The organism is Lysinibacillus sp. JNUCC 51, assembly GCF_015999525.1.
GTDB classification, from domain to species: Bacteria; Bacillota; Bacilli; order Bacillales_A; family Planococcaceae; genus Lysinibacillus; species Lysinibacillus xylanilyticus.
Genome location: NZ_CP065545.1, coordinates 57672 through 111843, shown reverse-complemented (window position 1 = coordinate 111843; position 54172 = coordinate 57672). Strand labels below are relative to the sequence as shown.

74 protein-coding genes and 3 pseudogenes (2 of these 77 only partly in view) are annotated in these 54172 nt (G+C 36.6%); 64 read left to right on the top strand and 13 right to left on the bottom strand.

Going from position 1 to position 54172, the window contains the following annotated elements:
• The 4 genes from JNUCC51_RS00720 to JNUCC51_RS00705 form a co-directional block, all read left to right on the top strand.
• Positions 1-717: the 3' portion of a hypothetical protein gene (locus JNUCC51_RS00720; protein WP_337990371.1), read on the top strand. The gene continues 48 nt to the left of window position 1, outside the view; only the last 717 of its 765 coding nucleotides appear in the window; its start codon lies off the left edge, out of view; the stop codon is at positions 715-717.
• 36 nt (positions 718-753) lie between these two features.
• The gene (locus JNUCC51_RS00715) at positions 754-993 is read left to right on the top strand and encodes a hypothetical protein (RefSeq protein ID WP_337990370.1); all 240 of its coding nucleotides are present in this window, start codon (positions 754-756) and stop codon (positions 991-993) included.
• Between the two features lie 146 nt (positions 994-1139).
• On the top strand, positions 1140-1289 hold the full coding sequence (locus JNUCC51_RS00710; protein WP_337990369.1) for a hypothetical protein: 150 nt from the start codon (positions 1140-1142) through the stop codon (positions 1287-1289).
• A 106-nt stretch (positions 1290-1395) separates the two neighbouring features.
• On the top strand, positions 1396-1719 hold the full coding sequence (locus JNUCC51_RS00705) for a hypothetical protein (protein ID WP_337990368.1): 324 nt from the start codon (positions 1396-1398) through the stop codon (positions 1717-1719).
• A gap of 551 nt (positions 1720-2270) precedes the next feature.
• Here JNUCC51_RS00705 and JNUCC51_RS00700 read toward each other — a convergent pair.
• Entirely contained in the window at positions 2271-4211 is a 1941-nt protein-coding gene (locus JNUCC51_RS00700) for an elongation factor G (RefSeq protein WP_337990367.1), read from the bottom strand.
• Positions 4212-4618: 407 nt separating this feature from the next.
• On the opposite strand from JNUCC51_RS00700, the gene JNUCC51_RS00695 reads away from it, so the two are divergent.
• The 7 genes from JNUCC51_RS00695 (at position 4619) to JNUCC51_RS00665 (ending at position 10369) form a co-directional block, all read left to right on the top strand.
• Positions 4619-4840: a hypothetical protein gene (locus tag JNUCC51_RS00695; protein ID WP_337990366.1), complete on the top strand. Its 222-nt coding sequence runs from the start codon at positions 4619-4621 to the stop codon at positions 4838-4840.
• A gap of 2 nt (positions 4841-4842) precedes the next feature.
• Entirely contained in the window at positions 4843-5040 is a 198-nt protein-coding gene (locus tag JNUCC51_RS00690; protein ID WP_337990365.1) for a hypothetical protein, read from the top strand.
• Positions 5041-5344: 304 nt separating this feature from the next.
• Positions 5345-5551 carry a DUF6366 family protein gene (locus tag JNUCC51_RS00685; RefSeq protein WP_337990364.1) on the top strand — a complete coding sequence of 69 codons (207 nt, stop codon included), beginning with the start codon at positions 5345-5347 and terminating at the stop codon, positions 5549-5551.
• A gap of 78 nt (positions 5552-5629) precedes the next feature.
• Positions 5630-6283, top strand: coding sequence for a hypothetical protein (locus JNUCC51_RS00680; protein ID WP_337990363.1), 654 nt, complete (start codon positions 5630-5632; stop codon positions 6281-6283).
• 447 nt (positions 6284-6730) lie between these two features.
• A complete protein-coding gene (locus JNUCC51_RS00675) occupies positions 6731-8719 on the top strand; it encodes a S9 family peptidase (protein ID WP_337990362.1) in 1989 nt (662 codons plus the stop codon).
• Positions 8720-9003: 284 nt separating this feature from the next.
• Positions 9004-9792 carry a hypothetical protein gene (locus JNUCC51_RS00670; protein ID WP_337990361.1) on the top strand — a complete coding sequence of 263 codons (789 nt, stop codon included), beginning with the start codon at positions 9004-9006 and terminating at the stop codon, positions 9790-9792.
• 148 nt (positions 9793-9940) lie between these two features.
• On the top strand, positions 9941-10369 hold the full coding sequence (locus JNUCC51_RS00665) for a DUF3888 domain-containing protein (protein WP_337990360.1): 429 nt from the start codon (positions 9941-9943) through the stop codon (positions 10367-10369).
• A 156-nt stretch (positions 10370-10525) separates the two neighbouring features.
• Here JNUCC51_RS00665 and JNUCC51_RS00660 read toward each other — a convergent pair.
• The 3 genes and pseudogenes from JNUCC51_RS00660 to JNUCC51_RS00650 form a co-directional block, all read right to left on the bottom strand.
• Positions 10526-11068, bottom strand: a pseudogene (locus JNUCC51_RS00660) (GNAT family N-acetyltransferase).
• Between the two features lie 286 nt (positions 11069-11354).
• Positions 11355-12551 carry a class I SAM-dependent rRNA methyltransferase gene (locus tag JNUCC51_RS00655; RefSeq protein ID WP_337990359.1) on the bottom strand — a complete coding sequence of 399 codons (1197 nt, stop codon included), beginning with the start codon at positions 12549-12551 and terminating at the stop codon, positions 11355-11357.
• Positions 12552-12613: 62 nt separating this feature from the next.
• Complete coding sequence (locus JNUCC51_RS00650; RefSeq protein ID WP_337990358.1) at positions 12614-13531, bottom strand: alpha/beta hydrolase; 918 nt, start codon at positions 13529-13531, stop codon at positions 12614-12616.
• Between the two features lie 173 nt (positions 13532-13704).
• On the opposite strand from JNUCC51_RS00650, the gene JNUCC51_RS00645 reads away from it, so the two are divergent.
• A complete protein-coding gene (locus JNUCC51_RS00645; RefSeq protein WP_337990357.1) occupies positions 13705-14187 on the top strand; it encodes a dihydrofolate reductase in 483 nt (160 codons plus the stop codon).
• Positions 14188-14352: 165 nt separating this feature from the next.
• Here JNUCC51_RS00645 and JNUCC51_RS00640 read toward each other — a convergent pair whose 3' ends face one another.
• Positions 14353-14511 carry a hypothetical protein gene (locus JNUCC51_RS00640; RefSeq protein WP_337990356.1) on the bottom strand — a complete coding sequence of 53 codons (159 nt, stop codon included), beginning with the start codon at positions 14509-14511 and terminating at the stop codon, positions 14353-14355.
• Between the two features lie 103 nt (positions 14512-14614).
• Here JNUCC51_RS00640 and JNUCC51_RS00635 point away from each other — a divergent pair.
• The 3 genes and pseudogenes from JNUCC51_RS00635 to JNUCC51_RS00625 all read left to right on the top strand — a co-directional run bounded on the left by JNUCC51_RS00635 (position 14615) and on the right by JNUCC51_RS00625 (position 16262).
• A pseudogene (locus JNUCC51_RS00635) lies at positions 14615-15448 on the top strand (alpha/beta fold hydrolase).
• Positions 15449-15493: 45 nt separating this feature from the next.
• The gene (locus JNUCC51_RS00630) at positions 15494-15646 is read left to right on the top strand and encodes a hypothetical protein (protein WP_337990355.1); all 153 of its coding nucleotides are present in this window, start codon (positions 15494-15496) and stop codon (positions 15644-15646) included.
• Between the two features lie 124 nt (positions 15647-15770).
• Positions 15771-16262 carry a DinB family protein gene (locus tag JNUCC51_RS00625; RefSeq protein ID WP_337990354.1) on the top strand — a complete coding sequence of 164 codons (492 nt, stop codon included), beginning with the start codon at positions 15771-15773 and terminating at the stop codon, positions 16260-16262.
• Between the two features lie 102 nt (positions 16263-16364).
• Here the strand turns inward: JNUCC51_RS00625 and trhA are convergent, their stop codons facing one another.
• Entirely contained in the window at positions 16365-17000 is a 636-nt protein-coding gene (trhA, locus tag JNUCC51_RS00620; protein ID WP_337990353.1) for a PAQR family membrane homeostasis protein TrhA, read from the bottom strand.
• Between the two features lie 274 nt (positions 17001-17274).
• On the opposite strand from trhA, the gene JNUCC51_RS00615 reads away from it, so the two are divergent.
• The 8 genes from JNUCC51_RS00615 (at position 17275) to JNUCC51_RS00580 (ending at position 21977) form a co-directional block, all read left to right on the top strand.
• Positions 17275-18117: a DegV family protein gene (locus JNUCC51_RS00615; protein WP_337990352.1), complete on the top strand. Its 843-nt coding sequence runs from the start codon at positions 17275-17277 to the stop codon at positions 18115-18117.
• Positions 18118-18297: 180 nt separating this feature from the next.
• A complete protein-coding gene (locus tag JNUCC51_RS00610; RefSeq protein ID WP_337990351.1) occupies positions 18298-19230 on the top strand; it encodes a GDSL-type esterase/lipase family protein in 933 nt (310 codons plus the stop codon).
• Positions 19231-19234: 4 nt separating this feature from the next.
• The gene (locus JNUCC51_RS00605; RefSeq protein WP_337990350.1) at positions 19235-19810 is read left to right on the top strand and encodes a YpmS family protein; all 576 of its coding nucleotides are present in this window, start codon (positions 19235-19237) and stop codon (positions 19808-19810) included.
• Between the two features lie 12 nt (positions 19811-19822).
• Positions 19823-20356, top strand: a complete 534-nt coding sequence (gene msrA / locus JNUCC51_RS00600) for a peptide-methionine (S)-S-oxide reductase MsrA (RefSeq protein WP_337990349.1) — start codon at positions 19823-19825, stop codon at positions 20354-20356.
• On the top strand, positions 20349-20777 hold the full coding sequence (gene msrB, locus JNUCC51_RS00595) for a peptide-methionine (R)-S-oxide reductase MsrB (protein WP_337990348.1): 429 nt from the start codon (positions 20349-20351) through the stop codon (positions 20775-20777). Before msrA ends, msrB begins: the two co-directional genes overlap by 8 nt.
• Positions 20778-20820: 43 nt before the next feature.
• Complete coding sequence (locus JNUCC51_RS00590; protein ID WP_337990347.1) at positions 20821-21012, top strand: hypothetical protein; 192 nt, start codon at positions 20821-20823, stop codon at positions 21010-21012.
• A 78-nt stretch (positions 21013-21090) separates the two neighbouring features.
• Complete coding sequence (locus tag JNUCC51_RS00585; protein WP_337990346.1) at positions 21091-21546, top strand: hypothetical protein; 456 nt, start codon at positions 21091-21093, stop codon at positions 21544-21546.
• Positions 21543-21977, top strand: coding sequence for a hypothetical protein (locus JNUCC51_RS00580; RefSeq protein WP_337990345.1), 435 nt, complete (start codon positions 21543-21545; stop codon positions 21975-21977). Before JNUCC51_RS00585 ends, JNUCC51_RS00580 begins: the two co-directional genes overlap by 4 nt.
• A 32-nt stretch (positions 21978-22009) precedes the next feature.
• Here the strand turns inward: JNUCC51_RS00580 and JNUCC51_RS00575 are convergent, their stop codons facing one another.
• The 3 genes from JNUCC51_RS00575 to JNUCC51_RS00565 form a co-directional block, all read right to left on the bottom strand.
• Positions 22010-22135, bottom strand: a complete 126-nt coding sequence (locus JNUCC51_RS00575) for a hypothetical protein (protein WP_337990344.1) — start codon at positions 22133-22135, stop codon at positions 22010-22012.
• A 118-nt stretch (positions 22136-22253) separates the two neighbouring features.
• Positions 22254-22997, bottom strand: coding sequence for a formylglycine-generating enzyme family protein (locus JNUCC51_RS00570; protein WP_337990343.1), 744 nt, complete (start codon positions 22995-22997; stop codon positions 22254-22256).
• 104 nt (positions 22998-23101) lie between these two features.
• Positions 23102-24940: a methyl-accepting chemotaxis protein gene (locus tag JNUCC51_RS00565; protein ID WP_337990342.1), complete on the bottom strand. Its 1839-nt coding sequence runs from the start codon at positions 24938-24940 to the stop codon at positions 23102-23104.
• Between the two features lie 258 nt (positions 24941-25198).
• On the opposite strand from JNUCC51_RS00565, the gene JNUCC51_RS00560 reads away from it, so the two are divergent.
• Positions 25199-25417 (top strand): YozE family protein, encoded by a 219-nt coding sequence (locus JNUCC51_RS00560; protein WP_337990341.1) that lies wholly within the window; start codon positions 25199-25201, stop codon positions 25415-25417.
• Between the two features lie 114 nt (positions 25418-25531).
• The gene (gene deoD / locus JNUCC51_RS00555) at positions 25532-26239 is read left to right on the top strand and encodes a purine-nucleoside phosphorylase (RefSeq protein WP_337990340.1); all 708 of its coding nucleotides are present in this window, start codon (positions 25532-25534) and stop codon (positions 26237-26239) included.
• 79 nt (positions 26240-26318) lie between these two features.
• Here the strand turns inward: deoD and JNUCC51_RS00550 are convergent, their stop codons facing one another.
• The 3 genes from JNUCC51_RS00550 to JNUCC51_RS00540 all read right to left on the bottom strand — a co-directional run bounded on the left by JNUCC51_RS00550 (position 26319) and on the right by JNUCC51_RS00540 (position 28436).
• Complete coding sequence (locus tag JNUCC51_RS00550) at positions 26319-27491, bottom strand: tyrosine-type recombinase/integrase (protein WP_337990339.1); 1173 nt, start codon at positions 27489-27491, stop codon at positions 26319-26321.
• A 108-nt stretch (positions 27492-27599) separates the two neighbouring features.
• Positions 27600-28094: an ImmA/IrrE family metallo-endopeptidase gene (locus tag JNUCC51_RS00545; RefSeq protein WP_337990338.1), complete on the bottom strand. Its 495-nt coding sequence runs from the start codon at positions 28092-28094 to the stop codon at positions 27600-27602.
• A 3-nt stretch (positions 28095-28097) separates the two neighbouring features.
• Positions 28098-28436 carry a helix-turn-helix domain-containing protein gene (locus JNUCC51_RS00540; RefSeq protein ID WP_337990337.1) on the bottom strand — a complete coding sequence of 113 codons (339 nt, stop codon included), beginning with the start codon at positions 28434-28436 and terminating at the stop codon, positions 28098-28100.
• A 387-nt stretch (positions 28437-28823) separates the two neighbouring features.
• Between JNUCC51_RS00540 and JNUCC51_RS00535 the strand changes: the two genes are divergently transcribed.
• The 16 genes and pseudogenes from JNUCC51_RS00535 to JNUCC51_RS00460 all read left to right on the top strand — a co-directional run bounded on the left by JNUCC51_RS00535 (position 28824) and on the right by JNUCC51_RS00460 (position 37537).
• Positions 28824-29006 (top strand): helix-turn-helix domain-containing protein, encoded by a 183-nt coding sequence (locus JNUCC51_RS00535; RefSeq protein WP_337990336.1) that lies wholly within the window; start codon positions 28824-28826, stop codon positions 29004-29006.
• Between the two features lie 25 nt (positions 29007-29031).
• A complete protein-coding gene (locus JNUCC51_RS00530) occupies positions 29032-29217 on the top strand; it encodes a MerR family transcriptional regulator (protein ID WP_337990335.1) in 186 nt (61 codons plus the stop codon).
• Between the two features lie 130 nt (positions 29218-29347).
• A complete protein-coding gene (locus JNUCC51_RS00525; protein WP_337990334.1) occupies positions 29348-29509 on the top strand; it encodes a hypothetical protein in 162 nt (53 codons plus the stop codon).
• Positions 29510-29694: 185 nt separating this feature from the next.
• Positions 29695-29853: pseudogene (gene abrB / locus JNUCC51_RS00520) on the top strand (transition state genes transcriptional regulator AbrB); the annotation flags it as partial.
• A 117-nt stretch (positions 29854-29970) separates the two neighbouring features.
• Positions 29971-30219, top strand: coding sequence for a DNA-entry nuclease (locus tag JNUCC51_RS00515; RefSeq protein ID WP_337990333.1), 249 nt, complete (start codon positions 29971-29973; stop codon positions 30217-30219).
• Between the two features lie 9 nt (positions 30220-30228).
• Positions 30229-30357, top strand: a complete 129-nt coding sequence (locus tag JNUCC51_RS00510) for a hypothetical protein (protein ID WP_337990332.1) — start codon at positions 30229-30231, stop codon at positions 30355-30357.
• Between the two features lie 98 nt (positions 30358-30455).
• Positions 30456-31964, top strand: a complete 1509-nt coding sequence (locus JNUCC51_RS00505; RefSeq protein ID WP_337990331.1) for an AAA family ATPase — start codon at positions 30456-30458, stop codon at positions 31962-31964.
• Positions 31961-32155, top strand: a complete 195-nt coding sequence (locus JNUCC51_RS00500; protein WP_337990330.1) for a hypothetical protein — start codon at positions 31961-31963, stop codon at positions 32153-32155. The genes JNUCC51_RS00505 and JNUCC51_RS00500 overlap by 4 nt, the downstream gene beginning before the upstream one ends.
• 2 nt (positions 32156-32157) lie before the next feature.
• The gene (locus JNUCC51_RS00495; RefSeq protein WP_337990329.1) at positions 32158-33039 is read left to right on the top strand and encodes a RecT family recombinase; all 882 of its coding nucleotides are present in this window, start codon (positions 32158-32160) and stop codon (positions 33037-33039) included.
• A gap of 145 nt (positions 33040-33184) precedes the next feature.
• Positions 33185-33928: an MBL fold metallo-hydrolase gene (locus tag JNUCC51_RS00490; RefSeq protein ID WP_337990328.1), complete on the top strand. Its 744-nt coding sequence runs from the start codon at positions 33185-33187 to the stop codon at positions 33926-33928.
• Positions 33928-34152: a hypothetical protein gene (locus JNUCC51_RS00485; protein WP_337990327.1), complete on the top strand. Its 225-nt coding sequence runs from the start codon at positions 33928-33930 to the stop codon at positions 34150-34152. Before JNUCC51_RS00490 ends, JNUCC51_RS00485 begins: the two co-directional genes overlap by 1 nt.
• Positions 34153-34185: 33 nt before the next feature.
• Positions 34186-35034, top strand: a complete 849-nt coding sequence (locus tag JNUCC51_RS00480) for a phage replication protein O (RefSeq protein ID WP_337990326.1) — start codon at positions 34186-34188, stop codon at positions 35032-35034.
• Positions 35012-36295: a replicative DNA helicase gene (locus JNUCC51_RS00475; protein WP_337990325.1), complete on the top strand. Its 1284-nt coding sequence runs from the start codon at positions 35012-35014 to the stop codon at positions 36293-36295. Before JNUCC51_RS00480 ends, JNUCC51_RS00475 begins: the two co-directional genes overlap by 23 nt.
• Positions 36296-36327: 32 nt before the next feature.
• Positions 36328-36486, top strand: a complete 159-nt coding sequence (locus tag JNUCC51_RS00470; protein ID WP_337990324.1) for a hypothetical protein — start codon at positions 36328-36330, stop codon at positions 36484-36486.
• Between the two features lie 33 nt (positions 36487-36519).
• Positions 36520-37098, top strand: coding sequence for a hypothetical protein (locus JNUCC51_RS00465; protein WP_337990323.1), 579 nt, complete (start codon positions 36520-36522; stop codon positions 37096-37098).
• Positions 37091-37537, top strand: a complete 447-nt coding sequence (locus tag JNUCC51_RS00460; protein WP_337990322.1) for a hypothetical protein — start codon at positions 37091-37093, stop codon at positions 37535-37537. The genes JNUCC51_RS00465 and JNUCC51_RS00460 overlap by 8 nt, the downstream gene beginning before the upstream one ends.
• 150 nt (positions 37538-37687) lie before the next feature.
• Here JNUCC51_RS00460 and JNUCC51_RS00455 read toward each other — a convergent pair whose 3' ends face one another.
• Complete coding sequence (locus tag JNUCC51_RS00455; protein WP_337990321.1) at positions 37688-38416, bottom strand: hypothetical protein; 729 nt, start codon at positions 38414-38416, stop codon at positions 37688-37690.
• 97 nt (positions 38417-38513) lie between these two features.
• Here JNUCC51_RS00455 and JNUCC51_RS00450 point away from each other — a divergent pair, with 97 nt between their 5' ends.
• From JNUCC51_RS00450 to JNUCC51_RS00340, 23 genes are all read left to right on the top strand, one after another.
• The gene (locus JNUCC51_RS00450; protein ID WP_337990320.1) at positions 38514-38930 is read left to right on the top strand and encodes a DUF722 domain-containing protein; all 417 of its coding nucleotides are present in this window, start codon (positions 38514-38516) and stop codon (positions 38928-38930) included.
• A 305-nt stretch (positions 38931-39235) separates the two neighbouring features.
• Positions 39236-39832, top strand: coding sequence for a hypothetical protein (locus JNUCC51_RS00445; RefSeq protein ID WP_337990319.1), 597 nt, complete (start codon positions 39236-39238; stop codon positions 39830-39832).
• Positions 39833-39882: 50 nt separating this feature from the next.
• Entirely contained in the window at positions 39883-40425 is a 543-nt protein-coding gene (locus tag JNUCC51_RS00440) for a hypothetical protein (RefSeq protein WP_337990318.1), read from the top strand.
• 467 nt (positions 40426-40892) lie between these two features.
• On the top strand, positions 40893-41078 hold the full coding sequence (locus JNUCC51_RS00435) for a hypothetical protein (RefSeq protein ID WP_337990317.1): 186 nt from the start codon (positions 40893-40895) through the stop codon (positions 41076-41078).
• Between the two features lie 119 nt (positions 41079-41197).
• Positions 41198-41560 (top strand): hypothetical protein, encoded by a 363-nt coding sequence (locus JNUCC51_RS00430; protein ID WP_337990316.1) that lies wholly within the window; start codon positions 41198-41200, stop codon positions 41558-41560.
• Positions 41561-41625: 65 nt separating this feature from the next.
• Positions 41626-41817, top strand: coding sequence for a hypothetical protein (locus tag JNUCC51_RS00425; protein ID WP_337990315.1), 192 nt, complete (start codon positions 41626-41628; stop codon positions 41815-41817).
• Entirely contained in the window at positions 41814-42173 is a 360-nt protein-coding gene (locus JNUCC51_RS00420; protein WP_337990314.1) for a hypothetical protein, read from the top strand. Before JNUCC51_RS00425 ends, JNUCC51_RS00420 begins: the two co-directional genes overlap by 4 nt.
• The gene (locus tag JNUCC51_RS00415) at positions 42170-42538 is read left to right on the top strand and encodes an HNH endonuclease (protein WP_337990313.1); all 369 of its coding nucleotides are present in this window, start codon (positions 42170-42172) and stop codon (positions 42536-42538) included. The genes JNUCC51_RS00420 and JNUCC51_RS00415 overlap by 4 nt, the downstream gene beginning before the upstream one ends.
• Positions 42539-42640: 102 nt before the next feature.
• Complete coding sequence (locus JNUCC51_RS00410; RefSeq protein ID WP_337990312.1) at positions 42641-43078, top strand: P27 family phage terminase small subunit; 438 nt, start codon at positions 42641-42643, stop codon at positions 43076-43078.
• A 14-nt stretch (positions 43079-43092) separates the two neighbouring features.
• Positions 43093-44817 carry a terminase large subunit gene (locus tag JNUCC51_RS00405; RefSeq protein WP_337990311.1) on the top strand — a complete coding sequence of 575 codons (1725 nt, stop codon included), beginning with the start codon at positions 43093-43095 and terminating at the stop codon, positions 44815-44817.
• A gap of 13 nt (positions 44818-44830) precedes the next feature.
• A complete protein-coding gene (locus tag JNUCC51_RS00400) occupies positions 44831-45040 on the top strand; it encodes a hypothetical protein (RefSeq protein ID WP_337990310.1) in 210 nt (69 codons plus the stop codon).
• Positions 45041-45079: 39 nt separating this feature from the next.
• Positions 45080-46285, top strand: coding sequence for a phage portal protein (locus JNUCC51_RS00395; protein WP_337990309.1), 1206 nt, complete (start codon positions 45080-45082; stop codon positions 46283-46285).
• On the top strand, positions 46254-46835 hold the full coding sequence (locus JNUCC51_RS00390) for an HK97 family phage prohead protease (RefSeq protein WP_337990308.1): 582 nt from the start codon (positions 46254-46256) through the stop codon (positions 46833-46835). The genes JNUCC51_RS00395 and JNUCC51_RS00390 overlap by 32 nt, the downstream gene beginning before the upstream one ends.
• Before the next feature lie 482 nt (positions 46836-47317).
• Positions 47318-48511, top strand: a complete 1194-nt coding sequence (locus tag JNUCC51_RS00385) for a phage major capsid protein (protein WP_337992293.1) — start codon at positions 47318-47320, stop codon at positions 48509-48511.
• A gap of 5 nt (positions 48512-48516) precedes the next feature.
• Entirely contained in the window at positions 48517-48783 is a 267-nt protein-coding gene (locus JNUCC51_RS00380; RefSeq protein ID WP_337990307.1) for a head-tail connector protein, read from the top strand.
• Positions 48755-49093 carry a phage head closure protein gene (locus JNUCC51_RS00375; protein WP_337990306.1) on the top strand — a complete coding sequence of 113 codons (339 nt, stop codon included), beginning with the start codon at positions 48755-48757 and terminating at the stop codon, positions 49091-49093. Before JNUCC51_RS00380 ends, JNUCC51_RS00375 begins: the two co-directional genes overlap by 29 nt.
• The gene (locus JNUCC51_RS00370; protein WP_337990305.1) at positions 49093-49518 is read left to right on the top strand and encodes an HK97 gp10 family phage protein; all 426 of its coding nucleotides are present in this window, start codon (positions 49093-49095) and stop codon (positions 49516-49518) included. The genes JNUCC51_RS00375 and JNUCC51_RS00370 overlap by 1 nt, the downstream gene beginning before the upstream one ends.
• Positions 49515-49985 (top strand): phage tail terminator family protein, encoded by a 471-nt coding sequence (locus JNUCC51_RS00365; RefSeq protein WP_337990304.1) that lies wholly within the window; start codon positions 49515-49517, stop codon positions 49983-49985. Before JNUCC51_RS00370 ends, JNUCC51_RS00365 begins: the two co-directional genes overlap by 4 nt.
• Before the next feature lie 4 nt (positions 49986-49989).
• Positions 49990-51045: a phage tail sheath subtilisin-like domain-containing protein gene (locus tag JNUCC51_RS00360; RefSeq protein ID WP_337990303.1), complete on the top strand. Its 1056-nt coding sequence runs from the start codon at positions 49990-49992 to the stop codon at positions 51043-51045.
• Between the two features lie 16 nt (positions 51046-51061).
• The gene (locus tag JNUCC51_RS00355) at positions 51062-51496 is read left to right on the top strand and encodes a phage tail tube protein (protein ID WP_337990302.1); all 435 of its coding nucleotides are present in this window, start codon (positions 51062-51064) and stop codon (positions 51494-51496) included.
• 16 nt (positions 51497-51512) lie between these two features.
• Positions 51513-51899, top strand: coding sequence for a phage tail assembly chaperone (locus JNUCC51_RS00350; RefSeq protein WP_337990301.1), 387 nt, complete (start codon positions 51513-51515; stop codon positions 51897-51899).
• A gap of 193 nt (positions 51900-52092) precedes the next feature.
• A complete protein-coding gene (locus tag JNUCC51_RS00345; RefSeq protein WP_337990300.1) occupies positions 52093-54066 on the top strand; it encodes a phage tail tape measure protein in 1974 nt (657 codons plus the stop codon).
• 12 nt (positions 54067-54078) lie between these two features.
• A protein-coding gene (locus JNUCC51_RS00340) for a hypothetical protein (RefSeq protein WP_337990299.1) crosses the window boundary here: on the top strand, positions 54079-54172 show its 5' end (the start). Its footprint extends 329 nt past the window's final position; 94 of the gene's 423 nt are visible here — the first part of the coding sequence; it begins with the start codon at positions 54079-54081; its stop codon lies off the right edge, out of view.

The following is a 54172-nucleotide window of genomic DNA, read 5'->3' as shown; positions in this document are numbered from 1 at the left end:
ATGAAAATTTGTAAGCAGCCACGCACTGAAGTTACTAAGAAAGCTACAACAAGAATGGTTATAGAATCACTTGTTGATCAATTAATAGCTAGCAATCTTATTAGTAATGAACGATTATTTGAGCAAATTTTATATAACAAAGATATTATTTGGATTCAAAATAAAAATATTAATGGGCATCTTTTTGCAAAGGCAAATATAACAGATCAACTTAAAACAAAAACAAATAGTTTTATGATCTATATGCCAACAAATCCAATTGTGTATGAGGTGAATGGTGAGCATTATCATTTAATTACACGCATTGATTCGACTCGTGCAAAACCGAATTTAGAGCGACTCTCTCAAGCTCCTAAGCCAATATTAAGTGCTGCTCGGGTCAATGATTTACTGTGCTCGATAGTAATGCGCTTTTATGAAACATATATAGAGGATCTATCACAGGTAGCTCATAAAAACAAAGAGCTGATTAATTTTGTAGAGCGAGAGTATCAATTATTTTTAGAAGCTGTGAAGGAACTAAATGATTATCATTTAAACTGGCACCCACGAGGTAACGGTCATGAGCTACTGCTAAGATCGATTGATAATTTACAACTTTTGAAAAGTAGACCTGGCAAGGTTTTAATTGATTTTTCTAATTCTCATAGTTACGTTGTTGTGGAGTCTCCATATCGTATGTTCAAACAGGCACAGAAAGCTGTACAAGCATTGTGAAATAAATTCGCGCTAGGTGAAGATCGAAACCCGCGTATGGAAGGATACTCGCGGAAGAGGGTGGAATACTCGCGCGGAAGCAGAGCGAATACTCGCGGAAGTAGACTGGAATACTCGCGGAAGAGGGTGGAATACTCGCGGAAGAGAGTGGAATACTCGCGGAAGAGGGTGGAATACTCGCGGAAGAGAGTGGAATACTCGCGGAAGAGGGTGGAATACTCGCGGAAGAGGGTAGAATACTCGCGGAAGCAGAGCGGAATACTCGCGGAAGCATAGCGAATACTCGCGGAAGAGAGTGGAATACTCGCGGAAGAGAGTGGAATACTCGCGGAAGAGAGTGGAATACTCGCGGAAGAGAGTGGAATACTCGCGGAAGAGGGTGGAATACTCGCGGAAGTAGACTGGAATACTCGCGGAAGGGAGTGGAATACTCGCGGAAGAGGGTTGAATACTCGCGGAAGAGAGTGGAATACTCGCGGAAGCAGAGCGAATACTCGCGGAAGAGGGTGAAATACTCGCGGAAGAGAGTAGAATACTTGCGGAAGCATAGCGGAATACTCGCGGAAGCATAGCGGAATACTCGCGGAAGCATAGCGAATACTCGCGGAAGGGAGTGGAATACTCGCGGAAGAGAGTGGAATACTCGCGGAAGAGAGTGGAATACTTACGCGGAAGAGAGTGGAATACTTACGCGGAAGAGAGTGGAATACTTACGCGGAAGAGAGTGTAATACTCGCGGAAGTAGACTGGAATACTCGCGGAAGTAGACTGGAATACTCGCGGAAGCAGAGCGAATACTCGCGGAAGGGAGTGGAATACTCGCGGAAGAGAGTGGAATACTCGCGGAAGCATAGCGAATACTCGCGGAAGAGGGTGGAATACTCGCGGAAAAGAGTAGAATACTCGCGGAAAAGAGTAGAATACTCGCGGAAGAGAGTGGAATACTCGCGGAAGAGAGTGGAATACTCGCGGAAGCAGAGCGGAATACTCGCGGAAGCATAGCGAATACTCGCGGAAGGGAGTGGAATACTCGCGGAAGGGAGTGGAATACTCGCGGAAGGGAGTGGAATACTCGCGGAAGCAGAGCGAATACTCGCGGAAGTAGACTGGAATACTCGCGGAAGCAGAGCGAATACTCGCGGAAGGGAGTGGAATACTCGCGGAAGGGAGTGGAATACTCGCGCGGAAGCAGAGCGAATACTCGCGGAAGGGGGTGGAATACTCGCGGAAGAGAGTGTAATACTCGCGGAAGAGAGTAGAATACTTACGCGGAAGAGAGTGTAATACTCGCGGAAGTAGACTGGAATACTCGCGGAAGCATAGCGAATACTCGCGGAAGGGAGTGGAATACTCGCGGAAGGGAGTGGAATACTCGCGGAAGGGAGTGTAATACTCGCGGAAGGGAGTGGAATACTCGCGGAAGCAGAGCGAATACTCGCGGAAGTAGACTGGAATACTCGCGCAAAGCTAGTAGTTACCCATAAAAGTATAGTAAATCCGCACGAAACATAAAAACAGGACAATGAGAAAAATCATGTCCTGTTTTTATGAATTTAGTCAATACAATGCATCGCAGCTTGCGCTTCCTGCCATGGAACGGAGTAGCCCTTACCTTTTGCACAAAAAATACTAGTGGATGTATATTCAGGATCGGCATTCTTGTCGTAGCCAATTTGTGCAATAATGTCTTCTGAATTGTGACATACATCATAGCCATCAAATTGTAGAGAAAGTACGCCCTTTCCATTGGTGTAGGCGGCAAAGGTTGTACTGTAGCTCATAAATGTTGCGACGGGTGCTCGACCAGTTAAAATCGCATCATTTTCAGTTAAGGTTGGTGCGTCAAATGTGCCAGCGGCTTGTTGAATATCAGTCATCATGCGGCCGATAAAATCACTAGGAGCTTTAAGTTTAAAGCGGTAATACGGCTCTAATAATACATTTTCTGCTTGCTCCAGTCCTTGCCGCAATGCACGGAATGCTGCCTCGCGGAAATCGCCACCATCGGTATGTTTGATATGTGCGCGTCCTGTTAAGAGAGTGAAGCGAATATCTGTCACAGGGAATCCAGTTAGCAACCCATGATGATCACGCTCAAATAGATGTTTTTCAATGAGTCGTTGATGCCCAACCGATAAATCATCCGCATGACAAGCATTGATGAATGTATTGCCAGTACCGCGTGTATTTGGCACCATCAATAAATGTACTTCTGCATAATGCTTTAAAGGTTCAAAATGACCATAGCCTGTCACAGTGGTTGCTATAGTTTCCATATACAAAATTTGTGGTTCGCTAAATGAAATGTCTAGCGAGAAGCGTTTATGCAGTACTTCGATAAGAACTTCAAGTTGGATGACACCCATAATATGTACATGAATTTCTTGGAATTTTTCATGCCATAGTACACGTAATGACGGCTCTTCTGTTTCAAGTGTACGGAAAATTTTTAGAACTTCCTTTATATGCTGATCGCCTTCATATTGTACTTTTGCCTGTAAAGTCGGTACTAACTCATAGGGCTGCGGGTTACCTGAATAACCAATGATATCGCCGATGTTTGCTTGGCTAATCCCTTTTACTGCGAAAATTTCCCCAGCTTCGACTTCTTGAGTTGTTACATAACGGCTACCATTGTATAGCCGAATTTCAGTCACTTTTTCTGTCTCTTCACCAAATGAAAACTCAGCACGCAAGTGTAACGTTCCTTGCAATGCTTTGATAAAAGTTAAGCGTTGATGCCCATCGTGACGAATTTTAAACACCTCACCTTGAAATGGAGCTTTGTTATTATATTGTGTCTTTGTAAGTAGAGGCAGCTGTGCCAGGAATTCCTTTATTCCAATATCTTTTAAGGCAGAGCCAGTAAAACATAAAAAGGCTTTTTCCTGTTTAATCATCGTATGTAAATGAGTAAGGCAGCTAGAGTTATCCAACTTCTCATTAAGAAAAGCATCGAGAAGTTGTTCATCACGTTCAGCAAGCCACTCCATCATGTGATTTGAAACATAGTCCGAACGGAGCGGTTCATCTACGAATAGTACATCCTCAGAGCAATTCTTTTGAAGCTGTGTCATAACGGCTTCAACATCTGCCCCTTCACGGTCAATTTTGTTAATAAAGAAGAAGGTAGGGACGTGATATTGGCGTAAAAGTTGCCACACTGTTTCAGTATGACCTTGTAGTCCTTCAACCGCACTAACAATAATTATGGCATAATCCATAACTCGAATAGCACGTTCCATCTCTGGTGAAAAATCGACGTGTCCGGGTGTATCGATTAACGTATACGTATCATTTCCAATCGACATGCGACCTTGCTCCGCAAAAATCGTAATGCCTCGCTGACGCTCCAGTTCATGGTTATCTAAAAATGTATCCTGGTGATCCACTCGTCCTCTGGCTTGAATACTGTTTGTATGAAATAGTAACTGCTCAGAAAATGTTGTTTTTCCTGCATCCACATGAGCAAGTACTCCAATTGTTACATGCATAAAAAGATCCTCGTTTCTATTCATTCATTTACTAACATTGTAACAGAATTGGAATTAAAAATATTTCGTATAGTGTGTATGTCCTAATACTTAAATCTACAAATATTGCATTGGTTATTTTCTGATTTTTCTGAAAAAAGTAATGACGATTTGACTATGTCATGATATGGTTGTTGAGAAAACGTTTTCTCAAAATGAGATCTTATATTCACAAAAATCCTTATAAACTTCCCTATTCCGTCCGTAAATTTATTACCATTGCTTCCATTTTGGCAATGGATTCCGATGTGATAATTTTAGATGAGCCGACAGTTGGGTAAGATCGGTTTAGATTTATTATGTAAGCTTTTTAGACGAATTAGAGGGAAAGGGAAAAACAGTTATTACGATTACGCACGATATGGAATATGTCAGGGATTATTTCTCTCGATTTGTTGTTATGGCAAATCGAAAAATTATGGGCAGATGATGATCCAGAGCATATTTTTTATAATGATGTGATATCAGAAGTAAGTATGCTGAAGCCGCCTGCAGTTGCTAAAATGGCCAACATATTAGGCTTGGAGAAAGATATTTTGATAAAAGGCCAATTATTATCTGTATTAAGGAAAAGAGTTTGGAGAGGATGATAATGGGTATAGATATTTGGAGCATTAATACTAGGGAGGGTGATGCTTTTAATGGCGATTTGGCAGCAGAGGTCATTCGCTTCGAAGCTCAATCAATGATGCCACAAAAGTTGCCGCTTAGGTCGTTACTTAAATGGGTGTACAACTATTTATCTCGGATTCAAATCTTCAACAGAGCTAAAGAGAAGTGGGAGCTATAAGTCGAAATTCTTTTTTTAAAAGTCAAGAATTAATTTAATACAGGTTACATTCTTCTTTATTTGGTCCCAATTACTATGTCCAATTATATTATTTAGAAAATTATTTAATTTTTTTGGATTAATTTTAATTATGGTTATTTGGAGTAATAAAGATATGATTTGCAATATTAAAATTTAGTGAACTGTAAAGGGGAAGATAGTTATGAATGGAGATAAAACTTTGGATTCGTGTACATTCAAAATAACTGTAATTATGTATATTTCTTTCTGCTAGCAAAATAATTTTTAGGGAGGTGTTTGCCACATGGATTCAAAGGAAAAGGAAACACCGGAAGAAAAAAGAGAGCGTTTAAGACAAAGTGAATTAAAAAATAATCCTACTGGATCTCTAAACGATGGAGTAAATAGAGGAGTTGGTGGAAATTTAACTGGTATGGGTTGGAAAGATACAGTAGTATTGATTTTAGTGTTATTTATTGGATATATTGTATACAAATTAATTTTTAGTTAAAGCATTTTTCGGAAAATTCTCCCTTTTTAGACAATTCTATGTTGAGATATAGAAAACCAAAGAAGGGATGATAATAATATGTTCAAAAAAATCTTTAATACTATTTTTGCACTGTCTCTTTTCGGATTTTTGTCAATGGGTACAAGTTATGCAAGAGATGATTTAGCAAACTCTAAGCTACTAGATGATGCTCAAGTTAAAGTTAGTATTACTAATGATGAAACGGGAGAAACTAAATTTTTAGATCCAATCATTTTGGAGAATAATCTGAAAGTTAGATCTTTCGAGTCTGACAATGAATCAGAAGTTTTTGGTTATGATGTTTTTATTCCTATAGAAAATCAGAACTCTCTAAATATTACTCCTTATGATATTGGTGGGGGTTCAACTACTGAATCTGGAATCACTGCTAGGTTATACGCTGAGTATAATTTAAGATCAAATAACACAGAGATTAAATTAAATAAAGTATATGGTGGTTGGACTACAAGCCACCAAATGTATGGATTATCAAATAGAACAGTTAACGCACATTCTGGTTCTGCACTTGGTACTAGCCTTCCTACAAAAAAACCAACGTCAAATAGTTTCAATTATTCTACTGGATTTGGATGGAATATGTTTGGGGGTGGAGATGGTAGCCCAAGAGCTTGGTCTTCAGTAAAAGTATCGGTAACTGGAATGACTTCAACGTCAACTGTTAAATTGGACGTTACATTCCCGAATAAATAAAAAGTAAAATACCTTTTATATTTTCGAGAAGGAGTATAAAAATCCAAAATGCTAGTATAATCAGGAGGTTGAAACAAAACTAGCAAATTATTTTATAATTTTCAACATAAGGTCACTTCTTTCCAATTGGGTATAGTGTGGTAACTTAAAATTATCAGAAGGTGTCCTTTCTTTTATCGAAATTTATATGTTCAAATATAAAGCCCGGAAAACCTTACTGTTCATAAAGTTTTTCGGGCTCTATATTATTGAGGTTTTTTTGTCCCAGCCGATCTGATTTATCCACTTCTCAAAAATAAATATATGTAGCAATTCACCTGTTGGAATTCTCGCCAATGTAAAAATCCTTTTAGAGATAAAAAAATTCTTTTAAAAGCAGGTATAATATTTAGGGTGGCGAAATATTATACTAGGTAATGAAATTTCAACACAAAGGGGCTATTAAATATGACATTGAAACAAGGGATAAAACCAGAAGATTTATATCAATTAAAATCGGTGGCAGATCCGCAAGTATCACCTGATGGAACAGAAGTTGTGTATGTTGAGACTCATATTGATGAGAAGAAAAAGGACTATGTGTCTAATTTATTTTACATAAACTTGCATGAAAAAAAACCTCAACAATGGACATTTGGTGAAGATAAAACGAGTTCACCTGTTTGGTCTCCAGTTGGAAGTAAAATAGCGTTTGTGTCAACGAGAAGTGGCAAGCCACAAATTTTTGTGCTTTCTAAAGCTGGTGGGGAAGCAAAACAAGTTACTAATTGTAAAAACGGTGCGACATCGCCTACTTGGTCTCCTTGTGGAGAGAAAATTGCCTTCTCTGTCAAGCTTAGTAAAGATGAAAACATTGATGATAAAGCTGAAAAGAATCAAAAAGAAGACAAAGAACTAAAACCACTTGAAATAGAAAATATGAAATATAAATCAGATTCTGCTGGGTTTATTAATATGGAGCAATTTTCTCAAATTGCAATTGTTCATCTTGAATCAGGAGAATTAGAGCTAGTTACGGAGGGGAAACATAATTTACAGCTTGGTAAATGGTCTCCAAACGGAAAATTTCTTTCTTACATTGCTGACTTAACAGAGGATCTAGATTTTTCATTTATAAATGATATTTACTTATTGGATTTAGAGACGAAACATGGTCGCAAGCTGACGGAAAGAACCGGGGTGTTTTATCAAACATCATGGTCACCGAATAGCCGCTACATTGCTTATGTTGGAAGTGAAAGAGAATTTGAAAATGCGACACAAGCAAAGCTATGGATTTATGATTTGGAAAATAGCAATACGACATGTATAACAAGTGAATTTGACGCGCCAGTCGGTGATTTTGTCGTTGGTGATTTCCTGCAAGGTGTTGTTGCTCCGCGTGTACAATGGCTAGAGGATAATAAAAGTTTTTATTTCCAAGTGACAGATCACGGAAATACAGCTATTTATTTTGGTAATCTATCTGGAGAATTATATCCGGCAATAAATGATGATCAGTATGTATATGGTTTTTCACTTGATTATAAAAATGATAAAGCGGTTGTCGCAATCAGCACTACTACAAATCCAGGCGATCTATTTTACGTGAATTTAAATACTGGTGAGAAGGAACAGCTTACTAAAGTTAATGAAGAATTTTTAAAGACGAGAGAATTGTCTGTTCCAGAAGCGGTTGAATATGAAGGGGCAGATGGTTGGAAAGTAAGCGGCTGGATGATGAAGCCGATTGGCTATGAAGAAGGGGAGAAATATCCACTTATTCTTGAAATCCACGGCGGTCCACACGCTATGTATGCCAACACATATTTTAACGAATGCCAAATCCTGGCTGCACAAGGTTTTGCGGTTCTCTATACGAATCCTCGTGGAAGCCATGGATATGGTCAAAAATTTGTTGATGCAGTCCGTGGTGATTATGGCGGCAATGATTATAATGATTTAATGGCAGCAGTTGATTATGCATTGGAGCACTATGATTTTATTGATCAAGACCGTCTCGGTGTTACAGGTGGGAGTTATGGGGGCTTCATGACAAACTGGATTGTTGGACATACAAATCGCTTTAAAGCAGCTGTTACTCAGCGTTGCATTTCTAACTGGATTAGCTTTTACGGAGTAAGTGATATCGGCTATTACTTCAATGACTGGCAAATCCAGGCAGGACTAGACGATATAGAAAGGCTATGGAATCATTCACCACTGAAATATGTGGACAATGTGGAGACGCCGCTGTTAATTTTACACAGCGAAAAAGACTATCGCTGTCCGATTGAACAAGCAGAGCAATTATTTATCGCCTTGAAACATCGTAAAAAAGAAACAAAATTTGTTCGTTTCCCTGAAGCTAATCATGAGCTTTCAAGGAGCGGAAAACCAACGTTAAGAATCAATAGACTAGAGTATATTAGGGATTGGTTTGTGGATTATCTATAAGAGCAATTTTGGTGGCTTAAGAAGTGAAAATACTTCTTAAGCCTCTTTTATTTTATAGTTACATTGAGCGGGAGAATGCTTTGTTATAATCAACATTGGTGTAAAGTGATAATAAAGTTATTTAATGTTGCTATAAAAAATAGTAGAGCCTTGCTACATTTTATTGTAGTAAGGCTCATTAAGGTTTTTTAATTCTTGTAAAATTAACACATCTACGTCTTTAATAACTAATCTTATGCATAGCTCACTCGTAAAAGCAGAAAATATGGTGAGGTGATTAGAATATGTTAAAAAGAAAGATTGGTTATATTATTTGTTTTTTGATTACTTTAAGCTTATTTGATTACGGTAAGTCCATAAATGCAAAATCTTCGGAGTTATCCTTCTCGCAATCGAAAAGTGACAAAAGTGAACATAAACAAATTCAAGAATTGGAACAACGTTTAAATAGACTCGAACCTCCTGAACCTACCACTATTCTTGACTCACCATTCCCTTTTGAAAAAGGAACAGAGGTGCATTTCCCTACCGATGTCATCACCATTTCAGAAGTGGAAAAAGAAGGAACGAAAATTCCTTTCAAAGTAATAAAAAGTGAACCGAACTATATTAGACCAATATTTAATGAACAATGGCATAGCACTTATTGGGGTGGGAGATGGAGCTATATTCCTTCTCGAATACACTACGCTCTGCATCGTATATTTCCTTTTTATGCCATCGGGATATCTGCTGAACTTAATTTTCAACAGGAAGTAGGCATTATTTTTCCTACTGATGCAAATGAAACAGACCTTGACCTATATATAGTTGTGTTCCAAACAAATATTACAGATGTTTATACAAAAGGAAATCAAGTTGTTGTTGTTGGAACACCTAAACGAACAGGTGTAGAGGTAATAAGCATTAAAACAGCACAAATACACCCGAGTAATAAGGAGAAATTTTTGTTAATTCAGTTAGCAACGAATGGGGCTGAACTTGATTATTCTTTAATTAGTTATCAACCACCCGATTTTTGGTTAAAACAAAAACAAAAATTAAATGAACGTGAAAAATCTAAAAAAGAGTGAACCTTAGCCTTTTCAAATAAGTTGAAAAAGCTGTTATATTATATAATCATTCTTCTTCAACTAACCTGAACCGTCAGCCCAAAAGTGATTACTTTAGCTTTAAAACTCTTTTACTAACGAAGGCCAAAGATTAAAAGGAGGTGCAAATATGAAAAAAATTATTCTAGTTCCTTATTTTTTACTGTTATTTCTATTTTCAACAACATTAACTTATGCAGAATCAGAATATTATCAGCCAGCTAAAGGGTCAAAAGAAGAAATAGTAATGGACTCGTTTTTTTCACTATTATTACCCAAGATCCAAGAAACAGTTTCTAATTACTATTCGGATTATCTTACAGAGAGTCCTTTGGTGTATCCATATCAAATAAATATTTTAAATTTGGAAAGAATAGGAACAAATTTTATGTTTTCAGTAACCCTTGAAGTCACTCCAGTTTTGGGTGCACATAACCCAGTAGGTAGAGAACAACTAACGTTTTCTATAGCACCAAATGAAGTCAAACTTAAAGATTTTAAACACATGGAAACTTTTGAACTTCCACCGCATTTGCAAAATATCATAAAGAAAAAGTAAATGATTGTATGGCTTAAATTTGTATTTGGTCCCCAAATTCGGGAACTTAAACTTCAAATAATTTAGTCAATATCTACAACTTTTTTGCCCGCTAGTCCAAATTTTCTTGTCACTTAACGGTAGGGTTTCAAGTTCGGAAACACTTGAGAAACAGGGCTATCCATTGATTATTCCATAATACACTAAATCCTCATATTTACCGTCTTTAATGATATGTTCCTTTAAAATTCCTTCTTGTTTCATGCCTATCTTTTCCATTACTTTTCCTGACGCAGGGTTTGATGAAAAATATCGGGCAAACACTTTATGCAGTTTCTTTTCTTCAAAAGCAAATTTTACAATTAACTGCGCCGCCTCCGTGGCATAGCCTTTTCCCTAATACTCCTCGCCAATCCAATAGGCTATTTCACCTTGATTAAAATGTTTATTATCCGATAATGCAATTGCTCCATATAATTCTCCAGTTTCCTTATCTGTAACTGCAAACTCGTATGAAATATCCTCCGTAAAATTATCGTAATGATGTTCCATCCATGATAATGCATCATTTGAACTATATGGAAAAGGAAGGTACATGGTGCTTTTATAAATATTATAGTTATTACAAAGCTTCGCAACTGTTCCTGCATCAGATGTTTGAAATAATCTAAGAACGAGTCTTTCTGTTGTAATCATTAACTTTTCACGAACATATACCATTTAATCATCTCCATTAATTTATTATTTGACTTACATCATCAAAATTAAGAATGCCATATGTTAAACGTATGCCATTAGATAAGTTGATTTCCGTTCCGACTGGACGCTTCCAGGGAAGAGCCCAGTCGGAACGGAAATCAACCCCATGTTATAGTGATAGGACTATAATTGTAAATTACATTATATGGCGTTCAGAAAATTCCAACAATACATGAAAGAGGTTTTCTGTTTATTTTTCTTAAACAAAAAGCCAGAATCACATGGTGGTGATTCTGGCTAGGTTCATTTAGTTGAGTTTTTTAATAAAAACAACCTTTAAGTAATTGAATTCTGGATATTCGCGTGGGGCACGGAAATCCTTTGGTAAGCTGTATTCTTCAACAATTTTATAGGCTGTTTTGCTTTCTTTAAATGCTTGGTCAATAAAGCTCTTGAACTTTTTCATCCCAAAACTTGCATTGTTCGTTGAAGCAACAATAATACCGTTTTTCTCTGTAATGGCGATTGTATCTACGAGTAATTTAGGGTAGTCCTTAGCAGTTGAGAAAGTTCTTTCCTTCGTACGTGCAAAACTAGGTGGATCTAAAACGACAAGGTCAAATTTTAAATTGTGGCGCTGTGCATATTTAAAATAGTTAAAGACATCCATTACTTTAATATCCTGTGATTCGTAGTCGATATTATTGACGCTAAATTGCTCAATTGTTTTGGCTAAACTACGCTTTGCAACATCTACACTTGTTGTTTTTATTGCTCCTCCAAGCGCCGCCGCAACAGAAAATGCACCCGTATATGAGAATGTATTTAGCATATTTTGACCGTCCGAATAACGTTCACGAATGGCAAGTCTCACTTCGCGTTGATCAAGGAAAATACCTGTCATTGCTCCATCGTTTAAATTGACAGCGTATTTCATATTATTTTCCGTTACGATAATCGGAAATTCGCCTGGCGTTCCCATTACGAAATCGTCCTGTTCAATATACTGTCCTTTAGTATCGAAACGTTTTTTCTCATAAATGGCTTGGTAGTTTAATGTCTCTGCAAGGGCTTCATATACTATTTCTTTAAATGAATATATGCCTGCGCTATACCAGCTCACCATATAGTAAGAATCGAAATAGTCAATTGTTAAACCGCCAATGCCATCACCTTCACCATTAAAGATTCGAAATGCTGTTGTGTGTGAATCGTTGAAAAATGCTTCACGATTTTGTATGGCCTTTTTAAATTTTTTCGTAAAAAAAGCTTTGTCTATTTTTTCGTTTGCATCGGTTGTTAGTACCCAACCAATACCTTTATTCTGTAAGCCGTAGTATCCTGTGCCAATAAAACGGTTATGACTATCTGTAAGTCTCAGAAGTGCTCCTTCTTCTTTTGGAAGATGGCGAGCATCAACTGCATCTTTTGAAATAAGAGGATAGCCTTTTTTTAATTGATCAGAATAAGGGTTGTTAATTTGTAAAGCAATTGTTTGTGTCATGTTGTCATCCTTTAAAAAACATTTTGCTCTATTATCGCACTATTTTATGGTGATAGACAAACTTATTTCACAAAATCAGCAATTTTTTCTACCGTTTCAATAGTTGCTTGTTCGAAAAAATTCATTTTACTAAAGTAGCTATGGATTAAACCAGTCATATTTACATGTTCAACAGTCACTCCGGCATCTGTAAGCTTTTGTGCGTATGCAAGACCTTCATCGTAGAGGACATCAGCCTCTGCAGCAATAATTATTGTTTTTGGTAAAACACTTAAGTCCTCAATCTGAAGAGGGGAAACAAGTGGATCCATATAGTTATCTTTTTCAGTGTAATGACCTGCAAACCATTGCATTCCTTGTTTGTCTAAGCCGTAATGTTTGCCGTAAGCATTGTAAGAAGCTGTTGTAAAATCAACATTGACTACAGGATAAATAAGTGCCTGTGCTTTAATTGCTGGTCCATTTAATGTTGCAGCTAAGTAGGCAACAACCGTTGCTAAGTTTCCGCCAGCGCTATCACCAGCTATTATAAGGTTTGCTGCATCTCCGCCGAAATTTCCGATGTTTTCGTAAACCCACACTAAAGCGTCATAGGCATCGTAGAGCGGTGTTGGGAATGCGTATTCTGGTGCTAGGCGATAATCAACCGATACAACGATTGCTTGAGCTTTTTCTGCTAATAGCTGACAGCCAGCATCCGAAGAATCTAAATTGCCAAAAACCCAACCGCCTCCATGGTAATAAACAATGACAGGAAGTTTTTTGTCCAAAACAGGTTTATAAATGCGCACATTAATTTGAGCTCCATCGCGAACAAATATTTTTCTATCCTCAATTGCCGCCAGTTGTGGACTTTGAGGTGACATCCATTTTGGTACTAATCGTATAGCTCTCGCTTCTTGTGGTGTTAAATCATAATACTGTTTCGTAGAATCACTTACTTTTATATAACGGATCGCTTCATCTCTTAATTTTGTCATTATCATCAATCCTTTTTCGTTACTTTTGTTAATCTTATTATAAACTATTCTTATAAAATTACTAGGATTTAATATTGAAAAAGGAAATATTTTAATTTCGTAGCAGAAATAATCTGATTGTAAAGTTAAATTATGTTTATAATATAATGAACGATAGTATTTGGAGGGACAATATGATTTCTTTAATTGTGGCACATGATAATAATTTTGTAATTGGCTATGAAAATGGCATGCCGTGGCATTTGCCTGGGGATTTAAAATATTTTAAGGATAAAACGATGGGGAAGCCAATGATTATGGGGCGTAAAACATTTGAATCCATCGGTAGACCGCTCCCAGGTCGACGTAATATCGTAATTACGCGTGATGAAAATTATCAGGCTGATGGGATTGAAGTTGTGACAAGCTTAGAGGGTGCCCTTGCCCTTGCTGGGGATGTTCCAGAAATTATGATTATTGGTGGCGAGCAAATTTTCCGCCTATCTATGGATATCGCAGATCGCTTGTACATTACAAAAATCAATCATTCGTTTAATGGGGATACATACTTCCCGAAATATGAGCAAGATTTTGTACAAGTATCCTCAGAGGAGCCAGAAACAGCACCAGATGGTTACACATTCCAATATCAGATTTTCGAGCGAAAAACTAAATAAAGCAGGAACGATAAAGCACGGTGATAAGTGACCGTGCTTTTTTTGTTACTAATTAAAGGTTTTTGGAAATATTTGTAGTATTAATAATTGTAAGGCTCATCATTAAAAAATGTGAGGTTGATTTAAGTTCTGACTGTCCACTTAAAATTCGGTAGGACTATAGAGCTACTGAAGGAAATGTCGAAGCGACGGAATGGGCCAACGAAACGACGGATGAATAATTGAGCGACGGATAAAACCGTTGAAGCGACGGAAAGAGCCATAAAAGCGACGGACAGTATGGTCGAAGTGACGGAAAGAGCCATCGAAACGAGGGAGCAACAACCAAATGGCGGATAGATCCTAGATCGTCCGATGAATCGAAGCTTATTTTCAGGTCTCATAGAAAAAGAAAATTAAGATTTCATTTTGAGGGGTGTCATTGTCAATGTGGGAACAAAACTTTATTGAAACAAGTAGAGGACGAATTGAATATTTTGTACGTGGAGAAGGGTAACCATTAGCTATTACACACTTTTATATGAGCTTTGATGAACGAGGAAATTTATTTGCCGAACCATTCACTGAACACTATAAAGTGTACTTGATCAATGTGAGAGGAGCTGGAAATTCAGCAGATATAGCAGATGATGAGCAATTTAGCTTTAAAGAAATCGTGAAAGATTTAGAGGCGATTCGAGAAGCGTTAATGCCTGAAAAATGGGCTTTTGCAGGTCATTCAACAGGTGGAATGCTGGCGCTTCAATATGCAGTGGATACACCACAATCTTTAACAAAAATAGTAGCTGGATGTACAGCAGCAAGCAAAGAATACGCAAGTCACCCAAATAGTATTTATTGCGCTGAAAATAAACATTTCAATCGCATAATTGAAATAATGGATTTACTGAACAATCCGGATACAGTTCGAGAAGAGCGTCAGAAGTTAAGCTATGAATGGGCTCTAATGTCTTATCATTCTGAGGAAAAATTAAAATTAGCAATCACTCGACCAAATAGTGGACGTACAGTAGGGAAAAATCTTAATTATTTTAGAAAAGTTGAAGTAAAAAACTTCGATATTCGAGAACGATTGAAATTAATACATATACCAACCTATGTATTTGCAGGTAGATATGACGCTCAATGCCCAATTGAATTCAGTATCGAAATTGCCGATGTTACCCCTAATGCAAAATTAACGATTTTTGAACAATCTAATCATAACCCGTTTATTGAGGAAGAAGAAGCTTTTATAGAATTTGTACAGTTGACTTTATAATGAACGCTTTTTTGATTTCTATATTCAAACTAAAGGGAGACATCTGTGAGAAAAATAACCTTATCAAATGGTGAAAATGTAAAAGTTGAATGTTTGAGCTGTGCAATTACAAGTGGAATCATTGAACCATACGGCGGTGTAGTCATTGAAACTGACTATTTTCATGCTCATCAAGATGTTGTTTATCGAATAGAATGAATATGAAGAAAATGTACAAGAAGTGTTGTGAGCAGACTAACAAAAAAACTAAAGGGTGAACCCAATTATTAATCGCTCTTTATAAGAGAGCGAATTCTATATAAGTTATTGGAGGGTATAGTAGATGGATGTAAAGACACTTTTGTTACAACAATGGGCAAGCTGCTTAGATGAAGAAGACTGGTTTCCACCACTTGAAAAAGTGCTAGAGGATATTACTTTTGAACAGGCAATTTGGAAACCAGTTGAGAGGGCAATGAATTCCATTTGGGAATTACTTTGTCATTTACTTTTCTTTAAAAAGAGACTGCTGATGCGATTCCTTGGTGATACAGCGAATGAACCACATGCAGAAAATAATGAATCTACATTTCGATTACCAACTGAGACGTTTCAAAATTGGGAGGAAACAAAAGAAGAATACTTTTATGTTCATCGTGAACTTGAAAAAATACTAGCAATATCAGAACAAGAAGATTTGTATAGAAAGATTATTGGAGAAAGATCATTAGTGCTTGAATTGAAGAGTTTAGCAATGCACGACGCATATCATATTGGGCAAATTGTACTCCTAAGTAAAATGCAAGGAGTTTGGGTAGGGGAACGCAGTATTTAAAAAAACTTACTTATCTATTCAGTTATTCTATTATAGGGACTTTATTGAAATATGAATGGGAACGTCCAAATCGGACGTTCCCATATTTTATACCTGAAAAAGCTACAAGTAAAAATAAACACAAGCATACATCGAGCCACAACCTGCTAACACAAATAGATGCCAAATCGTATGATTGTAAGGAAGTGAGCGCCATGCGTAAAAGATAGCTCCAATCGTATAGAAAAGCCCTCCTGCAAACAGTAAAGCAAAACCATGAAAACCTAGGAAAAGATAGACAGGCTTAATGGCAAAAATAATTAACCAGCCCATACCGATGTAAAAAATTAAAGAAAGCTTCTCGAATCGATTAATAAAAAAACATTTAAAAATAACGCCTAGTATGGCAAGTGACCAAATAATACATAATAAAGTAATACCTAGCGTGCCACCAATTGCGATTAAAAGGAAAGGTGTATACGTTCCTGCGATTAAAATATAAATAGAAGAATGATCAAGAATAGCGAAAAAGTGTTTGTATTTTTCTGGCATACTATGTAGTAGCGTTGACATTAAAAATAAAACGATCACAGAGGCCCCAAAAATAGTAAACGTTGTAATTTGGAGTGCACTCCCGGTTTGTACAGCTGCTAAAATAAGAACAACTAGTGCTGGAATACTTGCGATAAATCCAATGCCATGTGTAATGGCATTCCACAATTCTTCCTTCCATGTTTTGTAGTCAAAAGAATCCATCATATCGAACACTCCTTCCGTGTATACATTTACTATACCCCAATAATTTTCATCCTGGTATTTACATTTGTCATGTTTTCGACGTCAAAAGTGTCATATAAATTCTTCTATGCTTGGAGGACTTTGTTAGACAAGGACTCAACAAAGCGCTATAGTAACCAAGGTAGCGGTTTCAAAATGGACTGAAATGAATGAAACCTAATGACAAATGTCATGTTTACATAATGATTCATTAGTCTATATAATAAATTTTAATGAAGTAAAAGGATGTGTCGAAGTGGGACGAATTCATATAGTAACGGACTCAACTTGTGATTTAACAAAAGAAGAAGTAGCAAAGCACGGTATACATATTGTGCCTCTAACAATTCAAATTGATGATAAAACTTATATAGATGGTGTTGATTTAGAGCCACAACCTTTTTTAGGTTTAATGAAAAATGCTAAAAATTTACCGAAAAGCTCGCAGCCTGCACCGGGAAAATTTAAAGAATTATACGATGAGCTAGGTAAAGACGGAGATCAAATTATTTCCATTCATATGACAGGTAGTATGAGCGGAACAGTAGAATCAGCTCGTCAGGCAGCGCAAATGTCAGACTCTGATGTAACTGTGGTCGATTCACGTTTCATTGCCATCGGTTTAGCTATTCAAATTCGTGAAGCTATTAAAATGCGCGATGCAGGCGCTACTGTCGAGGAAATTGTTGCCCGTCTAGAGAAAGTACGCGAAAATACGTATTTATATGTTATTGTCGACACACTTGAAAATTTAATTAAAGGCGGACGAATTGGGAAAGGTACAGGCTTTATCGGTTCATTGCTGAATATAAAAGTTATTGCAAACTTAGAAGGTGGCGCATACAACCCTGTATCGAAAGTACGTAGTCATAAACAGGTTGTGAACTACTTATTTAAGCAATTCCAAGTTGATACTGCTGGAAAAACAGTTAAGTCAGTAGGTATTTCTCACGCCGAGGGTCTAACAACGATGGGTACACCTTTAAAAGAATTAATCGAGGGAACAGGTTTTGAAGAAGTAGAAATTGCTTTTACTTCACCAATCATCTCAACTCATACTGGCCCTGGTGCAATCGGTTTTATTTATTTTGCAGAATAATATAAGAGAGCTACTACATAATATTTGTAGTGGCTTTTTATTGTTGAAAAGTGCCATGCCTATTCATACGAAAAAATCGTTGAATACACACATTTTTACCAATACCTAGGTATAGTCACTTTTCATTACAGCATGAACTATTCTATAATAAAAGAACAGCAAATGATGGAAGGTGGTCAAATGAGTATTTGGCGCATGATAGTTTTGTCATGTTTGACCGTCTTAGTACTAAGTGGTTGTGATATATCAATAGATGAACCGAATCCGCAAGCAGAACCAGAAGGGGAGCACGCAGGGACGGAGCAAGATATGAAACAGGATGAGCAACAAACAGAAAATGAGGAAAAATCCTCAAAGAATGTATTGACGCAAATTTTCGAACATTTTTTTGAGCCTTCACCAGAGGATTTACGGAAAATTGATGATGAAAGCGCAAAGCAACTACAGTACCTAGCACTCGGTGATTCTTTAACTGCCGGTGTCGGTGATGAGTATAATAAGGACGGTTTTGTTGGAAGATTATCAGATTCATTGGTAGCTTGGCCCTCGATTTCTGATGTTGAAGTCGATAATCGAGGCAAAAGAGGAAGACGTAGTGATCAGCTATTAAAATTAGTGGAAAAAGGGCATTATGATGAAGAGTTGCAAAAAGCACAGCTCATTTCAATTACAATGGGTGGAAACGATGTCATGAAGATTGTCAGACAAGATCTGTTTAATTTGAAACGAGATGCTTTTGATAAGGAATTGAAGTCCTATAAGAAACGTTATAGTAAAATTGTTGACGGCATACGAGAAAAAAATCCAAATGTGCCTCTATTACTTATCGGTTTTTATAATCCCTTCTCAATCGTGACAAATGAAGCGAATGAATTTGATACGATTATTACGGAGTGGAATAAAGTCATAGAAGACATAGCAAAGAAAGATACTAATGCTTGTTATGTATCAGTGGAGGACTTGTTTGATTCAAATAAAGAACTCGTTTATCATACGGATTTCTTCCACCCAAATGCAAAAGGCTATGATAAAATGACAGAACGAATTAAAAAAGCAATGGAGAAATGTAACATGGAACAAAGGATTAATAAGGAAATAGGCTTCGAGGAGTGACGAAATGAATAAATGGAAATTTGCATTTTTTGCCTTAGCGGGCACAGTGCTTTTTGCAATCCTCCTCGTCGTTTTTTTAGCAACTAGACCAGTAGATGGAGTAAATTTTGCGGAGAGTTCAAAAGATGAAAGCGAAGTAAAGGGAAATGTCCTCGTTGTTCAAACCACAACGAAGGAATTAGAATCAATATCTAAAAAGTATTTAAAGGATGCGGGGTCACCATTACCGTTGGACTTTTCGATTGGTGATGATATTCAATTAAGCAGTACATTAAAGGTGTTCTATACAGAAATTCCGATTTCTATGAATTTCGATCCTATTGTGGATGAGAAAGGTAATATCATTTTAAAGCAGACTGGAATGAATGTAGGGCTCTTAAATATTCCACCAGAGACGACAATGAAAATTATGCGAGACACGGTGGATTTCCCTTCGTGGATTACAATTAATCCGAATAAGGCAGAAATCTATATTGACTTATCGCGCATTAACATTGCTTCTGGATCTCGTATTAAAGCAAAGGAATTAGACTTACCAAAGGATAAGATTCTACTTGAACTTATTGTTCCTGGTGAATAAGGAGTGAGATAAATGGCAAAGCAAGTTGCAACGTTTGCAGGTGGTTGTTTTTGGTGTATGGTTAAGCCCTTTGACGAAACACCTGGCATTGAATCAGTAATTTCCGGCTATACGGGTGGACATGTTGTCAATCCAACATATGAACAAGTATGCTCTGAAACGACAGGCCATGTTGAAGCGGTTCAAATTACCTTTGATGATGAGTTATATTCTTACGAGCAATTACTCGCGACATTTTGGACATTAATTGATCCAACCGATGCTGGAGGACAATTTTATGATCGTGGAGAGTCCTACACTACCGCGATTTTTTACCACAATGATGAGCAACGTGATTTAGCTGAACGTTCTAAAGAAGATTTACAGGCATCTGGTAAATTCAATAAACCGATCGCAGTGAAAATTTTACCGGCAAGTTCGTTTTACCCGGCCGAAGACTATCATCAATATTATTATAAGAAAAATCCAATGCACTACGAACGCTATGCTATCGGGTCTGGTCGTAAAGCGTTTCAGGAGTCACACTGGGGGCTGAAAAATGAATAAAGAACAACGATTAAAAGAGTTAACGGACATGCAATACTATGTGACACAGGAAAATGGAACAGAGCCACCGTTCCGAAATGAATTTGATAAGCACTTTGAAGAGGGAATTTATGTAGATATCGTGTCAGGAAAGCCATTATTTAGCTCGCTCGATAAATTTGATTCAGGCTGTGGATGGCCAGCGTTTGCAAAGCCGATTGTAAAAGAAGAAGTAACGGAGCATTTTGATGCTTCTCATGGTATGCGTCGCGTAGAAGTTCGAAGCTCAGACGCTGATTCTCATTTAGGACATGTCTTTCCTGATGGACCAAGTGAGCTTGGAGGCTTACGCTATTGTATTAACTCCGCAGCCCTCCGCTTTGTACCAAAAGAAGATTTAGAAAAAGAAGGCTATGCAGAATATCTTTCGTTATTTAAATAACAACAACTCCTAGCAGGATTATATCGTGCTAGGAGTTTTTTTTATGATTTTAAAATTGTTTCAAAAGCGACGGAAAGGGTCATCGAAACGACGGAAGAACAATCAAGTGACGGAAAGGGCCTCCGAAACGACGGATAGAACAACCGAAGCGACGGAAAGGGCCCTCGATGCGACGGAAGAACAATCAAGCGACCGGAAAGGGTCATCGGAGCGACGGAAAGAAAAGTCGAAGTGACGGAAAGAAACGTCGAAGCGACGGAAGAACATTCAAGCGACGGAAAGGATCGTCGAAACGACGGATAGAACAACGGAAGTGACGGAAAGAACACACAAAGCGACGGAAAGAAACGTCGAAGTGACGGATAGAACAACGGAATCGACGGAAAGGGCCCTCGAAGCGACGGAAGAAAATTCAAGCGACGGAAAGGGTCATCGGAGCGACGGAAAGAAACATCCAAACGACGGAAGAACTTTCAAACGACGGAAAGAGCCCTCCAAACGACGGAAAGGGCCTCCGAAGCGACGGAAAGAGCCATCCAAACGACGGAAGAACAATCAAGCGACGGAAAGCGCCCTCGAAACGACGGAAGAAAATTCAAGCGACGGAAAGGGTCATCGGAGCGACGGAAAGAAACATCCAAACGACGGAAAGGGCCTCCGAATCGACGGAAAGGGCCTCCGAATCGACGGAAAGGGCCCTCGAAGCGACGGAAGAACATTCAAGCGACGGAAAGGATCGTCGAAACGACGGATAGAACAACGGAAGTGACGGAAAGAACACACAAAGCGACGGAAAGAAACGTCGAAGTGACGGATAGAACAACGGAATCGACGGAAAGGGCCCTCGAAGCGACGGAAGAAAATTCAAGCGACGGAAAGGGTCATCGGAGCGACGGAAAGAAACATCCAAACGACGGAAGAACTTTCAAACGACGGAAAGAGCCCTCCAAACGACGGAAAGGGCCTCCGAAGCGACGGAAAGAGCCATCCAAACGACGGAAGAACAATCAAGCGACGGAAAGCGCCCTCGAAACGACGGAAGAAAATTCAAGCGACGGAAAGGGTCATCGGAGCGACGGAAAGAAACATCCAAACGACGGAAAGGGCCTCCGAATCGACGGAAAGGGCCCTCGAAACGACGGAAGAAAATTCAAGCGACGAAAAGGGTCATCGGAGCGACGGAAAGAAAAGTCGAAGTGACGGAAAGAACCCTCGAAGCGACGGAAGAACATTCAAGCGACGGAAAGGATCGTCGAAACGACGGATAGAACAACGGAATCGACGGAAAGCGCCCTCGAAGCGACGGAAGAACTTTCAAGCGACGGAAAGAGCCATCCAAACGACGGAAGAACTTTCAAGAGACGGAAAGGGCCTCCGATACGACGGAAAGAACAACGGAATCGACGGAAAGGGCCCTCTAAACGACGGATAAACTCGTCAAACTGATGGATAGAACGTCATAATTGATTAGAAATATTAAATGAATGATCTTGCAATCCTAAATCCGATATCATCAATAAAGAAATCAGGCATACTCTTTCGGCGACAAGTAGCTCCGCATCCACGTTCTTCTTCAGCCCAACTTCCTCCTCGAATTATTCGGTAATTACCAAATATCTCTTCATCGTATAAGTCCCAGCACCATTCCCAAACATTTCCTATCATGTCGTACAAGCCCCATTCATTCGGCACTTTTTCTCCAACATTGTGTACATGTTCGTTAGAATTATCTTTATACCAAGCAATGTCATCAATGTTTCCATATCGATATCCTTTTGACTTTGCTTTACATGCATATTGCCATTCAGCATCTGTCGGTAATCGGAAGCCATTAGAACTATGATTGCATACAACTGATTTACTTTTTTTATCAAAATCATAAAACTTGTCATAACCCAGAGCGTCAGACAATAAATTACAAAAGTTCACTGTATCTATCCATGAAACATTAACAATTGGTTTTCGATCATTTATTGTTGAAAATTTCTTCCCCATTATAACCATATAAAGTTCTTCAGTCACAGTATATTTGCTGAGATAAAATGGCTTTATCTCAACATTCCAAGTAACTTCTTTTAAATTTTTTCTTATACCTGGCATTCCAAATTTATAGTTTGAACTAATCCATTTTTGCTCGTTGTGAAAATCACGTAAGCTGATTTCTCCTTCTGGAATATACACCATTAATTCTTTTAGGTATTGATTTAAGTTAGTTAGCATTTTCCTCTCCAAATCGTAAACTATTGTTCATACTATATTTAAAAAACTCCGGCACTAGTTCATGCATTTGCTTCATGTAAAATGAACATCTTTCCAGGACACTATTAAACTTTAAATTCACTGACAAGATTTCGTAGACTATCTGCCTGTTGAGCAAGCTCTGTGGCAGCGGCATTAATTTCCTGCATGGATGCAGATCCTTGAGTGGCGGCAGCAGCAGAAGTGACCGTGTTGGCAGCTGATTGCTCAGCATAGGCATTCACATGGATAAAATCATTCGCTACAGCATTGCTATAATCAAGTGTTAATGCAATTTTCTCTACCATAGTCGCGATAATTGTTGTCGTTTCTTGAGTATGCGTTAAAATATTGGCTAAAGATTGGTTTGTTTCATTCGTTACTTCAACGCCACGAATAACGGATGATACACCCTCGTGGTTTTGAGAGATTATGGATGATACTTCGTCTTGAATGGACGTTACAATGGATGATACTTCTCTAGCGGCATTTTGAGATTGCACTGCTAGCTTTCGAACTTCATCAGCGACAACCGCAAAGCCTCGTCCATGCTCACCAGCGCGTGCTGCCTCAATTGCTGCATTTAAGGCGAGTAAATTTGTTTGCTCTGAAATAGCAGTAATCGTGCCGATAATAGATGTTATGTCGGCGGATTTTCGACCGAGTGCTTCAACTGTGGAAGTAGTGGAGGCCATCGTTTCTTCTATAGCTTGCATAACTAATGAAGATTGTTGTACAGAGCGACTGCCTTCGTCAGCTGCTTGCTGCATAGCTAAGGAAGCACGCTTAACAGCATTTGCTTGCTCATTTAAATGGTTCACAGAATGCTCAAGATCACTCATTTTTTGTTGTGCGCTAGTCATACTAGAGATCGTATTCTCGCTATCACTCGCGATATCAGCTGTAGCATCTGCGATATTCTGTATGGTACGCGCATTTTCATCGGCTAATGACATTAGTTCCTGGCTACTACTTGAAACGTGGTCCGCTAGATTACTGACACGTTTGATCAAATTAGATATCGATTCAATAAGTGTATTGGTTGAAGCGGCGATAATTGAGAACTCGTCATGATTACGAACTTTCACACGTCGTGTCAAGTCGCCACCAGCCTGTGCAATATCGAGAATGGAATGGTTAATGGCCTGTGTATTGTTTCTTAATGATTTAAATAACATAAAACCAAAAATAATAATTGCAATAAATCCAAGTATTGAAATTAAGATGAAAGAAGTAATGGATAGTGTAACTTGTTTGTTAAGCTTATCTAATTTAGCTTTATTAGCATCATCCATAACCGCATTAATGGACTCGATATTGTTATCAATATAATTCTTCATCGTTTCGCCAGTACCGCCCATCATGAGCTTGCGAGCTTGTTCGAGACCGAGCTCATCACGCATTGTCATGACCTTTTTAGAATATTCAAGGTAATTTTTATAATATTGATTGATCGCCTGTATATGACTTAATTCTAACTCTCTTTCTGTAAACTGCTCTTCTAAGGTTTTCAATTTTTTATCGATGGTATCGATTTTCATTTTATAAGAAGTAGCAAAGTTCCCGTTCCCGGTAATTAAGTAGGCTTGTTCTAAATTGGTGAGCCTCGCAATTTCACACGCAAGTTGGTTGACAGTTAATTGTTCCAGAACGTTTTTCTCAGTAAAGTCCTTCATTTGTCTTTGCAGATTTTGAATATTGATATACGATAATAAACCCATTGTGCCATTTATAACAATAATGAGAGAAAATATAATAAGTACTTTTCCTCGTATTAAATGGTAAAAACGTTGTCGTTTTTCTTGAGCAGGAGGGAGATTATGCCTATCGACTTCTATATCATTTGATTTCTTTTTTGAAAAGTTAGTTTTAAAGAGAGACAATCGTTTCTGTGTAGAGTTCCTGAGTTTGTGAAAGTTTTTCATCGCCATCACCATCCTATTTTTGAATATTGGTTAAAATTTTACCTTATTTTGTTAGGTATTTCTATCGTTTTTATCTAAAAATTTTCATTTTTTAGACAACAAATACATATTTTTTTCTGAGACGAAAGTCCAGAGTTAACGAGAGAATAGTTCTATTCGTAATAGTAGGAGAAAATACTTAATAGATTTTTTTGTGACGAAGAAGGTATTTTTTGATAAACTAGCGGAAAGCAGATGAGTAAAGAGGGGATTTCTAGAATGAAAAAGAGCTTTTATTTGTATGTACTAACATTCAGAGGTGGGGATTGGTCAGATCCGAAGGTGCGATTTGCGGAGGAAATGTTCAATGAACATAATTTTCCGAAGCAGAGCGAAGACTTTGATGAGCTTTCTTCATATATTGAATCATACGCCACTGACAACTTAACAACAGAAGTATTTGATGAGTTGTGGGCATTATACGTAGATCATGCATGATCTTAGTTTAAAATAAAATAATTTATTTCAAGTTGCTAGACGTCTAGCATTGCGAAAAAATGAGAAACACAGTATTATTTATAGTGATAACTGACAGAAAAGAGGGATTGCAGTATGAGTATTCATATTAATGCAAAAAAAGGCGAAATCGCTGACACAATTTTACTTCCAGGAGATCCATTACGAGCTAAGTACATTGCTGAAACGTTTTTAGAAGATGTTACTTGCTATAACGAAGTACGTAACATGTTTGGTTTTACAGGTACTTATAAAGGTAAACGTATTTCTGTACAAGGTACTGGTATGGGTGTGCCTTCAATCTCGATTTACGCTACAGAACTAATGCAAGAATATGATGTTCAAAAATTAATCCGCGTAGGTACTTGTGGTGCAATTCAAAAAGATGTAAAAGTTCGTGACGTTATTTTAGCTCAAGGAGCAACTTCTGATACGCGTATGAACCAAATCATTTGGGGCGGCGCTATCGACTTCGCGCCGATCTCTGACTTTGATTTATTATTAAAAGCATACAATGCAGGTAAAGAAGCTGGTTTAAACTTACAAGTAGGTAATATCTTTACAGCAGATATGTTCTATTCTGATGAACACCAAAACGAAAAATTAGCTCAATACGGCGTACTTGCTGTAGAAATGGAATCTGCTGCACTTTACACATTAGCTGCAAAACACGGCCGTAAAGCACTTTCTATCCTAACAGTAAGCGACCACATTCTAACTGGTGAAGTAACATCAGCAGAAGAACGTCAAACTACATTCAACGATATGATCGTTGTAGCGTTAGAAGCAGCAATTCAAGAATAGTTGATATATCAACGTTTTAAAGACATTTTTATTTAATTAAAAAGGAGCAAGTGACTTTAGGCGACGAAAAGGCGACCATTTACAATATTTCGTCAAATAAGTCACTTGCTTTTATTTTGTCACGCTCAGTTAGATGGCTGTAGGTATTAAGAGTTTGTTTTATATCAACGTGCCCGAGTTGTTCTTGAATGATTTTAAAATTTACATTTTTACTAATCATATATGAAGCATATGTGTGGCGTAATCCATGAAAAGTTAGGATAGGTAAGTTAAATCTCGCTACAATTTCTTTCCATCTATTGGACATGCTATCTAGATGAGAAGGGAATCCATTGGTTTTCACAAATAACAGGTTTATTGGATTGTTTTCATTATCAAGCATAGGTGTCCACAATTCTCCTGATTTTAATTTTAACTTTTTTAATCCCTTTTCATATTCTTTTATCTCCTGCATCAAAGATTCAGGGATAAATACATTTCTAGATTTCTTGGTTTTTGTATACCCTAAAAAAAAATGTTTTGTTTCTTTATCATATTGAAGTGTTTTATCGATTAATATTGAATTATTAGTGTAATCTAAGCATTCTAATCGAATACCAGCTATTTCAGTCATTCGTAAACCACCGAAGACTGCAAGTTTAATCTGTAGTCTGTGTTTTGGATAAACTTGATCCAGAATCGAGAGTAGTTGTCTTAACTGACTTTCATTATAAAACTGTATTTCACGATTTCTTTTTTCAACGTATGGACGCTTGACTCCCTTCATTGGATTTTCTTGAATAACTCCCCAATCAATAGCTTTGGAGAAAATACTTTTCAATACCATGTATTTTCCATTTAAATTACGCTTTCCTTGTTCTTTTTCTTCTTTGAAAAACTTTACAATATGAAATGTTTTTATTTTTGATAGTTTCATATTATTAAAATATTTTAGAATGCCTCCTTGCAAACACGATTCATAACTATTCCTAGATTTAACTGCTAAATCGACACGTACATAAACATCCATCCAACGTTGTACAAATTGTTCAAAAGTAATATTCTCTAAATCATTTTCAATCTCCGTATTAGCAACTTCAATTTCGAACTCCGTCATTGCTTTTTTAATAGCTCGATCCGATAGGCTGTTTAATGTGACATTTTTGTATTTTCTTATACGCTTACCTTTTTCCTCATCATATCCAAGTTCGACTGTAATCTTGATACGGGGTTTACCATTCTTACTAGGTTCTAATTCTCTATAGCTTGCCATTGTTTTTCTCCTTTCTAATAAAGACATACAGCTAAAATTAATTCATCACCACCTTTAACAGGAATGTATGTTCTGTTTTAGGGTAAAATTTTTTAGACACTTTGAAAGTTATGTGCCATATTGCAAAGATGATGTTTCAATCCAATCAAACATTTCAAGTACTCTTAATGGTTCAAAGCAAATTGTAAAATTACTTATAGAAACACATAGCCCATATTTACTTTTATACCAATCAAGAGCATCATCTAAAAAATCTTCTGTTACATTTAGAAAGTCAGCTAGTTCATAACGGTTTGCTATATGTAGGTTATGAGCCTGTATGATTTTTGAGAAGGGAACTAGCTTTTCATATGCCCAGGCTCTGGCCTTTAATTCTTGTTTTTGATTTTCTAAACTGGATAGGTCGAGGATATCACCAGTTGTTGTATGGTAATGCCCGACCTCTTCAGCTAGAATACAACGTTTTTCTCTAATGGAAGGTAACGATTTATTCATCCAAATAACATCGTCTCCATATAATCCTTTGCACTTCATATTGTCCATTTCATATACTTCTATTTCTAAATCGTTACATTCATCTAGTAAAGTATCGTATGAATGCATGTGTTATACCCCCTTATTTTTACGCGCCTCTCGTCTCATAGCTACAAAACGTTTAAATTCTTCAATTTCTTCTAATTCTTCTTCTGACCATTCTTCACCGTCGTGGTGTGCTGCGATTGTTTGTATATCACTATTTTTCAAAATATCCTTTTGGTCTGTGCGACCTAATAAGTAGTCAATGCTTACATTGAAGTAGTCTGCTGTCTTCTCTAATGTTTCTGATTTCGGACTTTGTGTTTTCCATTTATAAAAAGCATTCTCACTAAAACCTAATTTTTGTGCAACTGATTTTAAATTTTCTCCACGCTCTTCTGCTAATTTTTTTACTCTTTCAAACAGCATAGTATCAACCTTTCTAGATACTTAAAGAAAATAAAATATACAATTGGATAATTTGAGGTTGATTTGTGTATCCAATTGTATTATTATATTCACATAAGCTAAGTTATTAGCTAAAAGACAATAGAAAAGACAACCTATAAGAACACATTTGAATCGTTGGGGAACGGATAAAGTGTTGATTTCACAGGCTTTTTAAAGTCTTATTTAGCTATGGTTAAATAGTATACTATTGGATACTTATAGTCAATACAATTAGCTAATAATTTAGCTTGAAAATTTTACAATTCAGTCATGCGCTGTGATACCGAGCCCATGACGGTATAGTATTCGAACTTATAGCTTATGCGATGGTAGCAACGTCAATTGATTTTTAAAGGAGGTTCTAATATGCAAGAAGATTTAGGAGCACAAGTTAGATCAGAACTATTTAAAAAGAAGATGAGCCAAAAGGAATTAGCTGAAATGGTTGGTATTTCAAATGCGTATTTATCAGAAATAATTCGAGGACGTAAAGATGGTCCTAAGGCTCAGGAGCATATAAAACACATTCGTAAGATTTTATGTATTTAAGAATGAGTAGGAAAGGAGTTTCGAAATGAGAAAAGTTAGAGGTGTTAAAGCGTTAGTTGATTATTTAGAATCTATCAGCTGCCCAATTGGACAATCAACAATTTATAGTTTAATGCGCACTAATAGGATTCCGTTTAGTCGTCCAGCACCAAGAGTTTTACTTTTCGATCTAGACGATATTGATTCGTGGTTAGGTGGTGAAAGTAAATGAAAATCAAAGTAGCAGAGTGGTTGGCATTACCGGTTGAGAAACGTTTAGCTTTAATCAGCAATGCGATTAATAAAGTAGCAGCAACACGTCAGAAATAAATCTATCAAACTATGAATGGAGAGTGAAGAGTTTGGAAGAAAAAATGACCTTAAATATTAAGGTGGAAGTAGATTCTTTAGAAAAGGGAAAAGAACTCCTAAATAAATTAGAAGTCCTTCAGAAAAATTTTGAAGTTAATGTTGAGTTATCTATAAACACTACTTCTCATTTGTTTCAGGTAAATCCTGAATAGTTTTGTGAACAGTTTTAATTAAGTCAATTAATAAACCTGATTTAATAGGTTCTGTTCTATTAGAAGAATTCCAACTGTTAACATAATTATTTACCAATTCAACAGTTAATTCTTTATCAGTCTTAGCCATATGTATCACCATCCTTTCTACCAATAGTTTAACAGAAAGGAAATATAAGGAGGGAATGAAAATGAAATCAACAGGTATTGTACGCAAAGTAGACGATTTAGGACGTGTGGTGATCCCAAAAGAGTTACGTCGCACACTAGGTATTGATGAAAAGGATCCATTAGAAATTTATATGGATGATGACAAAATCATTCTTCAAAAATATCAACCAAATACAGAAAAAGATGAAGTTGTTGCTTCACTAAAGAAAATGGCTGCAGGTGCTAAAAATCCAAATGTGCTTGAGACAATTGATCGTGCAATTAAATTAATTCGGTAGGGGCTGAATCTAATGGTTGAGGATAATATTACTTATGACAGACATGGACGTATGCATTACCATCCAGAGTTTCACTTTTCTCACGGTAAGCCTTTCAGTGAATCAGAACTTGAATACATTTGTAAGTTTTATGAGGTGGATCACGCCAGAACAATATCATTCGCCATTGGAAGGACAGAGCATACTATTCGATCAAAAGTAGACATTTTAAGAAAAAAAGGACTGTTCAATTATTATAAAAATCTTAATAAAAATTGGTAGGTGAATAACATGAACGATTGTCTTTTAGAGGTCCTGGGCGATTACTTTGTAGCTAACAATCTAGTAAACAAAGGTTGGGAGTTTCATGAGTTTGTAGCCGAATGGCAACGAGGAACTATTGTGATGGCAAAAAAATAAGAGCCCCATACCGGTGCAACGGTTCCGGGCTCCAATCAAAATAATTATACAGTCATTATGACACGACATGAAGTAAACCATAAAGGAGGAAAAGCATAGTGGAAATTAAATTCAAACAATTAAACTTGCAGAATTTTAAAAGCCACGAAGATCTCGAAGTTAAGTTTGGCGACCTGACTAAGATCCTCGCGGATAATACAAAAGGTAAAAGCTCCATTGGTGAAGCTATTACATTCTTATTATACGGTAACGACTTATTGGGTAGCAAATTAGACCCCTCACCAGTAACATACCGGGCTGATAACACACTCGTAACACTGCATTTAAGTGTTGATGATGGAGAGCTTCTATTAGGCCGTGAGATAGCAAAAGGACGCAATAAGTTTTATATAAATGAGGTACCTTCAAAAGCTACTGAATTTAATGAGATTGTTGAGAAGATATTTGATAAAGATTTATTCTTGTCGCTGTTTAATCCAAGTTACTTCTTTACATTGCACTGGGAAAAGCAACGTCAAATGATTTTAAAGCATACAACTGCACCTGCAAATAAAGAAGTGTTAAAAGAGCTACCTAAGCCACAATCGGACAAGTTGGCCACATTAGTTAAAAAACATTCTTTAGAGGATTTAGATAAAATTCATCGATCCAATAAAACTAAGTTGGACAAACAATATATAGCTGCTCAGAGTTGCACAAAGACGTTGCGAGAGCAGTTAGAACAAAATGCTCCAACAGTTCCATTAGATTCGTTAAATGTGGAACTGAAACAGCTTGTTAAAGAACGAAACAATATAGAAGAAGTGACAGATAAAGCTCAAACGGTGAATGGTAGAATCAATATTCTAAACAACCAAATTAACGTTTTGTCACAAGTACGTGACGATATTAAAGACCAATTTAATCAGCTCAAAGGAGAGCAAATTCAAGACACTTGCCGCGTTTGTAATCAAACACTACAAGATGAAGCTATCGATGCTGTAAAGGCAGAAAAAGAGCAGCGTATCCAACAGGTTAAAGTGAAGTTTCAAAAGGCAGTAGATGAACGAAAGGCGTTAGAGGAAGAACTTAAAACACTTGAATATGTGGATGTATCAGAGCAACTAGAAAAAGCTCGTTTACTTCAAGAAAAGATAAATTCAATAGAATATGAGATTTCTAAGCATAAGCAATATAAGGGCTTAGAGGAACAGGTTATTACAGCAGAAGCGAATGAAAAAGAAACACTTGAATCACTTAATGAATCGATTTTTATCCTGGATGCCATTAAGGATTTCAAAGCAAAAGAAGCAGAATTACAAGTTAAAAAGGTTCAAGACTTGTTCGAAAATTTATCAATAAAACTGTTCGAAGAAGTGAAAACAACAGGTGAAAATAAACCAACCTTCATTGTTCAAATGGATGGTAAAGACTATATGAAACTTTCATTTAGTGAGCAAACTAGAGCAGGACTTGAAATTCGTGATGTGTTGTCAGAACAAAGTGATCTTATCGTACCTTGCTTTGTAGATAATGCAGAAACCATTACTAAGTTCAAGGAACCAAATGGGCAATTAATCATTAGCCGCGTTGTTGAAGGGAAAGAATTGGAGGTCGTGTCTGAATGAACGCTAAAGAAATCACAGTAGGCTACACATATACCAAGAATCTTGGAAACTTCGAAAATGTGAAAGTAGATGCTGCAGTAACCATTTCTATAGAGCCAGGGCAAAACGAAGATGAACTATATAGCAAAGCATTTGAAAGTATGAAAAAACAGGTTAAAAATGGCCTAAATAAATTTACGGAGGCACGTTAATTATGAATAGAAACTTACCAACTTTAACACCTGAAATTACAGAAGCTTTTCAACCTGCAGTATTAGAGGTCATTCGCAATTCGATTGCACCTACAGCTAATGATCAAGAATTTCTATTATTCGCCCACAAGGCTGCATCATATGGTTTAGACCCATTTAAAAACGAGATTTTCTTTATCAAATATGGTAGCCAAGCACGCATTCAATTTGCTGCAGAAGCTTATCTTTCAAAAGCGAGAGAACAAGAAGGTTTTATACCACCTGATACACAAATGGTGCATGAGAACGATGAATTTAAAATCGCTATGAATAAAGAAACAAAGCAAATGGAAGTGGTACAACATGAAATCGGGTTCCCACGTGGAAAAATTATTGGAGGCTATTCAGTTGCTTATCGTGATGGTTATCCACCTGTAACGGTCATTATGGACATTGATGAAGTATCTCATATGTTTACCGGTCAAAACAAAGATAACTGGAATAAATGGACAAGCGATATGTTTGGTAAACACGTGCAACAGCGTGCGCTGAAAAAACAGTATGGATTGTCATTTGAAGATGTAACAATTACACAAAATGATGTACAGCAACCTGTTACGCAAGTACGCAAGGATATTACACCTAATCAGGAACAGTTAAAGCCTCCAGTTGAACAGCCTGTATTAACTCGCGCTGACGAATTACGCAAGGAGATTAACGCAAGGTTGAAACAGCTTGGTATTAAAACGAAAAAGGCTGTACAAGAATACCTGGATAAAAATGCTCCGAATATTGACCCTGCAACAGCAACAGAGGCTGAAATGGTTGGCTTGATTGAAATGCTAGATTTAAATATTGAAATGCTCGCTACACAACAAAGCAATAAAGACGACTTACTCGAGTAAAAACTATGAAACTACCACAAACAATAGTTTATGAGAGAAATAAGGATTGTAGGCTGTGTGGGAAAGAAATGAATGAAAATGAATACAACTTATACCGTGGGCTAGAAATATGCTCACGTTGTCATAAGGAGTTGGAAGATAGAAAATGAAAGTTGACATCCTAGCAAGTGGTTCAAGTGGAAATTGTATAGCATTAACAACCAATGAAACTACCATTCTAATCGATGCAGGTATTGCTAAGACAAAAATAGAAAAACGGCTATTGGAAGTAGGTATAACGCCAAGTAGTGTCAAAGCAATCTTTGTTACACATGCACATAGCGATCATATTAAAGGGCTGCCATTGGCCAATAAATATAAAATTCCTGTTTACGCTGGCGAGCGTGAATGGAAAAACATCACTACTGTTGAAGATGAATTAATTAGGCCGATTGGTGTTGGAGGTGTTTTCGGTTGTGGCCACTTTATAGTAAGCCATTTTAATGTTCATCACGATGCAAACGATCCGAAGGGATACGTTGTATGGACTTTAGATAATTTTAAAGTATCTATTTGTTTAGACACTGGCAAGGTGGATAAAGAAATGCTACGGCACATGCAAGGTTCGGATATTTATATTATTGAAGCTAACCATGATCCACGAATGGTTGAAGCATCTGATTACCCTAACAGCGTTAAGGCGAGGATATTGAGCCATATTGGTCACTTATCCAATGAACAAACAGCAACAGCCCTTAAAGAGCTTGTAAGAGGTAAAGGTGAACGAATCTATCTAACTCATTTAAGCAGCAATAACAACCTTCCTATGCTTGCAGAAATGACCGTTAAAAGAGAGCTATTGAAAAACGGATACCAGGCAGGTACGCACTACGGATTGGAGGTCATTTAATGCATCCATATAGTTTAGTTTTAGCTGCTATGGAAATGCTGCAACGAGAAAATGCCGAGCTGAGAAAACAAATTGAAAATATGAAGCTACAAAATATTTCAGCGGCTGTTGCAAATCTTATCGATGAGTGGCTAAACACACCTTACCAGGGAGATGAACGTCAGGACATTGAAATGTTTGCAAAGGAAATTAGTAAGTATATTCGCAGCCAGTTGAAAGCTTAGGGCAACACGGGCGCTAACAAGGTGGTGAGAATAATGTCCGATAGTCGCTATTTTCCATTGCATATGGGTTTGTTAGATCCAAGTCATGTCGAAAAAATTGGTTCTGCTTTATGGGAATTTTTATGGTTAATATCTAAGGTTACAAAAGAAGTTGTCGAAAATGATGAAACTATCGGCATTGTTCTCGGCGGTAGGCCTGTTAAAAATGTTGAAATGTCCGAATCGTTAGGTTACAGTCTGGCGAAAGTTGAAAGGAATATTTCAACTTTAAAAAAACATGGATATATAACCACAAAACGAACGCCCTATGGAAATATTTTTAAAGTGAAAAACTCAAAGAAATTCTATAAAAATAGAACCCTCAAAAATGACGGTTCTGAAAGGAGAGAACCCTCAAATATGATGGAGAGAACCCTCAAAAATGACGGTTCTAATAAGATAAAGAAAGATAAAGAAAATATAAAGAATACTACTCGTCAAAAATATGACGAGGACAACACATATTTCAAAATGGCAAAGTATTTTTATGATCAAGTTGAAAAAGTTGCAAAAGAGGCTGGAATATCTCATTTGATAAAAAAATCAAATTTGCAAACATGGGCCGATGACATGCGTAAGTTAATTGAGCTTGACGGAGTAGATAAGCATCTAGCAAAACAAGTCATGGACTGGGTGACGAAAGATCCGTTTTGGAGAACTAATGTATTATCGGCTAAAAAGCTTCGTGAGAAATTTATGGAGTTAGCGATTAAAATGAACGCTGAAAAGAAACCTGTTCAACCAAAACAAAAACCGCAATATGATCCAAGGGATAAAGAAATAGCGTTCCAAAAGTGGATACAAGACGGGAATGATCCGAATGACTTTGATTGGAGCAACTGACTATGAACTTGAAGCCGAACAATCGGTGTTAGGTGCAATATTTCTTGAACCAGATATGATTGATGACATCTTTTTCCTAGAAGCAAGGGATTTCATTAGTCCACGACATCAACAAATTTTTAGAGTAATGAAATGGTTGGATGATAGAAATCAACCTATAGATATTACAACGGTTACTGAACTTTACATGCAGCATAACAAGATGGATGAAGTAAGTATCTCTTATTTAGCTGAATTAGCCGTTTCTTGCCCTTCTGCAGTGAATGTAGTGTCATATGCCAATATTGTTCGTTCGAGGGCTATAAGACGACGTGGGACGGATATAGGGCAAAGAATTATGAATCTTTTACATGAGGATTTCGAAACAGACGATGATTATTTTGCTGAAATTGAAAAACTAGCATCTGAAGTAAGGCCAGAAGATGATGGAAAGATGGAAAGTTTGAAGGATTCACGACAAGGGTATTTCGAACATCTTTTAAAACGAGCTGAATTTATTCCAACGGGATTTAAACTATATGACAAATGGGCGCACGGTCTTTGGAGAGGTTGGTTGTTTGTTAGTGCTGGACGTCCTAGTGTTGGTAAAACAGCTATGCTGCTTCAAAGAATAATGGGAGTTGCCAAGAGTGGTCCTGTATTAATTTGGTCACAAGAAATGGACAAGTTTCAATTGTTTGATCGAATGATTTCAAATTCTACGGGTATTCAATACAGTCGTATAAAAAACAAGGACTTAAAACCAGAGGAATTAGGTGTCATCGAACATGCATACAAGGAACTCGAAAAACTACCGATATTTGTTCAAGATTCGAGTGGTGTCACAATTGAAGAAGTGAGAGCCACAGCAAGACGTTTTAAAAAACGTTACGGACAAATTGCAATGATTGCTGTTGACTATTTGCAAATTATGAAGATTCCACAGCGAAAAAATGAAACTAGGGCACAGGCTATAGGAAATGTAACTACTACAGCTAAGCAAATAGCGCGTGATATGAATTGTTGCTTCATGATGTTATCGCAAATGACCAGGGAAAGTGACAATGTTAAAAAGCCGCAGTTATCTCATTTAAAAGAATCATCATCTATTGAGCAAGATGCAGATGTTGTTGAATTCTTGTGGCATGATCCAGCTGATAAAGTGCAACAAGGCAAAGTCATTCAACAGTTCTTTGCAAAAGGTCGAGACATAGGGATGAATGAATTTAAATTGCTATTTATGGGTTGGAAACAGAAGTTTGTTGAATTGGATAAACAGTAGAAAGATTTTCCTCGAAAGAAAGGGGAGTAAAAATGAAAAAACCGAATTATTTTGAACTAGACGAGAGAGTACAAGTGGTTAAAGAATTTTGGTTCTATGATGAACATTATACAGTAGGTACGGTTTTTATTATCGAGGATGAACATTTACTCCATGATTTTAAAGATTATGTAGTAAAGGCATACCTATGATGATTGAACGAAGTAAAGATTTGGAGGCTCGTTATGAGATTCATTGGTTTAGATCCATCAACTAAAACAGGATTTGTAGCACTAGACGAAAATGGACAGGTACTTAGAGCTAAAGAATTAACAGGCATAGGTGATAAAGATCCTTATCGAATGATAACCCTTATTGACGAAGTTATGGCCCACATGCAAAAGGGTGACATCATTACAATTGAGGGATTTGGATTTGCAACACAGCAAGGCATACAGCTTGGTGGTATTGGTTGGGGTATGCGAATGTCACTAACTAGACGAGGTTTTAAATACTACGAAGTCGCTCCTAGTGCTGTTAAAAAATTTGTAAACGTTACTGGTTTTACTGGAGAAGTAGGAAACAAAAAACGCATTACTGGTGTAGAAAAGAAAAAAGTAGTTATGAAATCAGTAAAAGATCACTATGGCTTTTCACATAAAAGTGACAATGTTGTAGATGCATATATTTTAGCTCAAATCGCAAGAATCATGTACCAGTTTAAAAGACCTGATTTTATTGGTTGTCCTATCTATCAAGCAGAAGTAGTTAAATCGATATTAGGAAATAAAACAATTGAAATGGAGAGTGTGAAAAATGTCTAAAGTTGAATTAGATGTTCTATTTAAAAAGATACAAAAGGATGATAAAAAAGAAGTTTTAGAGTTTCATATCCTGGGTGATGATGTGAAATATAAATCAGAATTAATTGGTATGGCAGGTAGCATTGTAATAATTGAGATTAGTGAGATCAAATTATCTGCGGAGTTTAAATCAATCCAGCGCGATAGCAAGAAGGTCGTACTCAAATTTGAAGCTAAAGGTGATAGCGAAGAAAAAACTATTAAATTATATCCAAAGGCAGGCTTTAACATTAAATTATTGCTTGAGCAAAGTCAAATGAGTATTGAGGATATTGAGGATGGAGAAGACCATGAGGGCATTAAATATACTGTTAATGGTGATGGAACTACCGAGGTAGTAGAACAATTGAACATGGAAGATGTAGTTCAAAAAGAAAATGAGGATGACCTATTAGATTAGTATAGACTGTCCTTTAACAACAAGGGTGGGAATTGGATATATCACCATTTTTATTACCAGATGAAAAACTACCTAAAGAGAGGGGCGTTTTGATAAAAAGGGAAACGAATGTTTCGGCGTTTCCCAATTAATTAAGTAAAGTTTTTTTAGTTACTTTATTAAAAGGCTAAATACAGGTCCTAGCAAATCTTTAATTGCAACACCAGTAGACAGTATTGAATTAAGTTTATCAATTATATTAAAAAGTCCCTTTACATTCTCATCATTAGAAACTTGTACAATACTTTTATTGTTAATAAATAATGATCCAATTGTTTGTTCTAAGGCTGTTTGAATACCTTCAGCACCACTTATTTTGTATGTAAATAATGCCTCACGAATTAAATTCAGATTTTTAAATAAAAGTAATTTAACTTCTTCCTGAAGGCTTGATTGCGTAATACTTTCAATTAGTTCGTCAATCTCTCTTATTAAATTTTTAATATCTTGATCATTTATATTTTGATTATCAAACTTATAAATGAGATCCATATGTTTTGCAATATATTTTAGTGCAGTTAAAGTTTCACTGTTTATATTACTTTTAAATGTGCGCATATTTCCATCGAAATTTAATTCACTAAGAGAAAGTTCTATTTCTCTTAAAAATCTATTATTCATCTCGTCATTTAAAAATTCGTTATTTTGGATATATTCTTTTGTTTTAATTACAAGATTTAATAGTGAATTAATTGAGTTTAATAGGGCCGAAATATCTTGTTCATCAATATCAAAAACATTAGCCCATGTTTTACTAAAATTCCTACTACTACCATCCATACCACATCTTGAATATGCATCACTTAATATTGAATGTAATTTATAAGCCGGGTTTTCCATTAATACCACTCCTTTAATTATCTTTTAAAATATACCAAAAAATACGAGGGCTATAAAGTAAAACACAAAAAATAAGAATATAAGGTAGGTGCTGCACATGCCTACGTTATCGCGTAGTGAAATACAGAACATCGAGAAATATTGGATTGAATACGAACAATATAAGAAGAAATTACAATACCGTGAGTGGGAGCTGTTGCATCCGCATAATCAAGGCGGTGAAATGGTTGGTGGTCGTAGTAATACGATTTCTGATACAACAGCTAAGAAAGCTATGGTACTTGCAAATGATGCCTATTATCAAAATTTAAAGCGCATCATCAAGACTGTGGAAGACCTATACAGTGAGTTAGACGAGGATATGCGAACAATCGTAGACATGCGCTATTGGGATAAAGACGGTTGTTACGAATGGGAAGACATCTCGGATAAACTGTATATTTCACGTCATAAGGTACTTCGTAAAAGGAACATTCTTATTGATAAAACTGCTGAAAGGATTGGTTGGGTTTAAATAGTTTAGAATTTACTTAATACTATTTTATTTATAATAAACTAATGGAATTCAATATCGATTCTAAAGTAATAATTTGTTATAAAAATATTTTTTTGTAAGAAATTGATACAATTAAAAATGGCTTCTCCAGTGTAGTAACCTTCACTAGTATTGGGATGAAGCTCTTTTTGTGGGAAATAATTGAAAAAATATTTGATGATAATAATAACTATTTGTTTTACTATAAACAGTTACTAAATACTATTTAAGTATATAATGTAAAAATATACAATAATATTATATTAAAAAAAAGGAGTGGGAAAATGAAAAAAATAAGTGGATTATTGATAGCTTTATTTTTGACTTTCTTAATAGGTATTGAACCAGCAAAAGCTAATCAAGAACTTTTATCAGAATTAGTAAAAAAAGATGCTTCAGCGTTCTGTGGAGCAAGTGCTTTTATCCCGTTTGATGCAGGAACGAATACTAAAGGAATTAATTTTGTACAAAGAAGTGCTGTTTCAGCCACTGGTTGGAAAGATCAAACAGGCAAATCAGCTAAAGGGTCAAAAATAGTAATGCCTGTAGAAAAATTTAGAGACTATGGTTATTGTCACATTTTTGATAAACATATGAAATATGCAAATACTAAGACAGAAAATGAAGTTAAAATAAATGGTGCTTGGAAATCACAATTCCAATATGCTCAATTTCCATCTACAGCTATGGAAACAGCTATGGAAGTAATAAATGGAACTGACGAGCTGGAACCAGATACGGAAAAGGCTAATCGATTTACAAAAACATTCTTCTCGTATAATGAAAAACAAAGGGTTAGGGTTGTACTCCAACGTGGAAGCACCTGGGGAGGATATAATAGTTATGATTGGGTTATAGTATCGATGTACCCTGTATTCTAGTACTATCTATATTATAATAAGTTTATAACATTATAGAAAGAGATTAAAATATGACAGAAAAAACAGTTGTTCAAAAAGTAAAAGAAGCCATTTCTGGAATTGAAATTGGATATTTTGACACCGCAAAAGGTTTTATTTTTGATGAATACTTTAAATATTTTAATGATGATGATAAAGAGACTAGAAAACATGCGTTATTACTTTTTACAACGATGTTAGGAAACTGGTATAGTAAATCGGCTGTTGTTTTTAAACCAGAGATAGAATGTCTAAAATATGAGGATGAAATAGATACTGATTTTTATGACTTCGAGAGTTATTTATCTTCACTATTAGATTGCTATCAAAATATTGAAAAAGAATTTCCTTATATGTTTGAGCGTATTGTAAGGTACTTAACCTTAATTGAAAAAGATGAAGGTTTAAGTTTCGAAGAATGGTTTCCTGAAATTAATTCAGATATATTTAAAGAGCTCCGCGAGAAAATATTGATTCCTAACAGCAATTTGGTTCAGGAGTGCCATGAAATGAAATATTTATTTAGAGAAGTTGGCATTAAACCATTTTTTACAACAGATTTTTTTGAAGAATAATATCCTTTTAGTAAGTCGCACTCAATCGAGTGTGGCTTTTTTATTTTGATCTACAATATTTAACTTATAAAAAAATATAAGTGAACTTGTTAACACCATGGAAGTTTGCAAAAATCTGTAGTAAATTGATATTGTGAAGTAATAACAAAAGCGCTCTGAGATGCGTTATTAAATTGCCATACAAATATAAGCACGTTCGCTTGTACGTCTTGTGTAGAATCAAGCAAAAGACCACTCATTAAGGGTGGTCATTTTAGTTAGGATAAAATATTCGCGATGGCTATTAGCCCTAAAATTGTTGCAATAGCAGTTAAAGTAGGGATAATTAAAATTCTATTAATACCTTTATAAAAATACTCAAACAATCAATTCACCTCCTAAAATAATTGTAATTTATGTAGGTCTATTTTTCTATTAATTACACTTGTTTCCATGCTATTATGATTAGTGTGGAGGGTGGTGATTTAGTGATGAGAAAAGAATATGAAACACGATATTTTTTAGATAACGGTACTATGAACAATGGTTTAACTGAATTTATTAATACTTTTGCTGAAGATGGATATGTATTACATTCTATAATTCCTTATTTAGATGAAGGTACTACGAAAGGTTATACAATAGTATTTGAATTAGAAGTTGATGAAAATTAAATATTTTTTACATAAAGCTATCTCTTTATGAGGTGGCTTTTTATTATGTTTAATATTTCTAGTAGTGACATTTAAAACCTCTTGGACTATGCTAATGGTACAAAGGAGGTGCCGTAAATATGCCAAGTATCATTCGGAAGTATCATAAAAATTTATTTAATCCTAGGACGATTATGAAACAATATAAAGATGAAAAGTCCTTAGAAAAATTAAGTTCTAATGAATTAGAAATAATGATACGTACAACAGAGTATAAAATACAAGAAATAATAGGAAGTAAAGGTATTTTTTCATCAATATTAAGTATTTTATTTGCTTTAATAATAGTTGTGATATCATCTGATGATGATATAGGATTGAAAATTATTACGGTTGTATTATATATAATCATCATATCCATATATCTCTTTGGAACAATCAGGACAATTGATAAATGGAATGAATACTTAAGTACACTAAGATATGTTAAAGAGAATAAGTAATACATAATGGTCACACTCACAATGAGTTGTGGCTTTTTATTATGCCAAAAGGTAGGTGTATATGTATGAAATTTAATCAGTTACTTGATGTTCAGACTCTCAAACAGTTAAATATGATTCGAGGTCCATCTAATACAGAGCCAGTTGCTAAACGTAAAGCTGCTGGTTCTTCTTTGTCTAAGAAAGAATTACATGATCTTATGGGTACTAATCGACAGACTTATAAAAAAGTAAATGGGAGAGTGAGAGGAAAATGAAGGTACCAATGCGTAAAACTTTTATCGGCACTGAATTTTGGTGTACTGAAGAAAAGAAAACTTTATTTTTACCTGCAGGTATGAAAGCGCCTTTTGAAGTCACAACAGAACCTAAAAGTATGATCATGGGCGTGGATATAGGAACTGATGAGGACATAACTGTTATCGATGGCGAACCAATGGCATCTACTATGGGAATTAGTATAGCTGGTGAAATTGTAGATTTAAGCAATATGACAATAAAAAAATTACGTGAATATGCAGCATTAAAAGAAATAGAAATACCTGCTGAAATAAAGAAGCAGAAAGAAATCGCTCAATATCTATATATCAATTGGATTCCTGATACGGAATGAAATATTGCGATTTTAACGGATGTAATAAAAAGATAGAACGTGGCAGGTATTGCGAAGACCATGGACGATCTGAGAAGTCCAGGAAGAATAAGAACATATATCATAACAGCAACAAACAATTTTATAATTCACAAGCATGGAAAGATATGCGTGCATACATTTACGAAAGAGAGAAAGGTTGCTGTCAGCGATGTGGAAGGTTCGTCTTTGGCAAGCGAGCTCAGGTCCATCATGTCGTACCGGTGAAGAAGAATCCTTTGCTCAAGTTAGAGCCGAACAACCTTCGTCTGCTGTGTCCAGTGTGCCATAGTATAGAGGAGAATATGGATGAAAAAGAAAATGTTTTTGCAAATTATTTTTCGTGATCCCCCCGTCAATTTTTATTTTTTTATTTTTTGACCAAGACCGGTTAGGGGAGTCTTTTCTTTCGTTGGACAAGATTTTTTAAAAAACAAGGGGGGTGTGAAATGTCAACGAAAAAGCAGAGACAGCAAATGGTTGCGGATAAAACAGAGAGTGAGAAAAAACGCATTTTAAAGATCATGCGAGATGCTGACATTTACACACTTACCCTAGATCCGTTAATTGAAAGTTACCTCGATATTTTTGAAATTTATCAAACAATGTACATCGAATGGAAAGAAAAAGGTTTCCCAGTCACTCAACGTCACACGAATAAAGCAGGTGCCACCAACAACACAAAACACCCTTTAGCACAACAGGTTGAAACATGGGCGGATAAGAAAATGAAGGCTTTAGATGCTCTCGGTTTAAATAATAAAGCGAAAGCAAGTAGAGTTGTCACTGGCGGAACATCGGTAGGGAAGGGCGAGGAAATATCAAAGCCTGAGGTGCCGGTGGTTGATGAATTGGCAGCGCATCGTAATAAATGGCGTAAATCGTAAGGTGGTGAGCGTATGTGGTAATTGAACAAGGCGTTAACTATGCTGATATTTACGCTAGAAAAGTGCGAAAAAGCCCAAAGAAATATCCAAAAACCATACGTGATATGGTGGACCGTTATTACAAATGGAAAAAACGCAAGGATATTTGGTTTGATGTTGATCGCGCAAATGAAATGTTGGATTGGGTTCAAACTTTCATTCGACATGTAAAAGGAAATCTTGCTGGACAACCACTTGTCCTGGAAGATTGGCAGCTCTTCGCATTTTCCAATATATATGGTTGGGTCCATGAAAATGAAAATGGCCAAGTTGTCCGTGTTATCCGGGAGAGTTATATTCAGGTACCGAAAAAGAATGGGAAAACACTTGTCGCTGTAGGTGCTCTTGGATATGCGATGTATGGTGAGGGTGTTCTTGGTGCTGATTGTTATTGTTGTGCAAGTGACTTTAACCAGGCGCAATATGCCGCTAAACCTTTTGCGGCTACTATAATGAATCATGATGCTCTACTTAATGCATCGCATATTTACAAAGGCCCAAAAGGAACAATTTCATCTGTCACATATGATTATATTCATGAGGATTTAGCCTATCAAAATCAGTTCATCGTAATGTCTAAAAACATTCAATCGATTGAGGGCTCGAATCCTCATTTTGTTTTGAATGACGAACTTCATGCGCAAGAAAATATGGACCAATACGATAACTTTAAGTCGGCTCAGATTTCTCGTGATGAACCAATCATGTTCAATATCTCAACGGCGGGTAAAGGTTCCTCTTCTGTTGGTATGCGCGTGTATCGCGAAGCTAAAGAAGTACTGAAGAACGATGATAATGATGCAAACTTTGTCATGATTTTCGAGCCAGACAAAGGATATGATTGGACAAATCGTAAAGTTTGGGCAATGGTTAATCCGAATATTGGTGTTTCGGTTACAATGTCAGCGCTCGAAACGGAGTTTATTACTGCAGCACGATCAGCTCATAAAAAAGCGGAATTTTTATCAAAGCATTTGAACGTGTTCGTAAATGGTGCTGAGAATTACTTTGACCAAGATCAATTAGAGCATATTCTTGTGGATGACCTAGGTGATTTGACTGGCGAAACTTGTTATCTTGGATTGGATTTATCAAAGACAACAGATTTAACGTGCGTAAATTTAAATTTCCCAACTTACGATGATGAGGGAAGAGCTATTTTAAAGGTTAAACAGATGTACTTTATACCGAATGTGGACATTGAATTTAGGGAAAAAGAGGACAACGTACCTTATCAAAATCTTGCTGAACAAGGATATGTCACATTTTGTGATGGGAAGATGATTGACCAAGAGCAGGTATTTGACTACATCAAAGAGTGCATGGAGCTTTACGATGTGCAGCAGCTTAACTATGACCCGGCCATGTCTCAGAAGCTTATTGAGAAATGTGAAAATCTTGGACTTGATTGTATAGCCGTGAACCAGTATCCAAACGTCATGAATGCTATGATTGATGATTCTGAACGATTGATATATGAAGAGCGATTGATAACGGATAATCCATTATTCATTTACTGTGCTTTGAACCTGGTTGTCATTACGAATATAAATGGAATGAAGGGGCCTTCGAAACGTCAATCTAAGAAAAAGATTGATGGGTTTGTGGCCTTTTTAGTTGCACACAAAGAGACGATGATGTTGATGGATGATATAGACGAGGACGGTATGGATAACTTACTAGCTGAAATTTATAGGTAAGGTGGAGATATAAATGAAGTTGATCTTAAAAGATGGGGAAAACGAAATCGAATTAAAAGAACTGAATGATGTTAACAAAGATTCAGATGTAGTTATTTTCTTTTTAAAACAATTTATAGAGCCTCGAATTATAGAAGTAATGGTAGATAGTTTAAGTAGGCAATTAAACAAAAAAGTTATTATTCTGCCAAATGTTTTTACAGAGAAAGCGTATGGCATTTAAGTAAATCATCTTTTTAATAAAGATAGGCGGTGATAGATATTGGGATTACGAGATAGGTTTTCGAATTACTTGTACAAACAAGCTGAAAAGCGTGGATGGTTTGAAGATGCCATGACTCGTACCATTCGTTATGGAGGCCGGTATGTTGATGACGATAATATTCTTGAATCGTCGGACGTATATGAACTGATGCAAGATATTTCAAATCAGCTAATGTTGGCCACGATCAGTGTAGAGGACCATGAAGGGAACGAAGTTAAGGATCATTCTGCTTTGCGAACGTTGCGAAATCCAAATGATTATTTGACGGGTTCGGAGTTTATTAAATTAATGACGAATACTTATTTGCTTCAAGGTGAGGCATTCCCTGTTTTGGATATTGACGAATTGCATCTTGCTACTAATGTTTATACAGAATTAGATGACCGATTAATTGAGCATTTCAAAGTTGGTGGGGAAGAAATACCAGGTTCGATGATTCGGCATGTTAAAAACATCGGGACAAACCATCTTAATGGTGTCGGATTGATGCAACTCGGAAGAAATACGTTAGAAGGCGTTATGAGCGCTGAGAAAGTGCTGACGGACAAATACGCCAAAGGAGGATTAATGGCCTTTCTGTTGAAGCTAGATGCTCATATTAACCCTTCTAATGGAGCACAGTCGAAATTAATTAAAGCAATCTTGGATCAACTCGAACAAATTGACGAATCTCGTTCGATCAAATTGATTCCCTTGGGTAAAGGTTACGAAATTGATGCCATGGAATCGCCAATTGATGATGATAAGACACTTGCATACCTTAATGTTTATAAAAAAGATTTAGGGAAGTTTCTTGGTATCAATGTAGACACATACGTCTCATTAATGCAGACGGATCTAGAAAAAGCCATGATGTACTTACACAATAAAGCGGTACGGCCAATAATGAAAAACTTCGAGGACCATTTGAGTCTTCTTTTTTTCGGTCAAAATTCGAATTTACGTCTTAAATTCAAGATTAATATTCTTGATTTTGTTACGTATTCCACAAAAACAAACATTGGATACAATATCGTCCGCACAGGTATTACAAGCCCTGACAACGTGGCAGATATGCTAGGATTCCCTAAACAGAATACACCTGAAACACAAGCTATTTATATTTCAAATGACTTATCAAAAATTGGCGAGAAAAATGCTACAGATGATTCCTTGAAAGGGGGTGATGAAGATGGCGAAAAAGAGGGAAACTCGGGTAGTTAATATCACTGGGTTGACTACGCGAGATGGTACCGAAAACGGACCTATCAGAATTAGTGGTTACGCTGCTGTCTTTAATTCAAAAACCACCATTAGCGATTGGTTCACCGAGGAAATTGAACCCGGCGCATTTTCTCGTTCGATTTCTGACAACGACATTCGTGCTCTTTTTAATCACAACTGGGATCACGTGTTAGGGCGAACTAAAAGCGGCACGTTGCGATTAACAGAGGATGATCGTGGCTTGAAATTTGAAATTGAATTACCTAACACTTCCACCGCACGTGACTTAGCAGCAAGCATGGAGCGCGGTGATATCAATCAATGTTCTTTTGGTTTTTATCCAACAGAGGAAACTTGGAACTACGATGTTGAACCAGCGCATCGGGTTTTAAATGAAGTGGAACTGTTTGAAATATCTGTAGTGTCTATTCCGGCTTACGACGATACGGAAGCATCCATCGTGCGTAGCAAAGAAATCTCATCTAACGTAGAAAAGCGATTGAAAATCATAAAAAAAATAAACAAAACCTTGGAGGATATTAAATTATGAATAAGAAAAAACTACAAGCGTTACTTAAAAGAAAAATGTCACGTCTACAAAAATTGAATACTCGAATGAAGAAAAATGAAGTACGTGATGAAGATTTGGAAGAAGTCCAAGAAGAAGTTGATGAGTTGGCAGAGGAGGTTCAAAATCTCAACGAAATTATTGAAGAACTCGAAGATGATGTTGAGGAGATTGACGAAGAACTCACTGAGGAAGAGCGCGCGAAACGAAAGAAACGCACGGCTCGTTCGAAAAAGTTAAAACTTCGCAAACGAAGCAAACGAGATGGCACAGAAGAGGAAATAGCTGAAGAGTTGCAAGGTGAAATTGACGATTTAATTGATGATGTAGAAGAGCTTATAGAGGTGGTTGAGGAGTTAGAGGACGACGTTGAAGTTATAGAAAATTTAGATGAAGAAGCACGTGCTAAAATTCAAAAACTTATCCGCAGAGCTAAACGTGCGAAGCGTAAAAAACGGGATGGTATGGGGGATGAAAATCCTGAAGAAATGCAAGATGAAATTGATGAACTTGCTGAATTAGTCGACGAACTGGTTAAAGATGTTGATGTAATTGAAGATGATGTTGAAGACATCGAAGAGGAGTTAGACGAAGAGGAGCGTGGTAAGCGTAGAGTGTATGGGGCAACACCTCGAAAACGTTCTGCGGCTTTGCGTGCGGTACGTTCGTCATTGTCTACTCGTAATGCAAGCCCCATGACTAAAAAAGATGCTCAAATTCGTTCAGCATTTGCTAATTTTGTTGTTGGTAAAATTAACGAATCAGAAGCAAGATCACTTGGAATTGAAGTTGGTAACGGTTCAGTAACAATCCCTAAAGTCATCGCATCGGAAGTCATTACCTATGCACAAGAAGAGAACTTGCTTCGTAAATACGGAACGGTCGTACAAACGAAGGATACACAAGGTTATCCAATTCTTGTGAAAAAAGCTGATGCGAATATCAATAAAGGTGAACGTAGTACGAACATCGCTGAAACTGAGATCGAATTTGATGAAGTAACACTCAATCCAGCAGAGTTCGACGCGTTAGCAACAGTAACGAAAAAATTACTTGCGCGTGCGGATGTGCCAGTGGAAGATATTGTAGTTGACGAGCTTAAAAAGGCGTATGTTCGCAAAGAAACGAACTATATGTTTAATGGAGATGATAAAGGTCATGAAAATCCAGGTGCGCTTGCTAAAAAAGCAGTTGCATTCTATGAAAATCCAGGAGATGACCTTTACGATTCATTAGTTAAACTTAAAAATACACCAGTCACGGAAGTTGTAAAAGCAGCCCGTTGGATTATTAACCGAGCAGCGTTGACGCTTATTGAAACTATGAAAACAGCTGATGGATTCCCGTTGTTACGTCCGTTTGAAGCGCCAGAAGGTGGCATTAAGCATACGTTACTTGGTTATGAATTTGATTTCACGGATGATGCAGATGCGGCAGACCCAACAAAAGCTGTATTCTATTTTGGTGATTTCTCACAGTTCCGTATTCAGGACGTGATAGGTTCAATGGAAATCCAACGTTTAGTTGAAGCATATTCAGCTCAAAACAAAGTCGGATTCCAAATTTATAATGTTGTCGATGGCCAATTGATTTACAGTCCATTAGCTCCTGCAGTTTATCGCTATGAAGTGGGGGCTACAGTACCAAAAGGAGGCTGATAACAGTGGCTGATTTAATAAGTAAATTCAGAGAACATATTCGAGAAGAGGACATGGATGATTCCATGCTCTCTTTTTATTTGGAACAGGCTGAAAAGTATGTTGAAAATGCAACAGGCTCACAGACCGAGTATTTGATTATTATGGTTGCTGGCATTATGTATGAATATCGTGTGTCGGAAAATGATCTTGAAGTGGCTTTAAATGCATTGACGCCTTTCTTTGTGCAGGAGGTTTATACAGATGCCAAAACGCCAAACGAATCGACTTAAACATAAGATTGATATTCATGCAAATATGAAAACAATGAATGAACTTAACGAGATATCGTATAAGTTTGAAAAAATTAAAACCATCTTTGCTGAGGTTGTTCCTCAAACAGGGAGTCTCCAAAATCAGCAAGCCGATACGATCTTGACTAATGTCACACATAAAATAATTGTTCGTTATAGCGCTGGAAAAGATATTACCCAAGCTATGCAAATTTATTTCCGTGGTCACCGATTTGAGATTAAATTTATTCTCAATCCCTATTTTAAGAATGAAACACTTGAAATCTTTTGTCAGGAGTTGATAAACTAATGGATTTTAAATTGGATGGCTTATCAAAGTTTCAAAAGGATTTATTAGAAGTAGCACAAGATAAATTACCGAAAGAAACTTATCAAATCATGCGGAAAATTGGTAGTAAAGCAAGGTCTCGAATCACTAAAGAAGCACGTAGTAAGGTTAAAAAGAAAACAGGTAACTATCACAAAAAATTTAAACGCGGAAAGGTATTCAAAGATAATCAAGGACAAATCATTGTCCGTGTAATTAACTCTTCGAATCATGCTCATTTAATTGAACATGGTCATCGAAAAGTTACGGGAAGTGGAAAAGAAGTCGGTTTTACAACAGGTAAAAAAGTGATGGAACAAGGGATTCAAAATTTTGATGGCTCTGGTGAATTTGAAAATATGCTTTCAGATTGGCTAGATGAATTGTTGGATAGTGGAAAGTTATGATCACATATAAAGATATAAAAAACGCAATCAATCATAAACTTGATGTCTTTGATGTGGAAATTAATAGCCGTGATGTTTCGGAAGGCTTCGAAAGGCCTTCTTTTTTTGTGCGACTAGAAAACAGTAAACGGTCAGGGGATGGAAGCCAGGTACACAAGACAATGAACGTACAAATCTATTATTTTCCCAGTGATCGATATGAGTATTCTATCGAAGTTTTAGAAATACAGGAGAGGCTGGAAGAACTGTTTGATTTGAAATTGCCTGTTCGTGATAGGTTGTTGAATATCGATGAATTGAATACTGATTTAATCGACGGTGTGCTGAATTGTTCGTTTGATCTTGAATTTTACGATGGACGTAAGTCAGACACTATTATAGATGATCTCAATTGCGGAGAAGATTTCCGTGAAAAATATCCAATCGAATTAATAAAAGAATTGGATTTTGAAAAAGTAGAGGAGTGATTGTATGGGCCTACCTCAAATAAATATTGAGTTTATTGGTAAAGCCGAGAGTGTTATCACACGAAGCCGACAAGGAATTGTAGCTTTGATTTTAAAAGATGATGTACAAACAGATGATACAGTGATTTACAAAGGCTTTGAGGACGTACCAACAGAAGGATGGTCTCAAGAAAACTTAGATTATATTCAAAAAACGGCTATGGGTACACCAAGCAAAATTATTATCGAACGTTTGCCAACAACTGCAGAGAATTATACTGATGCATTACAAAGGTTAAATAATAAACGTTTTAATTACTTGGCCATTCCTGGTATTGAAGATAAGGACGCGACAACTCTTGCATCTTGGATCAAATCCAGACGCCGCCAGAAAAAGACTTTTAAAGCTGTATTACCTAACAGTGAGGCGAATCATGAAGGGATTATAAACTTCACTACTACAGGAATCAAGGTTGACGGAAAAGAGTACACAACATCTGAATATACATGCCGTATTGCTGGCATTTTAGCAGGATTACCATTTACTCGATCATCTACTTATTACGAGTTAAATGAAATCGATTCTATCACAGAATTAGAAGATCCAGACGCAGCTGTTGATAACGGTGAACTTATTCTTATTAATGATGGTGAAGTTATTAAAATTGGACGAGGTGTAAATAGTTTAACGACACTCACAGGTGTGAAAACGGAAGACTTTAAATCAATTCGTATCATGGAAGTACAAGACATGGTTAAAGATGATATACAAACAACCTTTGATAAATATTACATTGGTAAATTAAATAATACTTACGACAACCAGGTTCTATTTATACAGTCTGTAAATGTTTATTATGCAGGGTTAGGGGATCAAGAAATACTAGATCCTAAATTTGATAATTCAGCAGAAGTAAATGTAAAGAAACAGCGTGCTGCATGGGAGAAAATAGGTGTTGATACATCCGATTGGGATGAACAAAAAGTCAAAGAAAGAACCTTTAAGCGCAATGTGTTTTTAGCTGGAAAGATCAAAATTGTTGACGCGATGGAGGATTTAGATTTGGATATTGCAATTTAGGGAGGGATTGTGACGCATGAAAAAAGTAAAATCGAATCGAGTTATTAACGGTACGTTCGGTAGCGTATGGGTAAACAATGAAAAGTGGTTAGATGTTGAATCTTTTGAAGCGAAGGTAACAGTTAACTTGGAAGACGTAAACATGGCCGAGGATTTAGCAACGCATAAAAAAATGACTGGTTGGGCAGGAGAAGGCTCGATGACAGTTAAAAAGGTGTATAGTCGTGGTGCTACTTTACTTGCTAAGGCAGTTAAAAGTGGGGTATTACCTGATATTAATATTGTTGGTAAACTTGAGGATCCAGACGCTTTTGGTTCGGAGCGTGTGGCACTTAGAGAAGTGACCTTTAGTGAATTCATGTTAATGAAATTTGAACAAAAAACACTCGGCACAGAAGAATTACCATATAGCTTTGCAGACTATGATCCAATCGATTTAATTCAAGCATAAGAAAAGAGGTAATAAAATGGCAAAAAAACTTACATTGACTGATTTAATAAAAGAAAAAGAAAAATATCAAGTGAAATCGAATATTACAAAAGATTTATTCATCAAACGAATAGGGGCTTCCATTACTATTAAAAAAGCTGAACGCGCTTTGTGTTTGGAGTGTATTGAAATGGCTAACGATCCAGAACGAGAAGATATGGCTGATATCCACATGTTGTATAACACGGTTACGGAACCGAATTTGAAAGACACTGAATTACACGAGGCTTATGATTGCAAAGAACCTTATGATATTGTTGAAAAAATTTTTGAACCAGGTGAAATTGCTAGTATTGCAGGTGAGGGAATGGAACTTTCCGGATACGGATCGGGTGTAAAGGCGGTTGAAGACTTAAAAAACTAATTAAGAGTGATGGAGATTTTTATTTAATCCATCACTACTTGCAAAAAGGAATTACGGATGAATTCATCATCAACCTCTCGCCAACGCAAAAAAAATTATATGAAGCAAGTATGAATTTACATTTTGAAGAAGAGAACGCTAAGTGGTCCTCCACATAATAGCATTCTCTTCTTTTTTGTAAGGAAGTGAGAGTTTGGCAAAGAAAAGAGTAATATCAGCTGTTTTATCACTTAAAGATAAAGATTTTGGAAGTGGTGTAAAAAAAGCCTCTAGCGGAACGAAAGACTTTGAACGTAGGGTAAAACATGCTGGAAACCAGGTTAAACGATTCGGTAAATCAGCAGTTTCTAGTTTTTCAAGTGTCGCTAAAGGTGCAATGGGATTGGCAGCAGCATATGTTGGATTTCGTAAGTTAAGTGGTTTCATAAGCGAGAGTGCAGAGGCTGCCAAGTCCTTAATAGAAATTGAAACCAAACTTGAGTCTGTGATGAAAAACACGAAGGGTGTAACTGATAAACAGATAAAGAGTGTAAAGAATTATGCGGATGAATTATCGAACGCCAGTGTTGTGGGTGGGGATGTAATCCTATCAGGTGTACAGCAATTATCTAGTTATAAATTACAGTCTGAGAGCTTGAAAAAGTTAATGCCTGGTATGGACAATTTACTCGTTCGACAAAAAGGGTTGAATGCTACAACAGAAGATGCAGCTGCACTAGGGACTATGTTTGGCAAAGTTATGTCAGGTCAAACTTCTGCCCTATCCAAAGTGGGAATCAAATTCACTGCAGCGCAAGAACAAGTTTTTAAATTTGGGACAGAATCGCAAAAGGCATCGTTATTGGCCGAAATTCTTGAAAAAAGTGTTGGCGGAGTAAGTGCCGCAATGGCCAAAACAGATCAAGGTAAAATACAGCAAATGACGAATGCTTGGGCAGTATATAAAGAAGAAGTAGGGAAAAAGATACTACCACTTCAAGGCAAATTTGCTGGATGGTTTGCTAAGGTAATACCTGGCATTCAAAACTTAGTGTTAAGTGCTATAGATAAGGGTGTAGCTGCTTTTGATAAAATCAGTGGTATAGGTGTAAAAGGTTTTAATTTAGTAAAAAAGATGATTGAAAGCAATAAGCCTGCAATCGATTTTGTAAAATCTGCAATTGAGTCACTGGGCAAAAAAGCAGTAGCTGTAAAAGATTGGGCAGTGGGTGCTTTTCAAAATATAAAAGATAAAATTTCAGAAAATAAACCTGCAATCAATGGTGTTAAATCAGTTTTTAGTGATTTGGGAGTCAAAGCACTTGAAATAAAAGATTGGTTAATAAGTGCTTTTGAATCCTTCAAGCCAGCGATTGCATGGTTAAAAGATGAAGGACTACCTCTCGTGGTCGACGGAATTGCAGGTGTTATTGAAAAGGCAACGGATGTCTACAACTATATAAATGATAATTGGAGCGCAATTTCTCCTATTGTTTACGGTGTGGCTGGTGCAATCGCTTTTTATAAAACAGCAGTAGGAATAGCGTCAGCTGCAACGAGAGGATGGGCAGTTGTAACAGGTGCATTAACGTTTGCACAAGGGGCTTTCAATGCGGTGTTAGCTATATCACCACTCGGTTGGGTAGCCATTGCAATTGGTGCCGTTATAGCGGTTGGTGTGTTACTCTACCAAAATTGGGACACAATCAAAACGAAGGCAACTGAGTTATGGGATGGACTAACAGGTGCTTGGGGTGGTATCAAAGAAGGTTTCAGCAACATGTGGACCGGAATGAAAGAATCGGCTGCAAGTGGAGTGAATTTTATCATAGGTAAATTAAATGGTCTTATTGGTGGATTTAACAGCCTTGCAAGTTTCACAGTTCCGGATTGGGTTCCAGGCGTAGGTGGAAAATCATTCGGGGTTAATATTCCTTCAATTCCCCAATTTGCAAAAGGAACGAACTATGCACCAGGTGGGCTTGCGCAAATAAATGAGCGTGGCGGAGAGATTGTTGACTTACCTAATGGATCTAGGGTTTACCCACACGATAAATCAGTACAAATGGCTCGTTCGGAAGGAAACAGTAATACCATTAATATTACTATTAATGCAGCTGATAAATCAGTTACGCAAATTGTAAATGAATTAATTCCAATGCTTAAATTAAGACTAGCAAACTTATAGGAGGACGGAAGAATGGACATATTTTTAAGTATCAATAATCGTGAACAGGTTATCCGGCTTCCGATTGTACCGTCTGAATTTAAAGTATCAAGCCCTATGACAAATG

What these genes read in the sequence shown, in the direction of transcription:
- JNUCC51_RS00715 (WP_337990370.1), top strand. Translation starts at nt 754, where the DNA reads ATGGAAGGATACTCGCGGAAGAGGGTGGAATACTCGCGCGGAAGCAGA.
- JNUCC51_RS00700 (WP_337990367.1), bottom strand. Translation starts at nt 4,211, where the DNA reads ATGCATGTAACAATTGGAGTACTTGCTCATGTGGATGCAGGAAAAACA.
- JNUCC51_RS00695 (WP_337990366.1), top strand. Translation starts at nt 4,619, where the DNA reads ATGTCAGGGATTATTTCTCTCGATTTGTTGTTATGGCAAATCGAAAAA.
- JNUCC51_RS00690 (WP_337990365.1), top strand. Translation starts at nt 4,843, where the DNA reads ATGGGTATAGATATTTGGAGCATTAATACTAGGGAGGGTGATGCTTTT.
- JNUCC51_RS00685 (WP_337990364.1), top strand. Translation starts at nt 5,345, where the DNA reads ATGGATTCAAAGGAAAAGGAAACACCGGAAGAAAAAAGAGAGCGTTTA.
- JNUCC51_RS00680 (WP_337990363.1), top strand. Translation starts at nt 5,630, where the DNA reads ATGTTCAAAAAAATCTTTAATACTATTTTTGCACTGTCTCTTTTCGGA.
- JNUCC51_RS00675 (WP_337990362.1), top strand. Translation starts at nt 6,731, where the DNA reads ATGACATTGAAACAAGGGATAAAACCAGAAGATTTATATCAATTAAAA.
- JNUCC51_RS00670 (WP_337990361.1), top strand. Translation starts at nt 9,004, where the DNA reads ATGTTAAAAAGAAAGATTGGTTATATTATTTGTTTTTTGATTACTTTA.
- JNUCC51_RS00665 (WP_337990360.1), top strand. Translation starts at nt 9,941, where the DNA reads ATGAAAAAAATTATTCTAGTTCCTTATTTTTTACTGTTATTTCTATTT.
- JNUCC51_RS00655 (WP_337990359.1), bottom strand. Translation starts at nt 12,551, where the DNA reads ATGACACAAACAATTGCTTTACAAATTAACAACCCTTATTCTGATCAA.
- JNUCC51_RS00650 (WP_337990358.1), bottom strand. Translation starts at nt 13,531, where the DNA reads ATGACAAAATTAAGAGATGAAGCGATCCGTTATATAAAAGTAAGTGAT.
- JNUCC51_RS00645 (WP_337990357.1), top strand. Translation starts at nt 13,705, where the DNA reads ATGATTTCTTTAATTGTGGCACATGATAATAATTTTGTAATTGGCTAT.
- JNUCC51_RS00625 (WP_337990354.1), top strand. Translation starts at nt 15,771, where the DNA reads ATGGATGTAAAGACACTTTTGTTACAACAATGGGCAAGCTGCTTAGAT.
- trhA (WP_337990353.1), bottom strand. Translation starts at nt 17,000, where the DNA reads ATGATGGATTCTTTTGACTACAAAACATGGAAGGAAGAATTGTGGAAT.
- JNUCC51_RS00610 (WP_337990351.1), top strand. Translation starts at nt 18,298, where the DNA reads ATGAGTATTTGGCGCATGATAGTTTTGTCATGTTTGACCGTCTTAGTA.
- JNUCC51_RS00605 (WP_337990350.1), top strand. Translation starts at nt 19,235, where the DNA reads ATGAATAAATGGAAATTTGCATTTTTTGCCTTAGCGGGCACAGTGCTT.
- msrA (WP_337990349.1), top strand. Translation starts at nt 19,823, where the DNA reads ATGGCAAAGCAAGTTGCAACGTTTGCAGGTGGTTGTTTTTGGTGTATG.
- msrB (WP_337990348.1), top strand. Translation starts at nt 20,349, where the DNA reads ATGAATAAAGAACAACGATTAAAAGAGTTAACGGACATGCAATACTAT.
- JNUCC51_RS00590 (WP_337990347.1), top strand. Translation starts at nt 20,821, where the DNA reads ATGATTTTAAAATTGTTTCAAAAGCGACGGAAAGGGTCATCGAAACGA.
- JNUCC51_RS00570 (WP_337990343.1), bottom strand. Translation starts at nt 22,997, where the DNA reads ATGCTAACTAACTTAAATCAATACCTAAAAGAATTAATGGTGTATATT.
- JNUCC51_RS00565 (WP_337990342.1), bottom strand. Translation starts at nt 24,940, where the DNA reads ATGAAAAACTTTCACAAACTCAGGAACTCTACACAGAAACGATTGTCT.
- JNUCC51_RS00560 (WP_337990341.1), top strand. Translation starts at nt 25,199, where the DNA reads ATGAAAAAGAGCTTTTATTTGTATGTACTAACATTCAGAGGTGGGGAT.
- deoD (WP_337990340.1), top strand. Translation starts at nt 25,532, where the DNA reads ATGAGTATTCATATTAATGCAAAAAAAGGCGAAATCGCTGACACAATT.
- JNUCC51_RS00550 (WP_337990339.1), bottom strand. Translation starts at nt 27,491, where the DNA reads ATGGCAAGCTATAGAGAATTAGAACCTAGTAAGAATGGTAAACCCCGT.
- JNUCC51_RS00545 (WP_337990338.1), bottom strand. Translation starts at nt 28,094, where the DNA reads ATGCATTCATACGATACTTTACTAGATGAATGTAACGATTTAGAAATA.
- JNUCC51_RS00540 (WP_337990337.1), bottom strand. Translation starts at nt 28,436, where the DNA reads ATGCTGTTTGAAAGAGTAAAAAAATTAGCAGAAGAGCGTGGAGAAAAT.
- JNUCC51_RS00535 (WP_337990336.1), top strand. Translation starts at nt 28,824, where the DNA reads ATGCAAGAAGATTTAGGAGCACAAGTTAGATCAGAACTATTTAAAAAG.
- JNUCC51_RS00530 (WP_337990335.1), top strand. Translation starts at nt 29,032, where the DNA reads ATGAGAAAAGTTAGAGGTGTTAAAGCGTTAGTTGATTATTTAGAATCT.
- JNUCC51_RS00515 (WP_337990333.1), top strand. Translation starts at nt 29,971, where the DNA reads ATGGTTGAGGATAATATTACTTATGACAGACATGGACGTATGCATTAC.
- JNUCC51_RS00510 (WP_337990332.1), top strand. Translation starts at nt 30,229, where the DNA reads ATGAACGATTGTCTTTTAGAGGTCCTGGGCGATTACTTTGTAGCTAAC.
- JNUCC51_RS00500 (WP_337990330.1), top strand. Translation starts at nt 31,961, where the DNA reads ATGAACGCTAAAGAAATCACAGTAGGCTACACATATACCAAGAATCTT.
- JNUCC51_RS00495 (WP_337990329.1), top strand. Translation starts at nt 32,158, where the DNA reads ATGAATAGAAACTTACCAACTTTAACACCTGAAATTACAGAAGCTTTT.
- JNUCC51_RS00490 (WP_337990328.1), top strand. Translation starts at nt 33,185, where the DNA reads ATGAAAGTTGACATCCTAGCAAGTGGTTCAAGTGGAAATTGTATAGCA.
- JNUCC51_RS00485 (WP_337990327.1), top strand. Translation starts at nt 33,928, where the DNA reads ATGCATCCATATAGTTTAGTTTTAGCTGCTATGGAAATGCTGCAACGA.
- JNUCC51_RS00480 (WP_337990326.1), top strand. Translation starts at nt 34,186, where the DNA reads ATGTCCGATAGTCGCTATTTTCCATTGCATATGGGTTTGTTAGATCCA.
- JNUCC51_RS00475 (WP_337990325.1), top strand. Translation starts at nt 35,012, where the DNA reads ATGACTTTGATTGGAGCAACTGACTATGAACTTGAAGCCGAACAATCG.
- JNUCC51_RS00470 (WP_337990324.1), top strand. Translation starts at nt 36,328, where the DNA reads ATGAAAAAACCGAATTATTTTGAACTAGACGAGAGAGTACAAGTGGTT.
- JNUCC51_RS00465 (WP_337990323.1), top strand. Translation starts at nt 36,520, where the DNA reads ATGAGATTCATTGGTTTAGATCCATCAACTAAAACAGGATTTGTAGCA.
- JNUCC51_RS00460 (WP_337990322.1), top strand. Translation starts at nt 37,091, where the DNA reads ATGTCTAAAGTTGAATTAGATGTTCTATTTAAAAAGATACAAAAGGAT.
- JNUCC51_RS00455 (WP_337990321.1), bottom strand. Translation starts at nt 38,416, where the DNA reads ATGGAAAACCCGGCTTATAAATTACATTCAATATTAAGTGATGCATAT.
- JNUCC51_RS00450 (WP_337990320.1), top strand. Translation starts at nt 38,514, where the DNA reads ATGCCTACGTTATCGCGTAGTGAAATACAGAACATCGAGAAATATTGG.
- JNUCC51_RS00445 (WP_337990319.1), top strand. Translation starts at nt 39,236, where the DNA reads ATGAAAAAAATAAGTGGATTATTGATAGCTTTATTTTTGACTTTCTTA.
- JNUCC51_RS00440 (WP_337990318.1), top strand. Translation starts at nt 39,883, where the DNA reads ATGACAGAAAAAACAGTTGTTCAAAAAGTAAAAGAAGCCATTTCTGGA.
- JNUCC51_RS00430 (WP_337990316.1), top strand. Translation starts at nt 41,198, where the DNA reads ATGCCAAGTATCATTCGGAAGTATCATAAAAATTTATTTAATCCTAGG.
- JNUCC51_RS00425 (WP_337990315.1), top strand. Translation starts at nt 41,626, where the DNA reads ATGAAATTTAATCAGTTACTTGATGTTCAGACTCTCAAACAGTTAAAT.
- JNUCC51_RS00420 (WP_337990314.1), top strand. Translation starts at nt 41,814, where the DNA reads ATGAAGGTACCAATGCGTAAAACTTTTATCGGCACTGAATTTTGGTGT.
- JNUCC51_RS00415 (WP_337990313.1), top strand. Translation starts at nt 42,170, where the DNA reads ATGAAATATTGCGATTTTAACGGATGTAATAAAAAGATAGAACGTGGC.
- JNUCC51_RS00410 (WP_337990312.1), top strand. Translation starts at nt 42,641, where the DNA reads ATGTCAACGAAAAAGCAGAGACAGCAAATGGTTGCGGATAAAACAGAG.
- JNUCC51_RS00400 (WP_337990310.1), top strand. Translation starts at nt 44,831, where the DNA reads ATGAAGTTGATCTTAAAAGATGGGGAAAACGAAATCGAATTAAAAGAA.
- JNUCC51_RS00390 (WP_337990308.1), top strand. Translation starts at nt 46,254, where the DNA reads ATGGCGAAAAAGAGGGAAACTCGGGTAGTTAATATCACTGGGTTGACT.
- JNUCC51_RS00385 (WP_337992293.1), top strand. Translation starts at nt 47,318, where the DNA reads ATGGGGGATGAAAATCCTGAAGAAATGCAAGATGAAATTGATGAACTT.
- JNUCC51_RS00375 (WP_337990306.1), top strand. Translation starts at nt 48,755, where the DNA reads ATGCCAAAACGCCAAACGAATCGACTTAAACATAAGATTGATATTCAT.
- JNUCC51_RS00370 (WP_337990305.1), top strand. Translation starts at nt 49,093, where the DNA reads ATGGATTTTAAATTGGATGGCTTATCAAAGTTTCAAAAGGATTTATTA.
- JNUCC51_RS00365 (WP_337990304.1), top strand. Translation starts at nt 49,515, where the DNA reads ATGATCACATATAAAGATATAAAAAACGCAATCAATCATAAACTTGAT.
- JNUCC51_RS00360 (WP_337990303.1), top strand. Translation starts at nt 49,990, where the DNA reads ATGGGCCTACCTCAAATAAATATTGAGTTTATTGGTAAAGCCGAGAGT.
- JNUCC51_RS00355 (WP_337990302.1), top strand. Translation starts at nt 51,062, where the DNA reads ATGAAAAAAGTAAAATCGAATCGAGTTATTAACGGTACGTTCGGTAGC.
- JNUCC51_RS00350 (WP_337990301.1), top strand. Translation starts at nt 51,513, where the DNA reads ATGGCAAAAAAACTTACATTGACTGATTTAATAAAAGAAAAAGAAAAA.